Consider the following 57671-nt stretch of genomic DNA (forward strand, 5'->3'; position numbering starts at 1 on the left):
CACGGTAGTTCCGGTCCGATTCATCAGCGAAGCTTTTGAAGCGGTCGTGCAATGGGAACCTAGCTCCCAATCGGTCGTTATTTATAACGAGAGCACGGATACGACGGCAAGCAATGAAACAACAACCACGACCACTACCACCACCACGACAACAACTACGACAGAACAGCAACCCTAAATCGAAATAAGAAAAGGCGACCTTCCCGGAGAGCCCTGCAAAAGCCTCGTTTCTAGGTTATTGGGGGCTCGGAACTGGAAAATAAATTCGATAAAACGGAAAAAGCAGCTTCATCCTCACCCGAGGATGGGCTGCTTTTGCTCTTTTAACTTCACCATCCGTTTTACGTTTACAACAAACGCGGTGAGGTAGGCTTGTATTCGCATGCGGAAGAGACCCCGGTACCTGGCTGTATCCATACCGTGGAATCTCTTCATTTCCGCGTTCTTGTGTTCAATGATCGGTCTGCGCTTGATTCGTTCCTTGAACGTATCACTGAACTCGAACTCGATCTGTTCCTTATAATGTTCGGCGATGATCCGAATCGAGTAAGTCTTACTCTTGGCGCCCGGCTTGTAGCATCCTTCGCGCAGCGGACAGGTTTTGCATTTCTCGACGTCAAAGTAAAAGACGAGTGATCGGCTCTCTCCGCTGGTCTTGCTGCCTTGAATCGCCTTCCGTTTGTTTCGCTCACCGGCCGGACAAACGACGAAATCGGCATCCTTGTTATACTCGAATCCTTCTTGACGCTCGCCCCCTTCGTGGACAATTGGGTTTAAGGGCACGACAGGCGATATGGTTTCCTTTTTCATTCTCGCCAGATTATCCTTGCCCGAATAGGCGGTATCCGCAATGATTTCGTTTACGGTTACACCGTTTGCTGTGGTTTGTTCGAGCAATGCCGGTAATTGCTTGCCGTCGTCAGTGCTTCCCGGTGTTACCTCCAGCGCGGTAATGATCTCTTCCTCCGTCATGGCGATATGTTCTTTGTAGCCAAAGAACGATTTGCTACTACTCTTCCAGCCGAAACGTGCATCCGGGTCGATGGCGGAGAGAATCCCCTTTTGTGAGAGGAGTCGCTCATCCTCGATGATTTGTTTGGCGATGCCCAGTTTCTCACTCACCGCTCCTTCATGGTCCGGAAGCAGTTCCTCCACGGTCTCTCCCAGTTGCGCCAAGTAGGTCAGCATGGTTTTCTCCGCTTCCGTATCTTCGCTTTTAACGGAGGGCAGCTTAGGTAGTTTCTTCTCCAACTTGGGGTGGCGTTTGACTACGACGCGAAACAGACGCTTGGCCGCGTCACGCAGCACGTCGAACGGCTTTTGTTTTGGGCTGCCGGCCCGTGTATGCGTGGCATCCAGGATAATGGTTTTGCTTTTGACTAAGCCTTGCTCAATGCATTGACTGACTACATGCTTCAGTACGTCTTCGACCTGACTTGCTCCTAGCCGGTGATTACGAAACCGCGACAGCTGGGAGGCGTCTGGCAGCGGATCCTCCGGATTGATCCCGAGAAACCACTTGTAAGCCAGATTCACCTCAGCTTCCTGAATCATTCGCTCATCCGAGAGGTTGTACAGGATCTGTAAGAACAGCAGGCGAAACAACAGTTCCGGCTCGTTTGCCGGTCTGCCGTAATACTTGCAGTAGGAATCCTCCACTAGTTCGTATACAAATCCGAAATCCACCGCAGCATCGATCTTGCGAAGCAGATGGTCTTCCGGCACAAGCTGATATAGCTCCGCATGGAATGATGCGGTTAGTTGTCTGGCTGGCTGCAGCAAAACGGCTCAACTCGCTTCTCTTTTTCTTCCAGTATACAGCAAACCCAGCACCGAAGGGGTACTGGGTTGCTTTTTACAGAAACTGTATTCGTTTTGCAGGGCTCTCTTCCCGGGTCGCTTTTTTTTATGAAAATCAAAGTGGGTGAGAACGCCGAAAATATGCACAACAAAGTAGGGCTACCGATTCGGCAGTCCTAGAGGGGTGGTAGATACGGATGTTATGCAGTACGAGTCACAATGTAACCTTCAGCTTCAAGCTGCTTAATCATTAAAGATTGTTTGCGCTTATGACTCTCGGATTTATAGCGGTCCAAGTAATCAGGGCCAATCTCCAAATAAGGACGTTTGTGGAGCAACATGTGGTAGATAATGCGTAACAACGTATGACCAAGTGCAACTAGGGCTTTCTTCTTGCCGAGGCGTTTCACCCACGACCAGTACCTTGCAGACAATCGTGTGTTTCGTGTCATGGAAGCAGCCCACGCACATTCGCATAGCACAGCTTTTAACATGCTGTTTCCGGATCGGGCTCGTTGCCGTTTTTTTTACCCGCACTTTCATGGTTTCCCGGACTTACACCGGCCCATGCGGAGAGACTGTGTTCATTCTTAAATTGGCTCATGTCAGTGCCAATCTCAGCAAGAATGATGGAGGCCGCTTGTTCGTTAACGCCGGGGATGGTCACAAGAAGATCCACTGCTTCCTGTTTTGTAGCAAGGCGTTCTCGAATTTCTTGCTCTACATCTTTAATGGACTGTTCGATGAACAAGAGATGGTTCCAAGACATGCGAATGAGATCCCGATGATGCTTGCGAAGTCTGCTGTTTAGGGATTGAAGAAGCTTCGGGGATTTATGCTTGAGTGTTCCTTTCATGTGCTGCTCTAGGAACGACAGAGTGATGACCTCACCGTCAACGACCTTCTGCAGTAGAATGCGTCCGGATGTACCGAAGATATCTGACATATGCGTCGTCAGTTTGACGTTGGCATCTTGGAGAAGCTTATGGATTCGATTCTTCTCTGCGGTGGCATCGTGAACAAGCTTCTTGCGATAACGAGTCAGATCGCGCAATTCCCGGATTGCGATCGGCGGTACGAAACTTCCTTCAATCAATCCGCAACGCAAAAGCTTAGCGATCCATTCGGCGTCCTTCATGTCAGTCTTCCGACCGGGTAGATTCTTAATGTGATGGGCATTCGCAAGTAACAGTTCGAGTTCAAAGGCTTCGAGGACGTTCCACACGGGTTTCCAGAAAACGCCCGTACTTTCCATGGCGACATGCGTGCACTGCATGTCCGTTAGCCACTCGCCAAGAGAAAGCAATTCGTCAGTCATCGTTCCGAACGTACGAATCTCCATCTTGGGAGACTGATCTAGTGTCCCGAATAACACGCAGGCGACAACCGTTTCTTGATGGACATCCAGACCGGCACACCGTTCGAGAATGGCTTCCATCATGAGACTCAACTCCTTTACGGGATTTATGAACCAGCGGGACAACCTGAATCATGAAATTTTTTTATCCGGACTCTCGGTCCAATAGCCTGTGCTTCGAAGGTTGTCCATTCAGTTTTGTTTTCGGGGTAAGATCCACCGCAAAAAGCCTGGAACTTGTGCTGGTAATTTAAGTATGCAAGAAGGAAAGAAAAAAGGCTACGACGAAATTTTCATCATAGCCTGTGACCGGGACGGTCATGAAAGTTTTGTTTGAACCGTCGTTGATCTAGTTCGAAGGTCAAATAAGGTCAAAAATTTGGACAGGCCGCCGACAGCGTAAGAAAACGCCCCAAAATCGCCCGCCAAGGGATTAAACGGCCGTAGATCGGTTTTGTCACTCCATAAACGGGAGCATATAATAAGGATGTAAGGTCAAACAAGGTCAAAGAAAGGGGAATGAATGATGTTTGATTTGATTCCTTTTGGTAGACACAGAGAGGATGCGTTCCGTCAGCTGGCGAAAACGTTCAACGATGTGTTCCAAGATGACTTTTTTGCACCGCTGAAAAGTTCGCCTTTATCTTTTAGAACCGATATTCGAGAGACGGATCAAGCCTATCTGGTCGAAGCGGAATTGCCGGGTTTTCATAAAGAGGACATCGAGATCAGTTACGCCGCTCCGTACTTGACGATCAAAGCGGTTCGCGATGAAGATCACAGTATGGAGGATACGAAGCAGCAAATCGTTCGCAAGGAACGCCGGTACGGCGAATACGTACGAAGATTCTTTGTGCAGGACATTGAGGAAGAAGCCATCCGCGCCTCCTTGAAGGATGGCGTCTTGAAGCTGGAAGTGCCGAAACGGCAGCCGACCCGCTCCAAACGCATCCAGATTCAAGATGGCGATTAATATACAAGGGGCTATTCCACCAGTGGCACGTTACTGGAGGGATAGCCCCCTTCTATTGTGTATTTCGCAGGCTAGCAGGAAACAACCCGACTAATCGCTGAGAGCATTGGCCTTCGCCGTATGGACTAGGGCGGGGGCGGCCTGCTCGGTCCTAGCCCGTTCCGCCCGGACGGCGCAGATTTTGAATTCGGGCATCCGGCTGACGGGGTGGAGGGCGTCGTTCGTCAGCCGGTTGACCGCTAGTTCGCCGCCCCAATGGAACGGGACAAAAATCGTGCGCGGATGAATGTCCGCCGACACCTTGGCGGCGAATTCCAGCGACCCGCGCCGCGTGGTCAAGCGGACGCGGTCGCCCCCGCGCAGGCGAAGCCGCTCGGCCAGGGCCGGGTGGAGCTCCGCCACCGGCTCCGGCGCCTTCTTCGCCAGCGCGTCCGTGCGGCGGGTCTGGGCGCCGCTCAGGTAGTGCCCGCCCAGCCGGCCGGTCGTCAGCAGATACGGGTAATCCGTATCTGCCGCTTCCGCCGGCGGCTGCGGCGTGATCGCGTGCAGGCGGGCCCGGCCGCCCGCGCGGGGGAAGACGCCGCCCGCGAACAGGCGCGGCGTCCCGGGGTGCGTCTGGCCGGGCCCGGGGCACGGCCAGAACAGCCCTTGCGCTTCCTGCAGGCGCGAGTAGCTTAAGCCGCTGTAATCGGCTTTGCCCCCGGCGGAAGCGCGGCATAACTCGTCGAACACTTCGCACATCGACGAGTAAGAGAAATAGCGCCCGCGGCCCAGCCGTTCGGCGAGGGCGCAGAGCAGCCAGGCGTCCGGCATGGACTCGCCGGCCGGCTCAAACACCCGGGGCCGGTAGAATACCCGGCCCTCCAGGTTTGTCATCGTCCCTTCCGCTTCGAGGAAGGACGTGCCGGGCAGCAGCCAATCCGCGTAGGCCGCCGTCTCCGTCTCGAACAGGTCGACGACGATGAGCAGGTCCAGCTTCGCCAGCGCCTCGGCGACCCGGGCGTTGTTGGGGCTGGACACGACCGGATTGGAGCCGAGGATGATCATCGCTTTGATGTCGCCGTCCAGAACCTTCCCGAACAGCTCATACGCGGAGACCCCTTTGCCGGGCAGTTCGCGCGGATCGAGCCCCCAGACGCCGGCGACATGCGCCCGGGCGTCCGGATCCTCGATCGACCGGTAGCCCGGCAGCTGGTCGGCCTTGAGCCCCTGCTCGCGGCCGCCCTGCCCGTTGGCCTGCCCCGTGACGGAGCCGAAGCCGCTGCCCGGTTTGCCGATGTGCCCGCACAGCAGGCAGAGGTTGATGTACTGCAGCGTATGTTCGACGCCGTTCACCTGTTGTTCCAGTCCCCGCGCGGTCAAGACGATCCCGCGCTCCGCCCCGGCGAATCCCCGGGCCACGGACCGGATCGTCCCCTCGGGGATTCCGGTAAGGGCGGCGACCCGATCGGGCGAGAACGTCCGCACCGCTTCCCGTACCGCCTCGAACCCTTCCGTATGCGCGGACACGAACCCCGCATCGTGCAGCCCTTCTTCCAGGATTGTATGCAGCAGTCCGCCGACCAGCAGCGAATCGTGCCCGGGCTCGATCGAGAAGTGGTGGTTCGCGAGCTTCGACGTCAGCGTCCGGCGCGGATCGATCGTGACGATCACGGCGCCCTTTTTCTTGGCGGCGAGCAGGTAAGGCATCAGCGTCGGCTGGCATTCGGCGATGTTGGTTCCGGCAAGAAGGATGTATTCAGCTTTGGGAATGTCCTCCAGCGGAAAGCTGAGGCCTCGGTCGATCCCGAACGCCAACTGCTGTGCCGCCGCCGCGGAGGACATGCAGTATCGCCCATTGTAGTCCACATAGCGGGAACGCAAAGCGACGCGGGCAAACTTGCCGAGCAGATAACATACTTCATTCGTCAGCGAACCGCCGCCAAACACGGCTACGCTGTCCGGACCGTACTGTTCTTGGAGCCGCCGAATCCGGGCGGCGATGTCGTCCAGCGCATCGGGCCAGGACGCGGGAGACCAGGCGGACAGCACCTCACCGACCGGCAAGCGTTGTCCCTGCTGGCCGGCATCCGCCGATTCGTCGGTAAGCCGCCCCCGGTTCCGCAATCGGCGCAGCGGCTGCATCACCCGCTCCGGATGGACCGTGTGATCGAACGCGTGGAAGCCCTTTTGGCATAATCGTCCGGTGGCCACCGGGAAGTCCGGACTGGGTTTGACTTCGTACCCTAACGCAGAGCCGGGGGCAGGGGACAAATCAAGGCTGCACTGCATGCTGCAGAAGCAGCAATGGGATCGCAAACGCTGGTCAGGATGGGCGGCTGTAGGGGTAAGGGTCATAAGCAGCCTCCTTCCGGTTCAGGAACGTCCGTTTCCACTTGCCTTGAATTAGGGTGACCGTGAGGATGCAAGCCAATGCGATTCCGCTCAAAATGAGGAAGCCGGGCGTATACGAGCCGGTCCATTGCTTTAAGAGGCCGAGAATGTTCGGCAGGAAATAACCGCCCAGCCCGCCGGCCGCACCTACGATGCCGGTAATGACCCCGATCTCCTGCTGGAAGCGTTGCGGGACGAGCTGGAATACGGAGCCATTGCCCATGCCCAGGCACATCATGCCGACAAACAGCAGCGCGGTTACAACCGACAACGGCGGCAGCGATGAGACCGACGCCATCATGAGGGCGACGCCTCCGTATAAAGCAAACAGCATGCGTACACCGCCGACCTTGTCGGCCAACCAACCACCCACAGGGCGGAAGAAGCTGCCGGCGATCACGCACAAGGTCGTGAAATCGGCGGCCCGCACGGCGCTAAGCCCGTATTCCGTGTTGAAAAAAATCGTCAAGTAATTCGACAACCCCACGAAACCGCCAAACGTCACCATATACAACAGGCAGAACAGCCAGGTATCCCGCTCGCGGAGCACGGCGGCGTAGTCCCGCAGTTTTTTCGGCTCCGGCTGGTTGGGACTGTCTTTCGCCAGCAGCGTAAAAAGGAGGAAGACCAGACCAACCGGAATGAGGGCGAGCCCAAACACGACCTCCCAGCTCCCATAATGCTGGGCGATTCGATTGGCGAATAAGGTGGAGAAGACGGTGCCGCTATTTCCGGCTCCGGCAATGCCCATGGCCAATCCCTGGTATTGTGGCGGGTACCAGCGGCTGGCTAAAGGCAGAGCCGCCGAGAAGGAAGCGCCGGCAACACCCAGAAGCAGGGCGACTACGTATAGTTCGGCGAGTGAATCCACGAATTGCCAACCCCAGACGAGCGGCACCATGGTGACGGCCATGCCGAGCTGGCCGGTCCGTTTGGGACCGATGCGGTCGGCCAATACGCCGAGCACAAGGCGAAGCGCGGAACCGCCAAGGATCGGCAGGGCGACAAGGTTGGCTTTTTGCGCGGCGTTCATCGGGTAATCCTGCATCATGATGACGGCCAGCGGTCCGATCAGGACCCATACCATAAAACTGACATCGAAATACAGAAAGGCGCTCAGCAGCGAGGGCTTATGCCCACTTTTCAAAAAACCGGTACGTTCCATCCTTCCATCCATCTCCTCTCCAGGATCCATCCTCATCAACCGGGATGCTTCTGTTTTCTTGGGCACGCCAACCAAAGCGCGAAAACAAAAAGGAGCCGCCGGCGCAATCTTGCGATTGCCCGTATGGCTCCTTTGCCGACCGGCGGCACAACGTTGTGCGAAACCGGGATATTTGCGCCACGACTTTGTGAACGTAGTTAAATTATATGAGCAGAGAAAAAGAGATGTCAATATAAATTACAAAAAATGTTCATAAAATTGACTGAAAGCATCTTGATATTTGAACAAACAACGTTTTCACTCGAAAAGTTGAGATAAACAATACATCTCTTAGGGGATTATGTAATAAAACGTGACATAAAATATCTATCCCTTCAAGGCTCGCGGAAGATGCGAGGATTAGGTGCGGGAGGAGGGGGGAGATGGAGGTTTCTTATTCGAAATCATGTTGCGCAGCAGGTGAATGCCCCCAGGACAAGCGGAAGGAGCAGCCCGACCGTGAGGATGTAGGGCGTCCAAGTCTCCGTATCCCAAGTCTGTTTGAAGGCTAGGTTAGGGTAGACGGTAAAGGATATTGCGACCAGCAGCATGCCAAGCGGCAGCACCAGGGGCCGGTAATCCTTGAAATTGAAAACTTGCGCGATCGAAGATACAACGGCAAGCATGTACAACGTGATTCGGAAATAGAGCGAAATGAACCAAATGGCGGCCATAAAGACCTCGATGCGTTGGAGGAAATGGGCAATGTCGATTTTTTTGGCCAACGAGTAACTGGGATACAAGCTTTTTTCCGTAATCTCCGGCCCCAGCACGAGAATGGACAAGACGATGACGATCACGAGCATCATGCTGCCGATGAAGCTGCCGAGAATAAAATGGCCGGTCAACCGCTCGGGCCGGTTTACGGTGGGCGGGAGAAACAGCAGCAGGGCGAGATGGGGAAGAAAGACAATGCCCATAAAAGAAACCGCTGCTGCCCAAAGGGGAGAAAACCCCCTTTCCAGGACGGGAGTGATGTGTTGCGGTTCGATCCGGGATGAGATGAGCACGACCAGGGACACATACAGGATCGTAAACCAAGGGAACAGAAGCTCCGCGGAGCGGGCCAACACCTCGATGCCGGCAAGCCCATCAGCACGATGATCGAAAATAAGATGATCAATGCCTGAATCGGGGTTTCCGGCATCATTTGGGTCGTCATGAACTCGCCGATATCATGCAGCACTGTCGCCGGCCCGGCCAGAATTAGGCTGGCTGCCAGCAGCAAGGCCACGGTTTTGCCGATCCATTTGCCAAGCAGCGCTTCCAGGACGCCAACGAGAGTCATCTGCGGATAAGCGCGGATCAGCGCCGCCATCAGCCAGACGACGAGCAATCCGCCCCCAAGTCCGATCAAGGCGGCGATCCAGGCATCTTGCTTCGCTATGGCCGCCATGTCGGACGGAACGATCAGAATGGCGCTGCCGACGGTAAACAGCAGGGTTAAAATCGCCAATTGGCGCATGGAAATTTTCATATCGTTCCGCATCGCGTACACTTTCACTCCTTAATTTATTTCTGTCTTTGGCTTTGCCGATTATCAGGTGAACGGAAATCAGCGAAAGCCTCGGCATCCGGGGCGCGTCCTCCCTTTGTCATGGGATCAGACCGATTGCGGACAGCAGCTTACTGAACGGCTTGAAGACGAAGGTGATCGCGAGAAGCGGGCTTGGAACGTGGGGCGTAAACACGGGTGGGATGCTTGCCAAGACGGCAAACAGCAGTATAGTGGCAAACACCCACAATTCTTTATACTGTTTTCGCTTTATCATGGATGGAAGCTCGATCCAGGCGATGCTCCCCGCAATCGCCAAAATTCCCGCGATTCTCAACATGGCATTTTACTCCTTAATTTGGTCTAGGAACGAATCCGAAACGGTTCCGATTCGGCGAATGATGAAGTCCACGCGAATGTCCGTCGGTAAATAGGGGAAATATTCCTCATCCCAGTTTTCTTTCATCGTTTTCCAAGCTCGGGGATTCGCTCGGCGAATGCATTCGCCAAACCCGAAAATATCGACTCTATAGTCTTTTTGCACTCTTTCTATAGTCGATTCCATGATTGTCTGCAGTTTTGTTTCGATCCTCTTTTCCAACTCCGCGATTGTAGCCGTATCGGCGAGATCCAGGTTTTTGCAGCCGACGGCGGCGATATTGGAGTCAACCTGAACCTTAATCTCGATCCGGGGGTCCCCTCGAATGATCTTTCCCTTGACGTCCGTTTTGCCGCGAATGGATTCGACGACGACCTTGCCGCCTTCGGGACAGTTGATAAACATCACGGAGCTTTTCACGCCGCCGTGGATATGATGGTATCCCCTGCTTTCCTGCTCGTTCAGCCAGCCGATTAACTTCGTCTTTTTGAAAACGGCCAGACCCGAATACTGCAGTTGGGTAGGGGTATAGATATTGGCGATATTTCTTTTCGTTTGCCCGACCTCCGGGTCCCCCGCAATTCGCAGGCCGGTCAGGACGGGATGTTTTCCTTCGCTGGTCAAATCATTGATCAGTTCGTCAAGGGTGACCGCCAGCGTGGGCGACCAGGTGCTCTCCGAGCTTTCCAGGGAAGCAAACAGCTTATTGGCCGGAAGCGGTTCCAGCGGGGTCATGATTTTCAATGTATCCAGCGCGCTAGCTCCTTTGGTGACTACAAGATAGAAATCGGTCCGGACTTCATGGTCACGGGACAACAGGTCAAGCACCTGTTCAAATCCATCCTTGGCCAGCGATTCGCCGATCAAGTAGAGGCGGAGATGCGCCAGGTACATTTTCCTCGGACTGATTTGCGTAATTCTGCGTGCCGCTTCAAGAATGGTGTCGCCTTCGCTTGTATACAACGTAGCCGGAGCGCCTCCGCTGGCCCCCTTTTGTGCCGTGACTTGGCCGGGATCGACCACCTGCACAGTCAGCCGGTAACGGTCGCCTTCCTTGTCAACGCCGGCGGCGACGGCAATGCCAAGCTCGTTGAGCTCCCGGCGGTTCCAGCACCCGGCGAGCAGCGCGGCAACGATACACAGACACATGATGACAGCCGTTTTTCTGATCACGTTCCCATCTCCTTATTCGCCTTAGTCGTCATCCTGCCGTCTATTCGCGCGATTTCTTCGGCGGCGTGCTGATTCGGCGCGTGTCATTGTTTTGGCTGATGAGACGGGCGCGGCTATGCAGCATCCAATGGGGGAGCCGGATGATCGAATCCTTGTTGTCCACCGGAATCAGCGGAGCAAACGGCGCCATGTAAGGAATCCCAAACGATCTCAGGCCGCATAGGTGCAGAACCAGGGCGATGATCCCCACGAAAATGCCGAACAAGCCGAAAGAAGCGGCCAATGCCATGTAGGGGAAGCGCAGCAGGCGAAAAGCGATCGACATGTTGAAAGCCGGCAGGATGAAGCTGGAGATCGCCGTGATCGACACGACGATCACCATGGCAGCCGACACGATGCCCGCCTGGACGGCGGCTTGCCCGATAACCAAAGTGCCGACGATCGAGATGGCCGAGCCGATATTCTTGGGCATGCGGATGCTGGCTTCCCTTAATATTTCGAAGGTCAGTTCCATGAGAACGGCTTCGATGAAGGCGGGGAACGGGACTTGCTCCCGCTGCGCCGCCAGGCTGATCAATAGCTGTGTAGGCAGCATTTCTTGATGAAACGTCGTGATTGCGACATATAAAGAAGGTCCGAAGAGGGAAATGATAATCCCGAGATAACGCAACAACCGAATAAAACTGGCGATATCGGCGCGCTGGTAATAATCCTCCGAGGTGTGGAGGAAAGACACGAACGGCGCCGGGACTACCAGCACATTTGGGGTGCCGTCCACCAAGATGGCCACCTTGCCCTCCATCAGTTCGCCGGCGACGACATCCGGCCGCTCGGTATTAAAGATCGTCGGGAAGGGGCTGAACGTTTCGTCCTGGATCGATTCCTCGATATAGCCGCTCTCCAGAATACTCCCGGTGTCGATCCGCTTCAGCCGATCCCGCACTTCCTGAACCACTTTGTCGTTGGCGATACCTTTGATGTACATGATGGCCACGTCGGTCCGTGAGATTCTTCCGATCTGCATCGTTTCCAGCCAAAGATGCGGGTCCTTGATTTTACGCCGGATCAGCGACGTGTTGGTTCGCAGCGACTCGACGAAGCTCTCCCGGGGACCGCGAACGACGTTTTCCGCGGACGGCTCGCTCACCCCGCGGTCTTTCCAACCCCGTGTGCTACACACTACGCCATGGTCCTGGCCGTCGACGAGGATCACCGTATCTCCGGACAATACCGCTTGATAGAGGGCGTCGAAATCGGACAAATCCCGAACGTCGCCGATCGTCAAGGCATAATTTTTCAATGCCAACACGACGTCGGAAGGGGGGGCGACGGTTCGGTCGGTCTGCCCGAAAATATCAATGTCCAGCATGACCGATTTCATGATGAAGTCGGTGATGATATTTTGGTCGGCCAATCCGTCGGTATATAACAGGGCGATCGATTGATCGTCATTGTGGCCGATCGGCAGAGTCCGGATAATGATGTCGGTGCTGTCCCCGACCGTTTCGCGGACCGCGCGTAGATTGGCTTCCAGATCCGCATGCAAAGGCTGCGGTTCGCCAAGCGTCGAAACATGGTTCCCCGTCAACGGGGGATGAATCGGGATTCGGGTGGATTTGCGTTTAGTTCTTCGCCGGTAAGGCATGGATGTTCTCCCTCTCGCGGGTGTTTTTAGCCCCATTATTTCCGAAGACGGCTCCATCCAAACCAAATCCGGGTTACAATAGAAACAATAGACTAACATCCTGCGAAGAATTGAGAAAAAGAAGGGATCCGCTTTGTGTGAAACCAATCATTCGATCCAAGCTCCAATCGAGGTGTCGCCCATCGGACGAACCGTCGCGGAGGCCGTTCGGGCCCAGCGGCAATTGGTCCGGTCCGGGGCCACGCGGACGGTGGAATTCAGGCTGCGTCAACTGGAACGTCTGAAGACGGCCGTTACCCGTTACGAAACGCGTATATTGGAAGCGCTGCAGCGGGATTTGCGCAAGCCCGAGCTCGAGGGCTACAGCACGGAAGTCGGCTATGCCTACGATAGTATCGGGTACGTGATGAAGCGGCTGAAGCGCTGGGCCAAGCCGGAGCGGGTTCGAACGCCGCTAACCCTTGTCGGCTCCAGCAGTTACATTTACCGGGAGCCTTACGGGTCCGCATTGATCGTCGGCCCGTTCAACTATCCGTTTATGCTGGTGATCGACCCTTTGATCGGGGCGATCTCCGCGGGGAATGCCGCGATCGTCAAGCCGTCGGAGTATACGCCTTGCGTCTCCGGAGTCATTGCCGAGATGCTCGGCGAATATTTTGATCCCGCGTACATCCGGGTCATGGAAGGAGGGCAGGAGGTGGCGTCGGCGTTGATTCATGCGCCGTTCGATTTTATTTTTTTCACCGGGAGCCTTCAGGTCGGGAAGATCGTGATGGCGGCCGCGGCCGAACATCTGGTGCCGGTCGTCCTGGAGCTTGGCGGGAAGAGTCCTTGTATCGTCGATCGGGAGGCGGACCTCGATCTGGCTGCCCGGCGTATCGTTTGGGGGAAATTTCTCAATACGGGCCAGACTTGCGTGGCTCCGGACTATGTGCTCGTTCACGAGTCGGTGAAAGCGGAGCTGATCGCCAAAATGAAAGCGCAGATCACGGCCTTCTATGCGGAAGATCCCAGGCAAAGTCCGGACTACGGGCGGATCGTGAACGAGCGGCACTGGAACCGGCTGATGGGGTTGTTGGATCCGTCCAAGGTGGCGGTCGGGGGGACGGGTGAGCGCGAGGAGTTGTATCTGGCGCCGACGATTATGGAGAACGTAAGCTGGGAAGACCAAGCGATGCAGGAGGAGATTTTCGGACCGATTTTGCCGGTGATGGACTATCGAGATCTTGATGCGGCGCTTCGGGACATTGGCGAACGGCCGAAGCCGCTGGCGTTGTACCTGTTTACGAGCAACTCGGCGACGGAGCGGAAGGTCATGGAGTCGGTTTCGTTCGGCGGCGGGTGCATTAATGATACGGTCATGCATCTGGTTAGTCCGCATCTGCCCTTCGGCGGCGTCGGTTCTTCCGGCATGGGTGCGTATCACGGCCGTTACAGCTTCGAGACCTTTTCACACCGGAAAAGCGTGCTGAAAAAGTCGACTCGGGTCAACCTGAGCTTTATTTACCCGCCGTATACCGCCGGCAAGCTGAAGCTGATTCGACGATTTATGAAGTAAGGGGAAGGGTGTCCTGCTGGTTTGCAGGTGTTTTAAGTATATGAAATTTTCATGGGAGGGGATTATCATGGAACTTAGTCCAAGCCGGAAGTTCGCCTGGACCTGGCGCGTGAAGGAAGATCAGTTGGAGGCTTACGTCGAGATGCATTTGAATCCCTGGCCGGAGGTGCTCGAGGAGCATACCCGCGCGGGCATTCGAAATTATTCGATTTTTCAGCAGGGGAACCAGTTCTTCTACTGCTTCGAATGCGATGATCCGGACGCGGCTTTCAAATATATCGCGGAGAGCGAGGCATGCCAGCGGTGGAATGCGATTACGTCGGGTATGGTCGAGGGCTCGTTCGATTTCAATGAGCCGCAGCCGATCGTGCCGATGCGCGAGGTGTTTTACCTGAAATAAATTAGATCAAACGGGAGGATTCGGAGCATGAAATATCGCACATTAGGTAAAACCGGGCTGAACGTTTCGGTGGTCGGCATCGGAACCTGGCAGTTTGGCGGGGAGTGGGGCCAGAACTATACGCAAGCGGAAGTGGACGCGATTTTGGACCGGGGACGGGAGCTTGGCATTAACCTGATCGATACGGCGGAGTGCTACGGCGACCATTTGTCCGAATCGTTTATCGGGGATTATCTGAGCCGGCGAAACCGGGAGGATTGGCTGGTGGCCACAAAATTCGGGCATCAGTTCCATGAGCGGTTCACGCGGACGGATCGGTTTGATGCCGAGGCGGTGGTACGGCAGTTGGACGCCTCGCTGAAGGCACTGAAGACCGACTACATCGATTTGTACCAATTCCATTCCGGGCCGGATGCGGCATTTGACAATGATGAACTGTGGACGCTGTTGGATAAACAAAAGCAAGCGGGGAAAATCCTCCATCTGGGCACGTCGATCGGCAGCAACGACAACCTTCATCAGACCGAAGCTTCGTCCAAGGTAGGCTCGGAGGCGATTCAGGTGGTATACAACCGGCTGGACCGTGTGCCGGAGCACCGGGTGTTCCCGTCCTGCGAGCGCCAGGACTTGGGCGTTCTGGCCCGGGTGCCGCTGGCGAGCGGATACCTGAGCGGCAAATATAAGCCGGGCGCGGTGTTCGGCGAGACCGACGTGCGTCATCGTCATGATCCGGAGAGCACCCGCCGCAAGCTCGAGGAAGTGGAGGAGATCCGCCGGAATGAAGTGCCGGAGGGTGTGGACATGGCCCAGTGGGCATTGGCCTGGTGCCTGAAGAATCCGATCGTCAGCACGGTGATCCCTGGCTGCAAAAACCCGGCGCAGGTGGAAGCAAACGCGGCTGCGGCGGAGCTGGAAATGTAACGGATCAACCGTTTCTTCGACGCGTAAAGTGTGTTCTTTTTGATAATCTATTTTTGTTCTTAATCCAAGCGGCTTCCCGGAATTAACCGGTGTAAGGCCGCTTTTTGACTTCACATAGAACGAAGCGGTGTGCACTAGCGCAATGAAAAAGCAAGGAATTAGCTAAACCTATTTTTTTATTGACAACTGTATAATATTGGATTAATCTAAATTTTATAGTACTAAACTACTATTTTATGGGATTAGAAGTTTAATATGGTACAAAAAATGCTTGGGTCTGAGGATATGGATTCAGGCACCTAGCATTTTTTTGTATAAAACTATTTGAGGCGGGAACTAGATTGCATAAACGAAAGCGACTTGTTCAAGTAGCCTCGGTGGTGATGCTGTTAGCTTGTTTTTCCAGTTCGGCTCTCGCAGCGCCAGGTTTGGTTGACTCGAGTGTTAGAGGGGGATGGACTGAAGGGGAAGGTTATTACACGGTAGATGAACAAGGTTTTGTCACTCATCATGAGTCGTCGATAATTCCTTATGCGAAAGCTGTTGTTATCCATTCAGGGTGGACCGAGACAGATAAAATAGGGCTGGAACAAGCTGTAGGTGAAACCTATTGGGAGGATACCTACCACTACACTCGGGCGCGGATGGAAGGCCCCTTAGATTTAGTCGTTAAAGACAGTGGACGACAATGGGGATACGATTACACGTATGCTGAATCGGGGTTCGCTGATCCGATCTTTGTTGCCAGAACGTATTACGGAAGCGAAATGTAGCCGTAACAGTACTTTGAAACGCGGACTTAATCTATAAGAATAGAGCTTAACTACAAATGGCAGATGGTGGGATTGTCCCTTTTGGCATGAGGGACGATCCCTCTCTTTGCGAAGAGGGTAAAGCCTGTGAAAATTAAGTTGCCAAGAAACGCGACGATGTTGGTCGTCATCCTTTACACTTTGCTAAGTCTGATAGCGGTTTCATTCGGATACTATCAAACCGAGCAGCAAGAAATTCATAGGGTTTCAAGAAGCTTATATAATACCGATAGTCTATACTTTACCGTGAAAAGCGGCGTAGAGATCGATTGGAGCCAATTGGATGTCTCCCAGCCATTCACTGTTTTCAGAGAGTTGGGAATGGTCAAGGACCGTGAGGAATGGTTGGATGTACGAGGGGTTTATTATCATCATAATACCTATCGCCCCCCTATGATATCGGGCAGGTTTTTTGAGGAGTCCGATTTTTACAAGAATAAGAGAATAGCAATCATCGGCAAAAATGTGGCGCGTCAAACCGATAATTACTCGGAGCGAGACGGAAAGGCTTACTACTGGTTTCAAGGGATGGACTTTGAAATTACTGGAACGATGGGAGCCTCTTATTCCTCAAAATTGGATAACGCAATCTTTTTTAATATGGACGCTATTGGCCGGTCGGGATCGGAGGTGTACGTAATGAATATTGCCGAAAATCCGATTTCGCCGGACGGTTCGCTTAAGTTCAAAAATAATACGGTCGTGTCGGTGTATGCATTTGACCGCGGTGATAGCGGGGCCGCCCGTTATATAAATTCAGCCGATCATTCGTTGAGACTTTTCGTCGCAGTCGCTTTGTTGATGGCTAGCTCGGGTTTTTTATTCGCCAATTACTGGATTAAAGAAAAAGACATCGAGATCAAAGTTCTATGGCAAAGCGGCATCCCCATTCGAAGCATACGCCTCAAATTTGCCGGTACCTATATCTTAGCGGCCTGTCTTAGTTATTTGTCCGTAGGGGTGACCGGTTGCCTTTTCCTGACGGCCCTCGGCATATTTCGAGGTAGCGCATGGCTTACCTTTGCGTCTTATCTTATTTTTGGGTTCGGATTGCTTCTGTTATCTTCCGCGCCGGCAATATGGGTCTCAATCCATTCGCTCGTCAAACCGATGGTTTGGAAAGGAATACAGAAGACATGAAGATGATAATTGGCGAAGTTACGGAAAGCCTAGGGCAAAGAAAAACGTTCACTCTCCTCATCGTGCTTCAACTCACTTTATTTTATTTTGCGGCTACGGCATTGTTGTTGCATTATGTTCAGATCGGTGAAAAGTCGGAGCCGGTGGAGTCATTAAAAACGATGACCGATTATCAGCTTTCGGACTCCTTATTGGAAGACGGCGATTTGAAAAGATTCATGCGTTCTCCGGTCTTTTTGGAAAGTATGAAGAGATTTTATCGTCTTTTGGACGAAGACGAGGTAGTAGATTATGTTTATTTATTTAATCAGTCCATGGCCATCATTCCAACCGGAAAATGGGACGAGAAATTTTTGTATGGGTATGAGAACGGCAGAACCGGAAAATCCTTTTCGATCAATGATAAGGGTCCTTTTTATGCTGTAAAAGCGGTGCAAATGAACCGGCAGGCCTTCGACAGTTATGCCATTCAAACGGTGGAGGGGGAGGCTTTCGTGCCGAACGATTATATAAATCGGGAAGGAGAAGCTATCCCCGTGTTACTGGGTGCGGAGTATGAGGATATATACAGGCCTGGGGATCGGATTACTGCTAATTACTTGATGAAAGATTTTGAGCTTGTCGTAAAAGGTTTTCTGCAGCCGGATACTATGGTGTATAATACCCAGTTCCCCGAGTTGTATCTGGACCGATATATCGTTATGCCGGCGCAGTCCTTTGCTGCTCCCGGCAATGACGAGGAGCTTTCTTTTCAGCAGAAACATTATCTGCAGCTTGTTAACGGTCATATTTTCAGCACGCAAAATGAGTTTGCGATCAGAAGCAAGGTCGAGGAACTAAAAAACATTTCCGGCTTCCGTGAAACGGGCCTCATAGGAGCGGGGAAACTTCCGCTTCATTTCATGGCTTCGGCGCTGCAGATCAATAAACAATGGCTGGCTGTCGTGGCCGTGGTTATATTTGTAGTTACCATCATCACTATAAGTTTATTGATGATTATCAAACTGCAAGATCGTTTAAGAAGCTTGTCAGTTCACCTGTTTTGCGGAGCTTCCTTGAGTCAATTGTTCTCATATTTTTTGGCGGAGTTACTTGTCATCGTCGGGACTCCGGGACTACTCGCCGCCCTGGTGTATAAATGGACGATAGACGCGGCTTTTGGTCCCTATGCCTTGATGGTTGCTTCCTGTACAATTGCACTGACGGTTTTATCGGGGGCTCCGGTTTATTTTGCCTTAAAACGGATGGGGATTAGCACATGGCTGAGACGAACGGAGTGATGGGTCTGATACAGGTTAAAGAACTGAAAAAACACTACTGGGACGGTAGCCGAAAATTAGATGTGCTTCAAGGCGTTGATCTCGAAGTCTCCGCAGGAGAGATGATAGCCGTTATGGGGCGGAGCGGATCCGGAAAATCCACCTTGTTGAATATTTTGGCGGGATTGGATCGAGCGGACGGAGGAAAGTATATTTTTGAAGGAAAATGTATTACAGGGCTGAATCCCCATCAATTAGCGGATTTTAGAAGGAGAAACATCGGATATATCGTTCAGAATTACGCGTTGATCGATAGCAAAAATGTATTTGACAACATTGCGCTGCCGTTAAGGTATGGCGGGTTATCCCGACGGGAAATCGCAATTAAGGTGAACGTGATGCTGGATATGCTGGAAATCAAGCAACTCCAGAACAAATCTCCCGACCACTTGTCCGGTGGAGAAAGACAGCGGGTCGCGATCGCCAGAGCCCTGGTTCAGGACCCTAAGTGTATCCTTGCCGATGAACCGACGGGGGCTTTGGACGAGCAAACTGAAGAGGAAATATTGTCGATCTTTAGGCGGCTAAATCAGCAAGGAAAAGCAATTATTATCGTTACCCATGACCGGCAAGTGGCCGATATCTGCGCAAAGGTTTACCATATCAAAAGCGGGAAATGCGATTATGTCGAAACTTTGTAGAATCGACGGCGTCTTCTATATAAGACCGGTAAGCAGACAAAATTATTGCTTATCGGTCTTTTTTCTTATTGACGATTGTCAAATTTAGGATTATTATGTAAACATAAATTGGAATTTTAGAGTTCATATGGTGTTGCTTGATGTCATTGGATGTCGTTTGGTTTCTCTACCTGTCGAGTAGATTTCGGCGCGTAGAAGGAAGCGGAATTGGGGGGTGATAATTTTTTGATATCCACAACCACGATTCGCGCAGAACTGGAAGATTTCATCAAGAGCGAAGGCACAACCCTGCAACGTTTTTCTGAATCCGCCGGGGTTAACGTTGGAACGTTAAGCGGAATTATTAACGGTAACCGGCCGATAGCAATCGGACAACTGGATCGGATTACGGTAGCGATGGGGTTGCCCGAGGGACACTTTTATGATTTATACGCAGATGAATGTTTTACTTCAACCGCTCCGCATTGGAGAAGGCTGCGGTCGTTTTTGCTAAGATGCGCCGAATTGCAGCGCCATGACTGCATCAAACAGGTATTAAACCGGCTGTTAGAAGATTTGAAGCAGGTTGCGGGGATTTTCGAAACTGCGGAACAAATGTTTGAGCAGGGCTTCAAAGAAGCAGCTGTCATTCTGTATGAAGCCGTAATCGAAAGCGAGAGATCCAGTCATTCAGAACGGTTGGCCATGAGTTACTACAGGTTGTTTAAGATTCACAGCATGGATAGTGATAAGGGCTTTAAGGCTGCAATGCAATTTTTACCCTACAGACATCGATTGCCGGAAGTGTATGCGCTCGATGGAATACTAATGTTGGTCGAAGTTTATTCGCTTAAATTTAATTGGTCTGAAGCCGAAGTTTACGCAGACGAACTTTGCCAATTAGCTAAAGCGTTGTATGAAAAAAAAGTATGGAAATACAGTGATTTCAAGCCACTCCGTCCGCTTGTATATTATTATGGTAGGGGCTATCTTTTCAAGGCTGGCTCGTATGAATATAGAGGAATGTTTGAGGAATCAAAGAAATGGATTGTAGAATATGCGGATTTAAGTTGGTTTGATGCCGATGATGAAACCCAAACTGCAGTTATAGAACAATTTAAAATATTTGCACAAGCCAATTATCTTTGCTTGGATATTAAAACTGGGGATCGATCTAAAATTCCTAAGTATGTTCAATTCTTGGAAGAAGAACCCGATGAACTTGTAGAAGGCTTGATAACATTAGTAGAATCGGCCAATCGCCATCAGTTTTTCATTGATGATATTCTTGACCGATTTTCCGAAGAAATTGAAAAATACAGGTTGATTGGAAAAGATAAGTGGTTTTCAGAATCGGTAGTAAGTATGAATCGTTGTTCCGTTTTTTTTCAGAATTACGCAATTTATAATCTGAGGAAAGGGAATTATGAAGAAGGTATAAGGAGTTTACTATATAGTTTGAAGATGGCAGTTTCTTTGAATAATAAATCTTTGATCGTGAATTGCATGACTTTGTTTGAATTAAATCGCAAGTTTGTAACTGAGGAACAATATAAAAATTTTGAAGAACTATGTAGAAAGGTGTGGGAAAATGAAAAAGAAAATGTTCTTTACGGTTTCGGCTATGACAATAGTTAGTTTGGTAGGCTTAGCTAGTGGTGCTGGTTTAATTACAACATTGGCACACGGTTATTGGGGATAATATATTTTGTCTTGAACCATTCAAAAAAGTAGGGAGCAGCCCTTTTGGGTTGACCCTATTTTTATTTTGTATCGTATATAGAGACAGAGTGAGCAACATGCCGGGCCATTCCATTTCAAAAAATGGAATTTTTTTGTTTCTTGCAGTAGGTTTCATTATGCAATATTTGGCAAGCTCTTCTAATATGTTCCTAGGGTGATCGCTATGAATAACGCTATGAATAATTCGGAAAAAATCAGATTTCGGATTGAAATAGAAAGACAAGAATTGAATCGACTAGCGCAGAGATACGGTATGCGACATGCACGAGTTCTCCATCAGTCGGTTGTTCTTGACCGGTTGTTAAATAAATATAGTAAAGTCATTTACTCCGATTATCGAAGAAGAAAGCCCATCGCGTAGATGTGGCTTCTTTCACTTTGTCTTCGGGTTAATTCCCTAGTTGATTATTTTGTTGATTTCTTCGATCGGCAATTGGGTTGTATCGGCGACTTCCTTCGGAGGGAAGCCTTTGGATAACAACCTCCGCGCGATCTGCTGGCGTTCAATCAAGGAGCCTTTCTCGATTCCTTCCTCCAGTCCCTTCTCATAACCTTGACGCATCCAAGCGGGCATTAATTCCATGATGGCCTCACTCTCCTTCGCATATTGTTTCGCCAGTTCCCGAAGCATTTCTTCATCCTGCCCGGGATCCGGTTCGAAATACAAGTCGGCGATGGACATCACCAGTGCCAGACGGGCGTTATCCAGCCTTTGGCTGAGCTGCAGCAGCATGCGCAGATAAGCAAAACGCAGTTCCCGTTCCTCCCCCTTATTGTAGCCCATTTTGGCCAGCAATGCAGCAGCCACGGGGTTGCCGGAATCGATAAACTTACGCCAGGGCTGGTTGATAAGCTCGACCTTCAAAAACCGAAACCGGAGTATGTCTTCTCCTGGAATCGACATGTTCAAGGAATTTGGCTCATTCTTGCTCTCGGCGGATGTAAAGATGGCGATGGGGATGATGAGCTGATGTTCTTTCCGGTGCCGCTCAAAGAGCCGGCTGAAGTAAATAAACATTCGCTCGTGGAAGTCTGCCTGTCGGTACGACTGCGGCTCCAGATGGACAAGGATAAAAGCATCCGTTCCGATATATTTGGTCTCCAGCAGAAGATCCAGCGTTCGCGCTTCTTCTCCCACCACATCGACGAGTTGCTCCTGCATGAGAAAGCGGGTTTGACCGAAAGTCCAGTTGCTGCTCTAATTCAGGAAAAAACAAAGCGATAAATTCAGCGAAAAACGTATGCAGCAGTTTTTTAAACGCTTCGTCGTGGGGGATGCCCCTTTTCCCGTAGTTGCCGCTATGCGGCTCCTCTTCGACTTGTTGAACCTGGGATAATCCGGTTGCCATGGACGGCAAACACTTCCTTTCCGAACGCAAAAAAAGCACACCACGCATGCCACATGGTGGCGGATGCGCGAGTGTGCTTCACTTCGCTTGTTTTGAGATTCGATTAAGCCTCGTTTATCCGAAATGGGTCATTTTGGCAATTCATGTATCCGCTTTGTCCGGGGCTTACCGGAAGGAGGTGACCAAGCCCTGCAGCAGCGAACGCACGTCGTAGTGATACTGGTTGATGGGTGCAATCGGCTTGTTGAGGCCAAGCAAGTCGTAAACGGCGATGCGGGCCGCTCTCACGGAGTACTCCTCGGTGAACACCACGTCGTCCGGGATTTCGCAAAATTGGCTGATGAATGCCAGGTTCGTCGAGCCGTCCGGAATAACCTTCGGCCGGTCGTCGATCGCTCGGGGCATGAACTGCGCCGTAATGAAAGGCATCATACAGGGAATGCAGTTGGCGGTGGAGATGATCGCCTCCATGTCCTGGTCGAAGTGGAGATGATGCAGCAGCTCGGTTAGAATTTCCTCGCCGGTGCATTCGGACATTTTCTTAGGCACATAATCCCCGACACGATCCGGGAACAACCCGTAGCCCCAGAACACTTTTACATGTTCCGGCTGGTTGCGGAAATGCGGCTGATGCGCCAGCACGATGGACATGAGCCAGCTTGAATCCTTAAAGGTGACCAGCGCGCCGGTGCCTGCCTTATTCCGCGAGAAAGCCTCCATCAGATCAAAGAAACGCGAGTCCTGGCAAGTGACCGTAAAAGACTCCCACTTGGAGCCGTCGATATGATCGTCGAAGGAGGAAGGGTTGCCTAGCCCCGTCTTTTTGGCGGCAATGCGATCCCACAGCTGCCAGGAGCTGCCTTTGCCGTTCAACTTCGGTGCCGTGGACATGGAGCCTAGGCTGTAGCCTTCCGTCATCGAACCATTGGTGACGATCACCAGGTCGCCTTCTGCCAAATCCAGCGTTTCAGCTACGCCGTCCTTGATATAGTGCATGCGCGTGACGGTAATCTCGTCGCCTTCCTTGAAATCCAGATCGGTGACGGTGCATTTCAGCGTGAAATCGACGCCTCGCTCCTCCAAATACTTATGAAGCGGCAGAATAATGGAGTCGTATTGGTTGTAAGGCGTGCGGGTCACGCCCTCCAAGGTATGGATCCGCGGAAACTCATGCATGAAGCGGATCATGTATCTTTTCAATTCGACGGCGCTGTGCCAAGGCTGAAATGCGAAGGTCGTCGCCCACATGTACCAGAAATTCGTTTCGAAAAAATGCTTCCCGAACCAATCGTTGATCCGCACTTTGCCCATTTTCTCTTCCGGCGTCACGATCAGCTTGGCCAGGGCTAGCCGGTCCGCCATATCGAAGCCCATGGAAGTGACGTCCTCCACCTGGCCTTCGCGGTTCACCAATCGGGCGTTGGAATGCGTCGGGTGGGCGGTATCGAAAGCGACGATCTCGTCTCGAACCGATAATCCGGGATGATCCAACGAGGGAATGGAGCGCAGCAAATCCCATGTATTTTCGTAGGTTTCGTCATTCAGCATTCGGCCGCCGCGGATCACATATCCGTGCTTGCCGTCTCCGGCCCCGTCGTTACTGCCGCCCAGCACCTTCATTTCCTCCAGCACATGAATGTTCCGACCGGGGAATTCGCAATCGCGGACCAGGAAAGCGGCTCCCGCCAGCGAAGCGATTCCTCCACCGACAAAATAAACCTGTCTTGTGTTATGTTCTACAGACATTGATCTTTCGCCTCCAAAGAATGTGATGAATGGAACAATTTCAATGTAATCCCTCTTTGGAGCAAACAAAATCCCCAATGAAGCGCGGCTGTATAAAAAAACGACACTCCCTAAGGAGTGTCTAGAATTCCGACGGAAAAAGCCATGTTTCGAGTCGCTGGCCGTCTTCCCATCACCGTGAGGCGGAGGACCCGTTGGCTTTGTGCTCATACCGTTGAAGTGTTTGCTCGAAATGGCCATCGGCCAATTCGCTGAGTTTGTCGATGATCCTCTCCGGGGATTCCTTCATCCCGTCCCGCATCCATCTGATGATCAGTCCGGTAAACGCCAGCGTATAAAAATTGGCCAGGAACCGTTGATCCGCCTCTTCCACATGCATTCCCGCGGACACTTCTTCAACCACGCCCATGACCAGACTGTTCGTCACGTTGTACAGGTACGTATCCAGGTGGCTGCGAGCCAGGGAGTTCAGCGTGTTCAGGCAAAACGCCCGGTTGTCTTCGATATATTTGAATATTTTCAGGAACCCGTGGGTCCAGGTGCGATAGCTGCGCTCCCCGGCGATGGCGTCCACCGCTTCGGTCTGGTAAATCCAGCCGAGCAGCTCGAAAATATCCTGGAAATGATAATAGAACGTTTGCCGGTTTAATCCGCAATCGTCCACGAGATCCTTGACGGTGATTTTGTTCAGAGGGGTATGGTTCATCCTGCTTTTCAGCGAGGCGGCAAGCGCCTTTTTAGTGAGATGGGAACTCGACAAAGGGAATCACCTGCTTTAACATGATCCGGATCGCATTGATAACTCCATTATACGCGGGTCCTAAGGCTTTCACAAAAGCGGGAGAGAGGGGCGTGTCGTGCATGTAAAAATCCGCTTGGCTAAGCGTGGCGGCCGTGTCGTGCTGGTCGGCCTGTCGGCCGTGGACGCCGTGCCGGTCCCCATCGGCGCGTTGATCGACGCGGAGTTGGATATACATCAAGAACGCGGTGGAGTTGGCGAGAACGCAAAAGAAAACTAGCGTGAAAGTCATGATTTATAGTATTTATCCCGGATAGAGCGCAATTAACTGCAAATGTGCATCTGAATTTCCGCAAAAACCCCTTTTAGCGTGAGTGAAGTGCAATAATGCAGTTGTTTTGATTGATTCTGGGAAAATATGGGTGAATAGTTGAGAATGAACTGTACATTTACATCTGAAGAACCGTAACCAAGCGAATTCATGCGTATCGCCTGCACTTTTGCAGTTGGAAGCCTCGCTTTTCGGCGGGGGATAGCCTAACGCACGAGTTTGGCAAGGCATAACGCACGAGCAGGCCTCCGTCCGGATTTCCGGCGGAGGCCTGCTCGTTCCGCAGCCTGGAACGCGTCAGTTCGTCTTCGACTTATTGTAAATATCGAAGGCGACGGCGAGCAGCAGAACAAGCCCTTTGATGCCCTGCTGCCAATCGACCCCGAGACCGATCAGCGACATGCCGTTGTTCATCACGCCCATGACAAGTCCGCCGATAATGGCGCCGATGACGGTGCCGATCCCGCCGGAGGCGGAAGCGCCGCCGATAAAGCAGGCCGCGATCGCATCAAGCTCGAAGTTGATGCCGGCTTTCGGCGTCGCCGAATTGAGGCGGGCGGCGAAGATCAAGCCGGAAAGCGCGGCCAAGGCGCCCATATTGACGAATACCCAGAACGTCACCTTTTTCGTCTTGACCCCGGACAGGTTCGCGGCTTTCTCGTTGCCGCCTAGCGCGTAAATGTGGCGTCCGGCCACCATTCGATTCATGACGAACGAGTAGATGACGATCAGGAAGAACAGGATGATCAAGATGTTCGGCAGCCCATTATAGGTTGCCAGCACAAAGGTGAAGACGTTGATGACGGCAACGAGGAGCGCGAGTTTCGTCACGAACATCCAAATCGGCGCCACCTCGAACCGGTATTTGAGCTGAGTCCGGCGTTCTTTCCATTCCTGCCAAATCAAGAGGAGCGAGAGAAGCAGACCGAGGACGACCGTCAGAATGTGCAGGCTGCCGCCGCCGAACCAATCGGGGATGAAGCCGGAACTGATTCGCTGGAACGATTTGGGGAACGGCGCGATCGACTGGCCGCCGAGCACAATCATCGTCAGGCCCCGGAACAGCAGCATCCCGGCCAGCGTCACGATAAAGGCCGGTATTTTCACGTAAGCGACCCAAAATCCCTGCCAAGCGCCGATCAGTCCGCCGATGACCAGGGACAAAATGACCGCCAGAAACGTCGGGATTTGGAGATCCACCATCATGATGGCGGCTAAGGCGCCGATGAAGGCGGCGATGGAGCCGACCGACAGATCGATATGTCCGGTGATGATGACCAGCACCATCCCGATGGCCAGCACCAAAATGTAGCTGTTTTGCAAGATCAGATTCGTTATATTGAGCGGTTTCAGCAAGATGCCGCCCGTCAAAATTTGAAATAGCACGGTGATGAAGATCAAGGCGATGATCATGCCGTACTGGCGTATGTTTTTTCTGAAAAGTTCGCTAACCGCTTGCATCGGTCTACCCCCTGCCTCGAGTCATGGATTTCATCAACACTTCCTGGGTTGCGTCCTCGCGTAGGACTTCCCCGGTGATCCGGCCTTCGCTCATGACGTAGATGCGATCGCACATCCCGAGGATTTCCGGCAATTCCGAGGAGATGAACAAAATGCCTTTGCCTTCGTCCGCCAACTGATTGACGATCGAATAAATTTCGTATTTGGCTCCGACATCGATGCCGCGCGTCGGCTCATCGAGAATCAAAATCTCCGGCTGCGCGTAGATCCACTTGCTGAGGACGACCTTTTGCTGATTGCCGCCGCTGAGGTTGACCGTTTTTTGCAAAATACTTGGCGTTTTAATGTTGAGCTTGCTCCGGTACTCCTCGGCAACCAACACTTCCTCGCGTTCGTTGAAGACGCCGCGTCGGGACAACTTCCTTAAGGAAGCGAGCGAGATGTTGCGTTTGATGTCGTCGATCAAAATCAAGCCGTATTGCTTGCGATCTTCGGTTACGTAAGCGACGCCGTGTTCGATCGCCTGGCTGATGTTGTCGAACCGCACTTCTTGGCCGTGCAGGAACAATTGGCCTTTGATATGGCGCCCGTAGGAGCGGCCGAAAATACTCATCGCCAGCTCCGTCCGACCCGCGCCCATCAAGCCGGCGATGCCGACGATTTCCCCGCGGCGGATGTTCAGGTTGATGTCGTCCAGCACTTTGCGCTCCTCTTGCTGCGGATGAACCGCCTCCCAGCCGCGCACTTCGAAGATGACCTCGCCGATCCGGGGAACCCGCTCCGGATAACGATGGGTGAGGTCGCGGCCGACCATGCCTTTAATGATGATATCCTCGGTCACCTGATCGGCCTTCATATCCAGGGTCTGGATCGTCCGTCCGTCGCGCAAAATCGTAACCGAATCGGCGACTTTGCTGATTTCGTTCAATTTGTGCGAAATGATGATGGAGGTGATGCCTTGCTTCTTCAGTTCCAGGATCAGCTCCAGCAGGTTTTCGCTGTCGGTTTCGTTCAGCGCGGCCGTCGGTTCGTCCAGGATCAGTAGCTTCACCTGCTTGGACAACGCTTTGGCGATTTCCACCAACTGCTGCTTGCCAACGCCCAGTTCCAGTACACGTGTGGCCGGCGATTCGTTTAAACCTACCCGTTTCAGCAGCGTTTTCGTTTTGACCGTCGTTTCGTTCCAATCGATCAACCCACGTTTGCTTTGTTCATTGCCGAGAAAAATATTCTCCGCGATAGAGAGGTAGGGGATCAGCGCAAGCTCCTGATGAATGATGACGATGCCCAACTGTTCGCTTTCCTTGATGTCCTTGAATTCGCACACCTTGCCTGCAAACAGGATCTCGCCCTCGTAGGAGCCATGCGGATAAACGCCACTGAGCACCTTCATCAACGTCGATTTGCCGGCCCCGTTCTCTCCGCATAAGGCATGAATCTCCCCAGAGGCCACCTTTAGGTTGACCTGGCTTAGCGCTTTGACGCCCGGGAAGGTCTTCGTAATGCCCCTCATTTCCAAAATCGTATTGCTCACTTGCGCCACCTGGCCTTTCGCTTCGGGTAAGCGCATAGCGGCGGCCGCCCGAATCCGCGTCCGCCGCTATGCCGGTCACCGTAAGTAAATGTTAGAGTCCCAGATCTTCCTTGGAGTAATAGCCGGTGTCGACGAGCGCCGGTTCAACGTTGTCCTTGTCGACCGAAACCGGTTCGAGCAGGTAGGAAGGAACGACTTTGACGCCGTTATCGTAGGTCTTCGTGTCGTTGACTTCCGCCTCCGTGCCTTCCAGAATGCTTTGAACCATGGAGACCGCCTTTTTCGCCAGTTCGCGCGTATCCTTGAAGACGGTTTGCGTCTGTTCGCCGGCCAAGATCGATTTGATCGATGCGAGCTCGGCGTCTTGGCCGGTCACGATGGGCATCGGTTTGCTTCCGGAGCCGTAGCCGACCCCTTTGAGCGAGGAAAGGATGCCGATGCTGATTCCGTCATAAGGGGAAAGAACCGCATCGACATTTTCCGTGGAATAGTGGGCGCTCAGCAAATTGTCCATGCGGGCCTGGGCGGTGGCGCCGTCCCAGCGCAGCGTGGCGATTTGCTCCATTTGGGTTTGTCCGCTGCGCACGACGAGCTTGCCGGAGTCAAGGTAAGGCTGCAGCACGGACATGGCGCCGTCATAGAAAAAGTAAGCGTTATTGTCGTCCGGCGAGCCGCCGAACAACTCAATGTTGAACGGGCCTTTGCCGTCTTTCAGACCCAGCTTCTCTTCAATGTAGGAAGCCTGCTGCACGCCGACCTTGAAATTGTCGAAGGTTGCGTAGTAGTCGACGTATTCGCTGTTCATGATCAGGCGGTCGTAGGCGACGACCTTGATGCCTTGGTCGTGAGCTTTTTGCAGCACGTCCGTCAAGGCGCCACCGTCGATGGCGGCAATGACGAGGATGTTCACGCCCTTGGTGATCATATTTTCGATTTGCGAAACCTGGTTTTCGATCACGTCTTCCCCGTATTGCAGATCGGAGCCGTAGCCGAGAGCCTTAAATTCTTTGACCATGTTGTTCCCGTCGTTCACCCAGCGCTCGGACGATTTCGTCGGCATGGCGATGCCGATCGTCCCTTTCTCGCCGTCGCCCGATCCGCTGCCGCCGCCGTTTCCGCCATTGGCGCAAGCCGCCAGGACCAATATCATCGCCAGTGCAAGTAAAGCCGCTGTTGCCTTCTTCAAAGCCGATTCCCCCTATACCTGAAATGAATGCGTTTTCAATATGGAGTATAGCAAGCGCAGGGGAGGGCGTATTTACAGCGAATTGACTCTTTTTATAAAAATCATACTTTTTGTGCGGTTGTCTCTGCAGGGCCGCTTTGCATGATTATCCCTTTCGTTAAGGGGGCGGGGGGAGAGGGACTTGCCTGTTTCTCCACGCCGCATTTCCTTCTCCCGAGGGGGGCGTTTCTCTGTGACCTGACCAAACGGGATAATCGTGCAAAGCGTGAGGGAAACGCGTATTTACCTCATGTTCAAACCGGAGATTCACTCCCCCTCGGGATTCTCGCCGACAAAAGCGCCCTTGCGGTACTGCAACGGGGATAATCCGGTTGCGCGTTTGAACGCCGTGCTGAAGTAATGCTGGGTTTCGTAGCCGACCCGCTCGGCGATCTCGCCGATCGACAGCTCCGTGGCGGTCAACAGCCGGGTCGCCCGGTGGATGCGAAGTTGCGTCAAATAACTGTTAAACGTGGTGCCCAGCTCCTGCTTGATCATGCGGCTCAAATAAGCGGAAGAAGACTGCAATTCCTGTGCCATCGCTTCCAGCGTTAATTCGCTGTCGCCGAAATGCTCCAGCATGTACTGCTTGGCCCGGCGCACCAACGGCGATACGGCGGTTTCTTTCATTACGGCCGACTTGGCGGCCCGATAAACGGCCGGAAGCGCGGACATGTCACGAGCGCCTTCGGCCAAGTGGACCTCGGCGGCGATTTTTAAGTGAGTCCGCACCAAGGTTTCGATGCGGTGGAAATCGGCCTCGGCTTCCAAACTCCAAAGCAAGACGACGATCAGGCCGAAGGGATCGCGGAAGATCGCTTTGGGGTAAGGGGCGAGCACCTCGGCGGCGATATTTTCGACCGCAAATCCGTAAAGCTGTCGTTCGTCTTCCTTGGGGGCAACCGCAGGGCCGGCCGGCTCGGGCAAACGGATGATGCCCAGCCAATCGGGACAGGCATCCGGCAGCTTCAAGAAGCGCAGTTGCTCGGAGATTTCTGCGGCCGTCATACCCCCGTCCAGCCACTGCTGGCAAAACCGCTCCCGCAGCAGCGGATAGCTGCGGGTGATTTGCCGCGACGCTGCTTGCCACTGCTGCTGCTTGGACGTCTCTTCCTCCAGTTCTCCCCGCACCTGGCGCAGCACCTTTTCCAGTTGCGCCGGATTGGCCGGCTTCAGAATATAGTCCTTCACCTGCAGCCGGATCGCCTTTTGCGCATACGCGAACTCGTCATGGCCCGTGATGATGACGATTTTGCACGCGGGCAGTCGCTCGCGAACCCGCTTCATCAACTCGATGCCGTCCATGATCGGCATGTTGAGGTCTACGAGCATGATGTGGACGCCATGGAGGACGGCCATCTCCAGAGCTTCCTCGCCGTCCTCCGCCTCGGCGACTACCGTAAGGCGCAAGCTTTCCCAGTCCACGCTATCGCGTATACCCTCGCGAATAATGCGCTCATCGTCGGCGATGAGTACCTTCCAACGGGTTTCCTTGAAGGTTCCGTTCATGATTCCATCCTCTCCCATCGAGTTGGTTCATCCCGAATGATCGGGTGCGTGACGGTAACGACCGTTCCTCGGCCTTCTTCGCTTTGGATCGTCAGCCCGTACCGGGCGCCGAAGGTCAACGCGATCCGGGCCTGCACGTTCAGCATCCCGTAACCCTGCCCGCCGCCTTCGCCCGCGCCGGAGAACCCGATCGGTTCCGAGCCCTGTTCCCGGCCGGCGGCGGTGGCTGCGGCTTGCAGCTCTTTTTGCAATTGGGCCAGCCGATCCGGCGGGATGCCTTTCCCATCGTCCCGGATGGTGATCACCAGACTGCCGCCGTCTTCGGCGGCTTCGATGACAACGCGGCCCGGGCCGCGGCGTTCCTTGATCCCATGGTAGATGGCATTCTCCACAATCGGCTGAAGGATCAGCTTCAGGACATACACGCCTTGAACCTCCGGGGCGATATGCAGCGAATAATCGAGCTTGTTTTGATAGCGGACATATTGGATTTGCAAATAACTGCGGACATGCTCGATCTCATCGTTCAGCGGGATGATGTCGTTCCCCTTGCTGAGGCCGATCCGGAACAGCTTCGATAAGGACTCCGCCATTTCCGCGATATCCTCCGCGCCTTTGCGGCGGGCCATCCAGTGAATCGTATCGAGCGTATTGTACAAAAAATGCGGTTTGATATGCGCCTGCAGGCTGCGCAGCTCCGCTTCCCGTTTCTGCCGCTCCTGCAGTTCGGTCAGAGAGAGCAAGCGATGGATTTGCTGCAGCATGGCGTTGAAACGGCGGCCGAGCAGACCGATTTCGTCGGTTCGGTCGCTCCAGTGGCGAATCGTCAGATCGCCGGACTGGGCTTTTTGCATAAAGGATGCCAACTGCCCGATCGGCCTGGAAATCGTATGGGCCAAATAGAAGGAGGCGGTCATCCCCAGCAAGCACACGACAAAAACAAAGCTGACCACGTAAAAGCGAATTTCGCGCATTTCCGAAGCGGACTCCACCATGGAAAAGACGCCGACGGTCGTCCAGTTCGTAAACGGCGAATGCCGGTAAATGAATTGCAAATCGCGGCCGTCCAGCCGCTCCGCATAGGTCCCCGAGCCGTCCTGACCGAGCCGCTCCAACGGGATACGGTCAATGTAGGGTTCCGGCGGGGCATAGATCAGTTCGCCGTTTCCGTCGACCACCGTTAAGTAACCCGTTTTGCCCAAACGGACGTCCTGAGCGGTCTCGGCGATCACCCGGAGCTTGAGGTCGATCAATACGACGCCTTTGACTTGCTGGGTATCGGGGTCGAGAATCGCCTTTACGGCCGAAACGAGCTCGCTGTCCTTATAGTTAACATGTGTCGTCACATTGCGGCCCTGCGGATGACCGATGATCTTGAAGATCCCTTTATTGCGAACCGCTTCTCGATACCAGGCTTCGCGGGTCAGATTTCCATCGGTTCTGGCATACATTTCGTTGCTGATATAGTCGCCCCGACTGTTGACGACCAAAATCCCCGCAACCTCCGAGTACAAGGTGGTAAAGCCCTGCAGGAATTTGCGGATCTCGTAATGGCCGGCCTCCGCTTCCGCCTCGGTCGTTGTCGGCGTGGGGGATGCCGTGTACGCTGCGGGTTGAACCTCCTGTTGTGGGCGGGCCTCCATCCCTTCCTTGCGGCCGGATCCCGCGGCTGACGCTGCCGTCGAGCCGTTCGCGTCTGTGTCGGCGCGACTCTCGAGAAATTGCAGGACCTCGGGGTTGAAGGAAATGAAGAACGTTATGTTTTGCAAATTCTCCACATACGTCTCCAGCGACCGGTTCACCTTGCCGATGAGTTGCAGCGTATTGTCCGTGATCTGGCGCTCGATGATGCGGTTGACCGTCCAATTCGTAAGCACGCCCAGCCCGATGGAGGGAAGGATGCTGATCAGCATAAAATGGACGATTAATTTGTAACGGATCGGCAGGTTATTCAGCGAAAAACGACGGATCTCCCAGTTCCGTCTCCGATAACTATTTCGCATAGTAATCATTCACATTCTGCCGCGTGACGACGGTGATGCCCGTATCCAGCCGCTGGGGAACGCGGGGGCCGGGATGCTGCGAACCGTCCTGATCATGCTTCAGCGAAAATAGCAGTTGCAGCGACCAGTATCCCATGTTCCAGGTTCCCTGGGCCAACGTGGCGGCGATATCCCCGCTTTTGACCAGGTCCAGGGTGCCCTTATCGGTGTCGAAGCTGATGATCTTCGGGCCGGAGGATGCCGCTCCAAACTCCCGCACGGCCTCCGCCACGCCGATGCCGCCGTTGGCCTCGGTGGTAAAGATGCCGGCGATCTCCGGGAAATCCCGCAGGATCTCTTCCGCCGATTGCCGGGAATGGAGCTCGTCGCCTTTTCCATTTTTGATGGCGGCAATGCGCATGTTGGGAAATTCTCCGGCGATCGTGTCGGCAAACCCCTTCGTGCGCTCCTGGTGGTTTTGCTGATCCGGCACGGTTACGATGGCCACCTCGCCGCGTCCGCCGGTGAGCTCGGCCATTTTCCGCGCAGCCTCGACGCCGGCCGAATAGTTATCCGTGCCGAGAAAGGAGAAGGCGCGGCTGCCCGGGGCGTCGGAATCGAACAAGACGACCGGGATGCCGGCGTCGACCGCTTTGTTGATCGTGGCGGTGAGCTCGGTCGGATGGATGGCGGAGATCGCGATCCCGGCCGGCTTTTTGGCGATGGCTTGCTCCAACACCGTGATTTGCTCATGAATGTCGCGCTGGGTAGAGCCGCGGTATTCCACGGAGACGTTAAGCGCCTGGGCGGCGTCCTCAAAGCCTTTTAGCCCGCTTTTCCAATAATCGATGCCCATTTGAAACGTCACCATTACGTATTTCTCGTCGATGGAACCTTGGAGGCCCCCGGAATTCCATTGATCGTTCAAGCGGTTCTGGGAACGATAATCCAGCACGTATAACGCGAAGCAGGCGAACAGCAGCAAATACACAATCCAGATTTTCTTCATTTGAAACCCCTTTCATAAAAGCGGTTCAAAAAACATAAACTTCGACATCATCATACTATGATTCGGCATAAAAGATAATGATGGATTGCGACGATCCCGCGTCTCATGGTGGGGATGATATTTAGGCCGGTCGGTTTCGAAGTCTGCCCTACTGCGAAATTCGTTTATACTCGTTTGGCGTCACCCCGACCATGCGCTTGAACAGCTTGTTGAAGTAGGCGGGGTCGGGATATCCGACCACGCTGCCGATCTCGTGGATTTTCAGGTCATTCGCCTGGCGCAGCAGTTGCTTCGCTTTTTTGATGCGCACCTCGATCAAATAATCGGTAATCGTCATGCCGGTTTCGGACTTGAACCGTTTGCTGAGATAACTCGGGGTGAGATACACCAAGCCGGCCAGATGGCTCAGCTCGGCGGGCTGATCGTAATGCTCGGCGATCCAGCGTTTGACGGTTTCCACCGATTTCCCGGCCTGCGCCAGCCGGGTATCGCGGATTTGCTTCAGCACGCCGGTGAACTCGGCGATGAACGTCGTCTGCATGTCGTGAAAGCGAAGACAGGACGCTAGCGAGGTTTCCAGCGTTTTGACGGACGCCGGGCCTTGCAGTTTGCTCCATTCGTGCAGTTCGGCCGCGGCCGTTTCCAACGTCAGCCGGCAAACGAGCAGCACGGATTCGACCGACGCCCGGTCTTGCCGGAGCTGTTCAAACAGTTGCTCCAAGCAAGCGGCCGTTCGGGCGAGATCCAAAATCTGCAGTTGCCGGCTCAGCTCATCGCGGTACCCGGCAAACCATTCGCTGATTTCCGCCTCGGGCTCGCGCTCGGGAAGTTCCGCGGCATGGTGGTAATTCCAGGCGGATTCGCCGTAGATCCCGAACTCGCAGGCGCGTTTCGCCTCAGCGTACGCTTGGCTTAAGCAGGCCGGGTCGCGGTATCCCGGGCTTGAACCGGCCAACGTCCGCGTGGCGGGAAGCCCCTCCCTCAGCCTGCCGGCCAATCGGCGAATGTCGTCTTCCTCCGGCTCCGCCGGGGCGTAGCAGACGAGGGTAAACGATTGATCCCCCGGATCAACGAGATCCCAGGCAGGCGAGTCGCCGGTCCGCAGCCGATCCAGACCGGTGCGCAGTGTTTCGGAATCGACGCCTTTGAGCACGAGGACGAAATAAGAAGCGGCTGGCAAGGACAGTTCCGGCAGTTTGGTGCATAGGCCGGGAGAGCTTTGGAGGTAGGAAAGCAGCAAGCCCAGCCGGAGATGCTGCTCCTTGCTGCGGCTGGCCGCTTGTTCCCGATCCAGGTTGTGCAAGAGCGCAAACAATTGTTTTTTATTGATCGGCTTCAGCAAATAATCGACCGCGGAACAGCGCAGGGCCTGTCTGGCGTATTCGAAATCGGTAAACCCGCTCATCAGGATGCAGCGGATGTCCGGTCGCAGGGCCTTGACCTGTTTGATCAGCTCCAATCCATCCACGACGGGCATGCGAATATCGGTAATGATCACGTCGATTTCGATTTCGCGGAGGAGCAGGCGGTCCAGCAGGTCCTGCCCATGGGGGAACAAGCCTTCAATCGAAAACTCTCCGCTTTCTTTGACAATCATTTTCCCCAAGCCTTCCCGAATCGAAGCCTCATCGTCCACAATCGCGATGCGCAGCATAGAATCCCCTCCTTGAATTACGGATCCGCATTCATCCCGAATCATTCGCGCCGCCGCTCAATAAGCCGGCGATTCTCAGCGTGACGGCAGTGCCTTCGCCCGGCCTGCTACTGACCGTAAGCCGGGAGCCGGGGCCGTAGTGCAGCCGAATCCGTTCATGGACGTTGCGCAGGCCGATCCCGAACTTATCGGTTTTGCCGTCCGTCAGGCAGTGGTTCAGCGTAGCCAACCGCTCTTCGGTCATCCCGACGCCGTCGTCCTGTACGGTGAAGACCGCATCCCCGCCGTCGCTCCATGCCCGGATGGTAATCGTCCCCGAGCCTTGGCGTTTCTCCAACCCGTGGAACACGGCGTTTTCGACGATGGGTTGGAAGACCAGCTTGATGATCGGCAGCGCGTAAAAAGACTCCGGAATGTCGAATCGAAAATTGAACTTATCCGGAAAGCGGATTTGCAACAGCAGCAAATAGTTCCGGACATGGTCGATCTCCTGACGAATGGTGACGTTTTCATCGGCGCTTCGCGTGATGCTGTAGCGAAGCAGCAGGCCAAGCAGGTAAGTGAGCTCCGCGACCCGATCGTCGTCGTTCAGCTCCGCCAGCATGCGGATCGATTCCAGCGTATTGTATATAAAATGCGGATTGATCTGGTTTTGCAGCGCCAGCATATCCGCCTTTTGTTTGCTTTTCTCCGTCTCGGCCACCTCGTCGAGCAACTCCCTGATGCGGGAAATCATCCGGTTGAAGTGGCTGCCCAGCAGGCCGATCTCATCGTTATATTTAACGCGGACCCGTACGTCGAGCTTCCCGCGCTGCACCTGTTTCATCAACTGCACCGTCTGCTTCAGCGGTTTCGTCAGCGCATAGGAGATCAACATGGCCGCCGCCAGGGCAAAGCCGAGGATGGACAAGGTCATGACCAACATGGAATTACGGCTTTGTTTGATGGGGGCGAGCAATTCCTTCAGCGGAATCGTCACCAGCGTTTTCCACCCCGTCTGCCCGGATCCGGAATATGCGGCGATGTAGGGCTCCCCCCCGATATTCAGGCGGAAGCTGCCGCGGGAACCGGTCGCTCCGGCCAGCAGGGCGCTTCCGGTCAAGTCCTGGCCCAGCCGGGCAGGATCGCTGTCGTAGACGATCCTGCCGGTCTCATCAACGATGACGGCATGGCCGTGGGTCACATTGTTCAAGGGTTGGATGATCCCTTCGAATAGCCGGGCATCGACATCGATCACGATCATTCCGATGTATTCCAGCGTACTGATGGACTGGATGGAGCGCATGACGCTGAACACCTGCAGCTCTCCGGAGCCGTTGACCCGAATCGGATGCGTGCCGACCAGAACCGGGGCGACCCCGGATGCGGCGGTTTGTTTCTTCCAGTCCGCCAACCGCTCATAAGGATACGGCTCATTTTGACCCGATTTATTATTGTAAAAAATCATGCCATACCGGTCGGTCATATAAACCGCGGAGATTTCATCCTTCATATGCGTCAAGTACGAAAGGAACATATGGACCGTGGAATTTTTATCCCAGTCGGTTCCTTCCTGGTCGAGAAGTCTTTGAACATCTTTGTTGTACAGCGGCAAAATCGTATACCGCTTGAGGTCTGCGATATAACGGTCGACTTTATCCATGGCGTTGTCCGCCAACTGGCCGGCCGATTCCGTCGTGCTGACGAGCTTCGCATTCGAGTTGGTCCGGTAGGACGAATAGCTGACGTAGATGATCGGCAGCGTGATCAGAAACACGAAGACGACGACCAGCTTTTTTTGCATCGAAAAATTGGCGAAACAAGTCCAAAGCCTTTTCAACGTGCATCCCCTGACTCTCTCACTTCAACTTCCTCCTATTTTACAGCACCGCTCGTCACGCCTTCAAAGATATATTTTTGCAGGAAAAAGTACAGGAGGACGGTCGGCAGTAAAATGAGCAGGATCGCCGCGCTAATCAGATTCCAGTTGGCCACGTTCAGGCTTTGGAACCGCATCAGCACCGTAGTAACGACGCCAAGGCTCTGCTTCGGCATATACAGGTAGGGAGTGTACATGTCGTTATATATGCTGATCGACTTCAAAATAACCAAGGTCGATGTCGCCGGCGTAAGCAGCGGGAAGAGGATCGACCGGTAAATCCGGAACAAGGAAGCCCCTTCGACCATGGCGTTCTCGTCGAGATCGACCGGGATGTTGCGAATGAATTGCAAATACAGGATGATCTGAATCACATCCGCACCGATGTATAAAACGATAGGCGCCCCCATCGTATTGTACAGGCCCAGCGACTTGATAATTCCGAACGTGGCAACTTGGGTGGTGATCCCCGGAATGACGGTAGCGAACAGGTAGAGGGCGAACACCGCTTTTTTCATGCGGAACTCGAATCGGCCAAGCACATAGGCGACCATCGTGCCGAATAGGATATTGAAGGCCAGCGTAACGCAAATGATGATCAGCGTATTGGCAAAGCCGCTCATCAGCCCGCCCCGCTCAAAAACGGCTTTAAAGTTGTCGAAGTTGAAGAAGCTCTCCGGCAAAGCCATCGTGCTGCCCGTGTTGAATTCCTCATCGGCTTTAAAGGAGTTGACGATGACCACATAAGGCGGGAACAGGACGACGAAAACCCCGATCAACAGCGTGATATATTTTAACGTATTGGCAATCGTTTTGATTCGGATCATTTGCCGCTCCCTCCTCTGCTTAGCACAAACTGCTGCAATCCGACGACAACGATGACAAAGAACAATAAAATGATGCTCATCGCGGAGGCGAGCCCGTAATTGTTGTAGGCAAACGCGGTTTCGACGACGCGCTGCACGTACGTCTGGCTTGCTCCGGCCGGGCCGCCCTTGGTCAGGACGAACGGCAGGTCGAACACTTCAAGCGCGCCGGTGACCGTCAGGAACAGGTTCAACTGGATAACCGGCTTCATATTCGGCAAGGTAATGCGCCAGAAAGTCTGCCAGGCGTTGGCCCCGTCGATTTTGGCGGCCTCGTAAAGATCCGACGGGATCGCTTGCAGGGAGGCGATGTAAATCACCATGTTGTATCCCATGAATCGCCACAGCCCGGTGGAGGCCAGAGCGTAGTTGACGAGCCCCTGGGTGCCGAGCCAACTGGTTTCGCTCAGACGGGTCAACCCGATGCTGTTCAGGAACAGGTTTAACGAGCCTTGCGTCGTATCGAAGACATAGCCGAACATAAAGGCCACCGCTACGCCGTTCATAATATACGGGAGAAAAAGGAGCAGCCGGAATACGTTTTTGCCGCGGAGCCGGGTATTCAGAATGACGGCAAAGTAAATGGCGATCACGTTCTGAACAAGCCCCATGACAAAATAAGCAAAGTTATGCGCAAATACCCCGAAAATATCGGGATTTAAGAACACTTCCCGGTAATTGTCCAGTCCGACCCAAGGCTTCTCCGGGCTGTAGCCGTCCCACGCGGTAAAACTGAAGTAAACGAGCTTGGCCGCAGGATAGTAGGTGAATAATAAGAGCAAGCTCACCGGAATGAGCAGGAAGGTGAAAATGATGATCCTTTTTTGCTTTAAGTATGACATGGAGCCGAACATGGCTGGAATCCCTTCTTTCCGCTGAATTGAATGGAGAACCTGCTTGCCGCGAAAGCAAAATGGATTATCGAAAGGCCGATAACCCATTTTGCATCCGGTGCGGATTAGTAACCGAGATCCTTCTTCGCTTTGGCCCAGGCCTTGTTCCACTTGTCAAACACCGTTTGCGGATCCTTGGCGAGAACGAATTCCTGCGCGATCGCCGGCAAATCGATTTGCGCTTTGTTCGAGATTTGAATGACCTGCGGATCATCCGCTACGCCTTCCTGGAGCTCCAAGGCCTGTGCCTGGAACTCGGCAAGCTGCGGCAGCTTCGACTCGCGGCCCTCCAGCGGGGACATAAAACCTGCGAAGTCCTCGTAGCCGGAGTCCTCGATTAGCCAGGCCAGAAACGCTTTGGTTGCCTCGAGGTTTTTGCTGTCCTTGTTGACGGCATAGAAGAAGTCAGGGCTTAAACCGGCTCTGGTTTGGCCCGAATTGTCGTAAGGGAGCGGGAAAAATCCGATATTGTCGGCCTCGGCCCCTACGCCGATGACTTGATTGATCACCCAATTGCCGAGGTAGTACATGGCCATTTTGCCGTTGGCAACATCCTTTTTCGATTGTTCCCAGTTGGTGGAGTTGATGTCCTTTTCCAGATAATCTTTATCGGCCAACTCCTTCAACAGGCTCAACGATTTGCCGTAACCGTTGTCCATGGTGAATGGAGTATCGGTATTCAACTTTTCGTTAGGGAAGTTGGGATTGTTTTCGATCAGCCGCGGCAAATCGTACACCCAACTGCCCAGCGGCCATTTGTCCTTGAAGTTGGAGGACAGCGGAATGACGCCGTTTTGCTTCAGCTTCTCGCAGGCGGCCAGAAATTCGTCCCAAGTTTTCGGGGTTTCCGTGATGCCGGCATCGGCGAAGGCCTTCTTGTTATATACGATCCCCGAGCTGGCGTTCCCGGTCGTAATGCCGTACAGCTTGCCGTCGTAAGATTTGAAATCCTTGAACGTCAGTTCGCTGCTGAACGTCATATCATCCAGCGGGGCGAAATATTTCGGCAAGTCCGAGTTCGGAATGTCGGGAACGAACATCAGATCGGGCAGTTCTCCGCTCGCCATCCGGACTTTCAATTGCTGGTTGTAGTCGGTCTGGCCGCCTTCGAATTCGACTTTGATGTCGGGATACTTCTCGTTGAACCGCTTGAGATATTCGTCGTACTCCTTGCCGATCATGTCCGTGCGGTTGGTCAGGAAGGTCACTTTGCCGCTGAGCGTTGTCTCGCCGGATCCTTCGTTTCCGGAATTTGCGGTCGTCGTGTTCGCGCCTTCGGAGTTCCCGGCATCGCCGGTTGTTCCGTTTCCGTTATTTCCGCCGCCGCAGCCCGCCAATACGGCGGATAGTGCGAAGATCATCATGAATGCCATCAGGATGCTTCTCTTCTTCATGCTTTCATCGCCCCTCATTATTATATTTGTTAGCGCTTACACCTTAATTTTATATCACCTGTTAGTGCATTGAAATGTTCCTGGTTATTATTTATTGTCTTTAATTGTGCTGTTTTCCGGGGATTCCCCGAGCTGCATCACATCAAGTTTTCCGAAATGCCGAGTTTTGTTCTTCTGTATATCTAACAAAATGCTAACAAAACGATTGCTATTTGCGAATAAACAGCGATAATGAAAGTATGACTACGTTTACTTGGAGGATGTATGAGCCGTCAACAACAACTTTTGCTGAACGATTGGAGCTTTAAAGCGAGTGACGAGACGCGGTGGAACCCGGCCAAGGTGCCCGGAACCGTGCATAGCGATTTGTTTCGGAACGGAATGATCGAAGATCCGTTCTATGGCACCCATGAACATGATCAACAATGGATTGACAAGAAGGATTGGGAATATCAAACGATCCTGACGTTGTCCGATGCTTGGCGGGATTGCCCCCGGGTTGAGCTGGTATTCGACGGATTGGATACTTATGCGGATGTATTCGTCAACGGGGAAAAGGTATTGTCCGCGGATAACATGTTTGTGGCGTGGAGCGCGGATGTGAAGCGGTTGCTCGGGCCAGGGGAAAATACGGTGCTTGTCCGTTTCCGCTCCCCGATCCGTGAGGATCTTCCGAAACTGGAGAAGCTGGGCTACAGTCTTCCCGCAGCCAACGACCAGTCGGAACTGGGCGGTTTGGGCGACCGCCGGGTCAGCGTGTTTGCCCGCAAAGCCCCGTACCATTACGGATGGGATTGGGGCCCGCGGTTCGTGACCAGCGGGATTTGGCGGGAAGTTCGGCTGGAAGGCTGGAGCGGGCCGAGGATCCGCGACCTGCATATCCGCCAGGATCGAGTGAACGCCACGGCCGCGGAGCTTGTTGCGGTGGTGGAACTCGAAACCGATGTGCGTTGGGAAGGCCTCCTTCGAGTTGACACGGGTGAGCTTGCCTGGCAGCGCTCTGCGGTATTGGAGCCGGGCCTGCACGTGGTAGAGGTGCCTGCGCGGATCCCTCGGCCGAAGTTGTGGTGGTGCCGGGGGCTGGGCGAACCGGCGATGTACGATTTCCGCGCCGAGCTTGTCGCGGACGGGCAGGGAACGGTCGCCGAGGCGTCGGTCCGCACCGGGCTGCGGGAGATCAAGCTCGTCCGGGAGAAAGACGCGGTCGGCGCTTCCTTCCGGTTCGAGTTGAACGGGGTGCCGGTCTTCGCCAAAGGCGCCAACCATATCCCGAACGACAGCTTTCTGACCGAAGTGACGGACGAACGTTACCGCCATGAGATCGCCTCGGCGGCCGAAAGCGGTATGAATATGCTTCGCGTCTGGGGCGGCGGCATTTACGAGCAGGACGTCTTTTACGAGCTGTGCGACGAATACGGGATTCTGGTCTGGCAAGACTTCATGTTCGCCTGCAGCATGTACCCGGGCGACCCGGCCTTCCTGGATAACGTCGCCCGCGAAGCGGAGTACAACGTCAAACGGCTGCGGAACCACCCCAGTATCGCGCTATGGTGCGGCAATAACGAGATTGACTCGGCTTGGGCGCATTATGAGGAAGACGGCGGCTGGGGGTGGAAAAAGGATTTCACCTCCGAGCAGCGCGAGAAGCTATGGGCCGATTACGAAGCGATCTTCCACCGGATCCTGCCGGAAGTCGTGGAACGGCTTGGCGGCGGCGTGGCCTATTGGCCGTCTTCGCCGATCCGTGAACGGACGGGAGACGCGAACCAGCATGCGCTCCAAGTGGCCGGCGATGGCGATGTCCATTATTGGGGCGTGTGGCATGCGGTCGAACCGTTCGCCAACTATAATGCCAAGATCGGGCGGTTTATGAGCGAATACGGCTTCCAGTCCTTCCCGGAGCTGAAATCGGTGTTGACTTATGCGCCGGAGAGCGAGCTGGCGCTGGAGTCCGCCATTGTGCTGGCTCACCAGAAGAACGGACGGGGCAACCAGTTGATCGAGGAATATATGGAGCTGTACTTGCCGACGCCGAAGGATTTCAAATCGTTCCTGTATATGAGCCAGGTGCTGCAGGCCGAGGCGATCCGCACGGCGATCGAAGCGCATCGCCGCAACAAGCCTTACTGCATGGGGACGTTGTACTGGCAGATGAACGACTGCTGGCCGGTGGCCTCCTGGGCGGGGATGGACTATTACGGACGCTGGAAGGCGCTGCAGTATACGGTTCGCAGAAGCTTCCGCGAGTTGATGCTGGCGATCTATGGGCCGGAGGAGGGTCCGATTTCGGTCTATCTTGTGTCCGATTTGCGGAAGCCGGCGGAAGGCCGGCTGAGGCTGTCGCTCTACGACATTCGCGGCGCCTTGCTGAAAGAGCGGGTGTCCGCGGTCCATGCCGCGGCGGATTCGGTCGCCGAAGCTATCGCCTTCACCCGGGAGGAATGGCTGGAAGGCCGCGATCCGCGTCAAGTCGTGCTGTATGCCGTACTGGAGATGGACGGGAACGTAGTGGACAGCAAACCGTATTATTTTGTCTCGGCCAAAGAGCTTGCTTTGCCGCCGGCGAGCATTACCCTTCGGGAAGAGGACGGCAGCGGCGGCAGCCGCTATACCCTGATCAGCGATGTCTTGGCGCGACAGGTGTGGATTTCGGCGGAAGAAGAGGGGATATTCTCGGATAACTACTTCGACCTGATTCCCGGCGTTCCGGTGACGGTGGAGTTCCGGCGGCGGGGCGGGGCGGATAGCGGGGAGGCGTTCGTGGCGGGGAATCCGGGCCGTCTGATCGTCCGTTCGATGGCCGACTTCGTGTGAATTCGACTCTGGATTTTACCGTGTTATAATAAACAAATAGAAAATCGCGTGTTTTTAAAGGTTGTTCAAAAAGTCGTCTTCCCATGACGAAGTAGTTCATGGAGTCGAACCGACATCGAATCTTGAATTCAGCCGGGCCAAGCCTATGCTTCCGATGCATGTTTCCTTCGGAAACATTTGAGTTGCTCACGTAGATCTGTCTACGCTCCGCTACTCAGTCCCTAGCTTCATTCAACCTTCTCGGTCCTGAAAATCCGACTTTTTCAACTCGTAATTCATGTAAACACGGCAACAATCCGGAGAAAAGAGATGGGGATCATACGTAACTCAAACCGAATTCATTTTATCGTCACGTTCGTGCTGATGGGCGCGAAGTTGTTATTGCTGCGTTATTTTTTCTATGGAGGCATTGGGGCTCAGGGGCTTCCCGCCGAATGGCTGTCGGTGCTGGCGCTTCTATGTTTGGTAGAGTTGCTGACGCCGGCCAAGGGGAAATGGGGCGTTTATCTTGGATTTAATTTCGTCGTATCTTTCGTTCTGTTTGCCGCCACGGTCTATCATGCTTATTTCGGGACGGTCCCGACCTATGCGGTGCTTAGCGGGCTCAACCAGGTGCCCGAGGTCAAGGCGAGCGTAGCCTCGCTGTTGCGGCCCGAACAATTTCTATATTTCATCGACCTGCCGGTGCTGATTGCGGTGCGAATCTTCCGCGCCGTGCGCCGCAACCGGGCTTCGCAGGGGTTTCGCATGGCGGGGAACCTCAGCTTCCGTACGGACCGGTCGCGTGGCTCGCTGGCATGGAAGGTGGGTGTGGCGTTCGTCCTGATCGTCAGCCTGATGTTATCCGGCCTTTACATCCGCACGGGGAAGGGCATCGATAACGAACTGGTGCGGGCCGAAAGCGTCGGCTTCTTTAATTTCCAGGTCGATGCGGCGATCCGCAACCAGGAGGAGGAGCGGATGATCGCGGAAGGCAATCTGCAAGAGACGGCGGCCAAAGTTCGTCAGTTGGAAAGCGGCTATCCTTACCAAGCGGCAGCGGCAACAGGGGAACCGGCCTACTTCGGCGCCGCCCGGGGGATGAACCTGATCATCGTGCAGATGGAATCGTTCCAGAACTTCCCGATCCATCTCAAGCTGAACGGTCAAGAGATCACGCCTGTGCTGAACGGTTTGGCGAAGGAAGGCTTCTACTTCCCGCACGTGTTCCAGCAAATTGGGCCCGGCAATACGTCGGACGCCGAGTTCATGTCCAATACGTCGATCTATCCGACGGCCGCGGAGGCGATGTCGACCGGCTACGGCGACCGGCTGCTTCCAAGCCTGCCGCGCTTGCTGCAAAACCGCGGGTATGCGGCCAACACGTTCCATATCAACAAAGTGACGTTCTGGGACCGCCACAAAATGTACCCGGCGTTGAATTTCGATAAATATTATGACAAGCCGTATTACACGAACGATCACTTTAACGATTTCGGCGCGTCCGACGAGGAGATGTATCGGGTCGGCGTGGAAAAGCTGGCGGAACTGAAGGCGCAAGGCAAGCCGTTTTACGCCCAGTTCGTCACCACCTCCAGCCATAATCCGTTCGTGGTGCCGAAGGACCGCCGCCATTTTGACCTGCCGGCGGACCTGGAAGGCACGATGCTGGGCAATTACATCGAGGCGGCCAACTACACCGATTACGCGATCGGGAAGCTGATCGACCAATTGAAGCAGACGGGGATGTGGGACAATACGATGCTGGTGTTTTACGGGGACCACTTCGGCCTTCAGGAGAAGGAGGTTCCCGCCCGGGAGATCGAAGAGAGGCTGGGGATCGCTTACGACGAGCGGATCAGCCGGTTCAATATCCCGCTGGTCATTCACATCCCCGGCCAGCAGCATGGCCAGGTGGTGGATCGCACCGGCGGGCAAGTCGATATCCTGCCAACGGTGGCCAATCTCCTTGGCCTCTCGCTCGAGGAGGAAGGCTTTACCGCCTTCGGGCATGACCTGTTGAACATTGACCGCAATGTGGTCGGGATGCGGTATTATCTGCCCACGGGCTCGTTTTTTAATGACGAGGTCATGTTCGTGCCGGGCGCCGGTTTTGACGACGGCACCGCCATCTCGCTGGATACGCTGCAGCCGGTTGCGGATATCGCGCCGTACCGCAGCGACTACGATTACATTACGGAGCTGATGAAACTCTCCGACGAATACGTCAAGCTGCTCCCCAAACGGGGGAAATAAATGCCAAAAAGTCGTTCAGGTTTTATTCCTGAACGACTTCAGCCTGTTGAAAAACCTTCAACAGGCTTATATTATATTGCAAATATTTAGTCAATCACCGCGTTAATGTGGTATAATATAACTATACTATTTAGGTGGTGGTAGACATGCTCCGGTCCAATCCCAACGTACAAAATCAATATGAATTTGTTTGTATTGAGGATCTCGTTTTGCCTAATCATCCTCTCCGTAAAATCCAGAAATATATTGACTTCTCCTTCATTCTTGACCTCGTCCGTCCTTACTATTGCGAAGATAACGGCAGACCTTCCGCCGATCCGGTCATGCTGTTCAAAATGCTTTTCATCGGCTACCTGTTTGGGATCCGTTCCGAGCGGCAACTGGAACTGGAGGTGCACTCGAACAACGCGTATCGTTGGTTTTTAGGTCTTGGTCTTACCGACCGTGTTCCAGATCACAGTACGCTTAGTTATTTCCGCGAGCGTCTTCGTGAAGGGGATGTGCTGCAAAAAGTATTCGACGAAGTGGTACTACTGGCCATCAAGCATCGCCTGGTGGCAGGCCGGGTACTCATTACGGACTCTACGCATCTAAAAGCAAATGCCAACAAAAAAAAGTTCATCAAAGAACAAGTAGCCCAAAGTACCAAAGCCTACGTGGATGAATTGGATGAAGCCGTCCGAGCCGATCGCGAGGCCAACGGAAAAAAGCCTTAAAACCCCGAAAGGAGGTGCAAGAGCAAAAAGAGATCAAAGTGAGCACGACCGATCCGGACAGCGGTTATATGGTGCGCGACGGCAAACCAGAAGGTTTCTTCTATCTGGATCATCAGACCGTTGACCATAAGTATAACATCATCACCGATGTATACATTACTCCTGGCAATGTCCATGATTCTGTCCCTTACATCAACCGCTTGGAGCATGTCGTTCAGAAGTTTGGATTCGAGAAAACGCTGGAAGCCGTCGCGCTTGACGCAGGATACTTCACCTCGTACATTTGCAAGAAACTTCACGATAAACACATTTACGCGGTTATCGGCAGAAGAGCGTTCACGCCAGTCAAAGGAATGATCGCGAAGTGGCGTTTCAAATATGATGCGGAGAAGAACGTGTACCTCTGTCCTCAAAAGCACGAGTTGAAATACAGTACCACAGACCGCGAAGGATATCGTCAATACAAATCCGATCCCAAACATTGCGCCGGATGCCCCATGCTTAAGGAATGCACCAAGTCTAAAAATAAAACGAAAGTGATCACGAGACATGTTTGGCAATTAAGCAAGGAATGGGTCAGTGCCAACGGCAGGAGCAGGTCCGGTAAATACTTGTACCGATTACGCTATCAAACCATAGAGCGAAGCTTCGCGGACGCCAAAGAGCTCCACGGGCTTCGCTATTGCCATTTCCGCGGTCGCCAAAAAGTACAGCAACAAGCGCTGCTGACCGCAACTTGCCAGAACATAAAGAAGATCGCCAATATCCTGGCCAAGAGGGCGGGATGAAGGGCGATCTTCCTTTTTTACTCCTTACAGCTTTCAATACTCGTTTTATTCAGGATCCATAAGCAGAAGCCCCGAAAATATCTGGACTTTGCCAACAGTCTGAAGTCGTTCAGGTTTTATTCCTGAACGACTTTTTATTTTGCGCTGCCCCGACGGGAAGGGGGATTTTGTACGGATTTTCGTTCAAGTCCCCTTTGTACGAGTTTTCATTCAAAATTCAGGTTGCGGGGACTTCGCCGTTGAGGCGCTCCTTCTTTGATACCATCCGGTCAACCGAGAATCGTATACCTGGTTCGAGCGCTGTCGGTCACGAGATCCGGTAGCTCTTGCAGTTGAAGGTCGTAAGCTTCGCGAGTTAAACTTCCTTCATTCAACCGCTTCTGCAATTGCTCCTGCAACTGGGCGATTTGCAACCGGACGACCCGGTCTACGTCTTGACCGTTGGCTTCGGCGATGTCCGCAAGCGATTTGCCTTCCAGCAAGGCGTTGTATACCTCCTGATCGGAGGAAGCGCCAAGCACATCGTTAAGCTCGTCCTCCGGACGATCCGCGTTATTGCTGAGGCTGGATTGCTTGGACGGATGAGCCGCGTAGGCCAGACTGGTCAAATAACCGGACATGCTGGGGTTTATCGTAATGACGAGGGCCATCGTACCGAGGATGACCACCTTTTTAAGTTTAAATTTCATCGAATTGGATTCCTCTCTGAATAAGGGATGGACATGCAGGATTCATGGGTTCTATTAATAATACGGATCAGGCGCCCGGGAAGTTTCAATCGGCCGGGTTTCCTTTGGAATGCGGGGTGGTGTTGGGAGACACCCTCTCGTATAATGGAATTCAATTCACGGTGAATTCGAAGCAGAGGAGCGTGCAATAACGAGATGGCGGAGCAAATGGCAGTCCGGTCGCTGAATGTAGGCAAGCCGATCGAAGTCGAGCATCAAGGCAAAACGGTGCGCACGGGGATATTCAAAATGCCGGTGAAGGATGCGCGGTATCTGTCGAAGGTAAATTTTGCGGGTGACGAGCAGGCGGATCTCAAATTTCACGGAGGGCCGGACAAGGCGGTCTGCGTCTATCCGTTCGAGCGGTACGCCTATTGGGAGGAGAAGTTCGGGATCTCCTTGGGGTTTGGGGCATTCGGGGAAAATCTGACGACCGAAGGGATGCTCGAGGAGGAAATTTGCCTCGGCGACCGGTTTCGCTTGGGCGAAGCCCTTGTTCAAGTCAGCCAGCCCCGACAGCCCTGCTTCAAGCTGGGCGTTAAGCACGGCTTGCCGGAGTTGCCGCTGGCCATCCAGCAAACGGGCTATACCGGGTATTATTTTCGGGTGCTCCGTGAGGGAGAGGTGCGGCCCGGGGATCGATTGGAGCTGGTTGAAAGGCACTCCGCAGGCGTAACGCTGGCGTTCGCCAACCGCGTGATGCATGTGGACAAGGAGGATGCCGAAGGGATTCGGCGCGTTTTGGCCGTGGAGGAATTGTCGGACAGCTGGCGCGAGACGTTGACGGCCCGGTTGAGCCGGCTGGCGGGCGAATAGGCCGCCCCGCGCATCCGTTTCCCCTGATCGGGAAGCGGATTATTTATATGCCTTCCGGCCTAAAGCAAAGTGGCGCCGGTACCGGCACCGGGACTTCCGGGCTTTTGGGTTCAAGGCTGGGCATCCGGGGGTAATTTTTTTTTGTGACGAAAAAGATAGCAACTTTTCCCTGGGATGATACGTCAAATTGGGAAGAGTAATTTTCTTTAGCTCTGGTCATGAGCATGGGGAGGATGAGATTTTTGAAAAGAATATGGGCTTCGTTCTTAGCCGCATTACTAATCATACCAATGTTCCTGCAAACGACGGCGCAAGCGGCTACGCCGATCAGCATCTACATCGACGGCAGCCGGTTGAAGACCGATCAGGCGCCGGTTGTCATTAGCGGGCGGGTGCTGCTGCCGCTTCGGGCGATCTTCGAAGCGCTGGATGCAACGGTTAACTATAACCAGACGCTGCAGACCGTTACCGCCTACAAAGACGGCACGACCATCGTGCTGAAGCTGAAATCGCGTTCGGCTACCATCAACAACGAGGCGGTTATGCTCGACGTGCCGGCGCAAAGCATCAAGGGCAGAACGATGGTGCCTGTCCGCTTCGTCAGCGAGGCGCTTGGCCAGCAAGTCGGGTGGAATAACTCCACCAAAATCGTCACGATCAACTCGGGCTCGGGCTGGGGCGGCCCGGGGAACGGAGGCATAGATCCTAACCCGGTGGCTTACGTATTTGCCCGCGACGTTGGGAATAACGGGGACGGACGGGATTTGGAGGTCAGCTTCTCGAAATCCTCCAACGAATCGCGCGTTGCACAATATCGCGTGATGATCGTGAAGGCCTCGAACGCCGCCGCCTTTAACCTTGCGGCAGCGCAAAGGGTCTCATCATCTAACTACACGTCGTTGTCGCCGTCGGGAAGCGATCCGGTCGTGAACCTGTCGGCCGGTGCTCGGGACGTGGACGGATCCGCCATTCGCGAAAACCAATCTTACGTCGCTTATGTACTGGCCATCGGCAAAGGCAATAGCGCCAATGCGTTGTCGAACCCGTCCCCGGCCTTTACGCTGACGAACGGAACTGCAGTAGCCGCGCCGACCAATGTGAAGGTCAGCGACGTGAGCGATTACGGCGACGGACGCGACTTGAGCGTCACGTTCACGCGGGCTCAGAACGAGAGCAACATCGCCAACTACCGGGTGTTCGTCGTCAAGACGAAGGACGCCGGAAGCTTTACGCTGAGTACGGCCAACAACGTGCCGAATTCGTACTCTACGGTCGTATCCAAATCGGGCAGCGGCTCGACGTTAACCGGCCAGTTGACTTCTTCCGCCCGGGATACGTCCGGCGATTTGATCAAGAACGGCGTGTCCTACAAGGTTTTTGTACTGTCGGTCAGCAATAATTCGGGATGGTCGAACCAATTGTCCTCCGGCTCCTCCACGATCACGCTTGCGACGGGTTCGGTGAATTCGCCGGTCATTACGAAGGTGGAAGACTGGAACGACTACGGAGACGGCCGCGACCTGCGGGTCAGCTTCAATCGGGTCTCGGACGAAACGCGGATCGGCTCTTACCGGATTTTCGTAGTTAAGGCCAGCGACTATGCCAACTTCAGCCTGGCGAAAGCGAATGCGGTATCCAGCGCGAACTATACCCAGGTCAACAAGACCGGGTCGAACATCACGTCGTATGCCTTGTCCTCCAGTGCGCGGGATGTGGACGGAGCGACGATTCGCAACGGCGTCAGCTATCGGGTGTTCGTCATGGCCGTGGGCACTGGATCTTATGCAGGGACGAATACGTTATCCGCCGCTTCGAGCGCCATTACGCTGACAAACGGCAACACGGTGGATACGGTATCGAACGTGACCGTCGAAGACGTGAGCGATTATAATGACGGCCGCGACCTGCGGGTGAGCTTCACCCGGGCTTCGAACGAAACGTATATCAGCCACTATCGGATCATGGTGGTCAAAACCTCGGATGCGGGCAACTTTACGTTATCCAAAGCCAACAATGTCGGCAGTGCGAACTACACCTATGTAAGCAAAAACGGCTACACGCTCTCCACGGTTCTGAACGCGGGGGCAAGGGACGTCGACGGAGCGACTATCCGGAACGGAGTAAGTTACCGCGTATTTGTCCTCTCGGTAGCCAGCAACGGGCATAATCTGAGCAACGCGTTGTCCTATTACTCTTCGCCGATTACGTTGTCTAACAATGCGGTTGGCTCCGTTTCGAATTTGAACGTCGCCGACGTCAGCGACTACGGCGATGGCCGCGACCTGCGGGTGTCGTTTAACCGTGCCGCCGACGAGTCGAATATCAGCCATTACCGGGTCATGGTGGTGAAATCGGCAAATGCCGGCAGCTTTAATCTGTCGAAGGCGAATGCAGTACCTAGCGACAGATACACGTATATCAGCAAGGGCAACTATACGTTAACCGGCGTTCTGAGCGCGGGGGCCAAGGACGTTGACGGCGCAGCGATCCGTAACGGCGTCAGTTACCAGGTCTTCGTCCTGTCGGTTGGCAACAATGGTTATTCGAGCAGCAACAAGCTTTCTTACGGTTCGAACGTCATTACGTTAACGGGCAGCGCCGTTGGGACAGCTTCGAATGTAGCGGCGAACGACGTGAACGATTACGGCGACGGCCGGGATCTGCGGGTGACGTTTACCCGGGCTGCGAACGAAGCGTATATCAGCCAATATCGGGTATTCGTGGTGAAGGCGTCGAAGTTTGGAAGCTTTGATTTGAATGCAGCGAACTCTTCTAATTACTATACTCCCGTCAATAAAAGCGGGGTAACCTTGACCGTTGACCTCGGTGCAGGGGCACGGGATACCGACGGAGAGGTTCTCCGCAACGGCGTGGCTTACCGAGTTTACGTCCTGTCGGTGGCCGTAAGCGGCGGATCCAACGCGCTGTCGGGGGGTTCAAACGAGGTTACGTTGAATAATAACGAGGCGTTCGAGCGATTGAACGTAACGGCCCAGACCACGGGAAGCGGCTCTTCGTTCAGCGACATCGTGGTAAGCTTCAACAAACAGCCGAATGAAAGCAACGTCCAGGAGTACCGCATCATGCTTGTTCCGGCTGCTAATGTCGGCAGCTTTAGCCTTGAATATGCCAACACGGTCACCTTGGACAGCAATTACACAACCGTATTGCCAAGCGGACGGAATATCCAGGTTTCGTTGAATCGGGCCAACAACGTCTACGGCACGCCGTTGGACGCAAACACCACCTATCATGTATTTGTGTTAACGGTGGCGAAATCCGCTTCGGGCTTGCCGAACGTCTTGTCCGGTCCATCGGGTCAGGTGAAGCTGAATGTTGACCCGAATACTGTTCCCGTACCCGCGGCAAGCATTGTTAGTACCAAAGCAAATGGTTCCAATATTGATGTAAGCATCAACAAACCTGCAGAGGACCAAAACATCGACAAATATCTCGTTATTGCCGTACCTGAAGCGGATGTTCAAACGGTCAAAGCTTCGGGAGGCTACCAAGGGGCAAGTGTAGAAAAACAAGGCTCTAATTCAGGTATTATAAATAGTGATTATGAAGGAAAAGAAATTGATTTTCAGAAAAGTAACTATAGTATTTTCGTTATCACGGTTCCGGATACGAAAAAATCCACGAATTATGCCATATCCGCACCGACTCAGGTCACACCGTAAGGCATATGTGAAATAGCCAATACCCAGGAAGAGCGGTTCGCCCAAAGGCGCCGCTCTTTTTTTTGCCCGTAGCCGATTGCGCCTGGACGGCGGATTGACATTCTTTTTACATTTTGGGTACCATTAAGTTCAAACATGGGGCGGCCCTGTGGAGGCTGTTGTTGATCGAAGGCGATTTGCGGCGGGGGAGCGGCGTTTGGACGAAAGACGGGCTGTTGCGGCAGCGCGAAGAAACGGCGTACGGCTTGGCCGGATGCCTGGAACTGTGGATACGCAACGGTAACGGCAAGGGACGCGTGCAAACCAAGGGATGATCTAGAGAAGAACGTTAGCGGCGTTAGACTACTCCATGCGAAAAAGGCGGGATCAAATGAACAAAGTCGGATTGGTCATGCGAAAAATTCAGTTTGCCGAGGCCCAAGGCCCGCGCGTGTTTGCGGAGCGGCTGCGCGCCATCGGCCGGGAGCTTGGCGTGGACGTCGTATTTATCTCCCCGGAGCGCCATGTCAGCGAACACGATTGGCTTCCGGGCTATGAGCACGAGAAAGGCGACCTGGTCAACTACGATATCGTGCTGGACCAAATTTATGCGCAAAACATCGAGCATGTCATCTATACAGTATCCGGGTTTACTTTTTTGAACATGTTTCTCCCCAACAGCGTACTGTTCCCGCATAGCTTCCCCGACCCGGCGCTGACCGGGTATGAGATGATGAAGCCGTTTTACGGGATCGTGGACAAGGCGATCGTGCAGACGGAGTTTTTGCGGCGGCAAATGAACGAGGTGTTCGGAGTGACGGACGTGAGCGTGATCCCGATCGGGTTCAACGAATCGCTGGCGGAACGGCATTTTGACCCGGCGGCCATCGTTGATAACCGGGTGTTGTGGATCGGGCGGGACGAGGAGAACCGGCGGCCGGACCTGGTGCTGGAGTATGCGCGGCAAAACCCGGACAAGGACGTCGTGATGGTGTTCGGCGGGCAGCGGTACAGGGAAAGCATGAAGAAATACGACATTCCCCGCAATGTCACGTTGCGGTTCGCGTTAAGCCAGGACGAGGTGTTTGCGCTGATGAACTCGGCCAAGGTGTACTGGAGCTGTTCCAAATTCGATACCTTCGCGATGCCGCTGACCGAAGCGTTGGCCATGGGCAAACTCGTCGTCAAACCGGAGCATCCCTGCTACGGGCATATCGGCTCCCGGCATGCTTTTGCCGGCAACGAGAACAACTGGTTCGAGCTCGTCAACATGGCGGCGGCCTCGCCGCTTAAGTTTTCCGCCGACAACCGGGAATACGCCTTCGCGAAGTTTTCGGCGACGGTGATGAAGCAAGGATATGAACGCTTCTTCGGGGAGTGGTTGAAATGAACGGATTGTCGGCGGGATCGAAGCTGGCCGGCACGATTGAACAGCTGGCGGCAAGCGGCTGGCCTCCGCGCGAGCTCGAAGCGCTTGCGCCCCGGGCGTTTGCCGCCATTTATGAGGCGGGAGAGCCGATGGGAGTAGCCACCGCGACGATCGAGGCGGGCTGGGCGGGAATCAGCAACGTTGTCGTCGACCCGCGCCACCGTCGTAAGGGCGTTGCCGGCCGTCTGTTGCACGCGCTGGCGTCATGGGCGGTCGAGAACGGAGCGGAAGGCATGTATTTGCAAGTGCTGGCGGGCAATGCGCCGGCGCTGGAGCTTTACGGCAAGCTTGGCTTTCGGGCCGTATCGGCCTACCACTACAGGGTTCGCAAGTAGGAATAATGCAGGGCGGTCCAATGGGGCCGCTTTGTTGCGTGGGAAGGAAATCCCGGGGATGAGCGCGAAATTTACAATCCAAGGAACTAGAGGTTCGGTTTCTTACATAAACATGGAGTAGATCCATCGGGGATTTGCGATACGGTTGTCGTGAGTGGCGACTCGGAGCTGTATCCGTAAACCGAACGGGCCTTTCGGTTGAACTCACAAATCGTGTAAGCGTTTTAAATCGAGGGCTCTTGGGAGCCATGAACGGAAACGGAGGAGAACATGGATGACACTGGCAGAACGATTGGGGTATGGGCGGGACGCCAAGTTGCTGATCGTGAATGCGGATGATTTCGGGATGTGCCATGCGGAGAACGCGGCGATCATCCAACTGCTGCAGGAAGGAGCGGTATCCTCGGCTACGGTTATGGTCCCTTGCGCCTGGGCCAAGGAGGCCGCGGCTTGGAGCGTTGCCAACCCCGAATACGATGTGGGGGTGCATTTGACGTTCACCAGCGAATGGAGCGGTTATAAATGGGGGCCGGTCACCCGGGACGGGGACGTGCGGACGCTGGTTACGGAGGAAGGCTATTTTCCGGGAGATGTGACCCGCTTCGAATTGCAGGCCAGTCGTCCGCAGGTGCGGCTGGAGATGATCAACCAGGTGGAGACGGCGCTGGCGTTGGGTCTGGCTCCTACACATCTCGACAACCACATGGGCAGCTTGTACGGCTTGGCGACCGGCCAACATTTCCTCGACGTGACGTTTGAAATCTGCGCCGATTACGGCTTGCCGTTCCGCTTGCCGCGTTCGCTGCCGCGGGTAGGCAAGCTGCCGCCGGAGGCCGCCGTGCTGGCCCGGCAAGTCACCGAGCTGGCCGACCGGATGGGCGTCATCATCCTCGACGATCTGATCGGGCTGCCTTTCGGCAAGCAACCGGGCGAAACGTACGACCGCTACAAGCGAGATATGATCGCAACGCTCAAGGGACTGCGCCCCGGAGTATCCGAGATCATCATCCATCCCGCGCTGGCGACCGAAGAATTGAAGGCCATCCATGCCGAATGGGAAAAAAGACAGTGGGATGATCAGCTCTTCCGCGATCCGGAGGTCAAAGCGACCTTGGTGGAAGAAGGCATCGAAATGATTCGATGGAAGGACTTGCAGGACCTGCAGCAGCGGCGGCAACGGCCGTAATCGGCCGGCTTTCGAAGAAAGGGAGGCGGAACGGAGGATGCGAGCCGTGAAACGGGAAAACTTGCCGGAGCTGCAAAAGGTGGCCTACAGTTCGGGCAATCTGGCGGTCAATTTGATGTCGCAGGCCTTTGCCACCTATCTCGTTTATTATTACGTTGACGTGCTGGGCGTTCGCCCGGCTTGGATCAGCCTGGCGATGGTCTTCCACGGCGTGCTTAACGCCGTGCTCAATCCGCTGTTTGGCCATCTGTCCGATCGGACCCGCACGCGGTTCGGCAGGCGGATCCCTTATATCGGGTTCGGCCTGATTCCGCTGGCCGCGGCGTTTGCCCTGTTGTGGACGCCGCCGGCGGCCGGGAATGGGGCTTTTCTCTATTTCCTGGGGACCGTCATGCTGTACGACGCGCTGTTCGTCCTGGTCGTGTTGAATTATTCGGCGCTGTTCCCGGAGATGTTCCAAAGTGTCAAGGATCGCGCTTACGTATCTTCCTGGCGGCAGATGCTGGGGATCGTCGGCATGATCGTCGGCGTGGCGATTCCGCCGCTGCTTTATTCGCAGATCGGTTGGGGCGCGATGGGGGCGGTATTTGCGGGGGTGTCGGCGGGATTCCTGGCCTTGTCCCTCTGGGGCAGCCGGGAGAATCCCAATGCGCCCCGCACGACGTACCGCTTGACCGCGGCAGTGGGACATACGCTGGGGAACCGTGCGTTCGTCCTTTACGTCACCGGCAGCTTTCTGGTGCAGTTTACGTTTGCACTGCTGCCGGCGGGCATCCCGTTTTACACGAAATACGTGTTGGGCCAAGAGGAGAGTTTTAACACCTTGCTGCTAGGGGCGATTTTTCTAACCGCCATTCCCTGTGTGTTCCTGTGGGGGCGGATGACGACACGCTACGGGGCCCGCCGCGGGATTCTAACGGCCACCCTCTGCTATGCCGCCGCGCTGCTGCCGTTCGGCTGGATCACGCAGGCGGGCGGCGCGATTGCGACCGCCGCCTGCGTGGGCCTTGGGTTGGCCGGGCTGCTGGTGCTGCTCGACGTTATGTTATCCGAGGTGATCGACGAGGACGAGAGGCGTACCGGTGCACGCCGGGAAGGTATGTACTTCGGCATGAACGGATTTATCGTGAGATGGGGCGTATCACTGCAGGCCGCCTGCATGGGGCTTATTCTGGAGGCCAGCGGGTATGACGCCGCTCTAAACGAACAGCCGGCATCGGCCGCGATCGGCATCCGATGGATGCTTAGCGGGATACCGGCTGCGGCGCTGCTGCTGGCGTTGCTGTTCTTTTATTTCTACCGATTGGGCAAGAAGCCCCCGCGATCCTGATTCCATTGGCCCGGCGCGCATGAACCGGATTTCAGCAATCCCTCCATCGCTTCCGCGTTCAGTGGGCGGCTGTAATAGTAACCTTGAATCTGATCGCAGCCGTTTTGCTGCAGGAATTCGAATTGGGCCTTCGTTTCGACCCCCTCGGCCAACACCGTCATGCCCAGCGACTTGCCCAATTGAATGATGGACCGCAGCAGCGAGTTGTCGCGTTCCGAACAAGGCGTTTCCTGTACGAAGGTGCGGTCGATCTTTAGCACCTGAACCGGGAGCGATTTCAAGTAATGGATCGAAGAATAACCTGTTCCGAAATCGTCTACGGACAGGGAGATGCCGCGTTGCTGCAAGGCGGTTAAGGTATCCTTGATCAGCACGTGGTCGTTCAGCAGCGATTCCGTCACCTCAAGCTCGAGGTATTGCGGGGCGAGCCCCGTTTCGGCCAAGACCTGCTCAACGGTACGCAAGAAGTGAGGATGCCTGAACTGCACCGCCGAAACGTTGACGGACATCGGTAGCTTCGGAAACCCGGCTTCCTGCCATCGCTTGTTCATCCGGCAGGCCTCCAGGAGGACCCACTTCCCCAATTCGACGATAAACCCGTTCTCTTCGGCGATCGGGATAAAAGAGACCGGAGGAATGTACCCCTGCAAGGGATCGTTCCAGCGGATCAGCGCCTCGAAGCCGGTCAGCTTCTCTGTGGCCGCATCGATCTTCGGTTGAAAATGCAGCTCGAATTGCCCTGACGCCATCGCTTGAAGCATTTTCTTCTCCAGCGTCAAGCGGGCCATCAGCCGGTCCATTAAGTAATAATCAAAGTAGTGAGGGCCCTCCAGCGCTTCCTTTTTCGCTTCCTTCATTGCCATTTCGGCATGCTGCAGCAACTGATTCACATCGGATCCGTCATCCGGGTAGAGGCTGATCCCCATCCCGAAACCGACGTGAATCGTTTCGCCGGAAAGGGTGTAAGGCTTCGTTAACGCGTCATTCAAATCAAGCGCAAGCGTATGTATAAACAAAGGATCGGTCACATTCGACACCAGCACGAAAAATTCATCCGCGAAGTTGCGGCACATCGGCGTTCCGTCAGGGAAGGAGCTATGCAGCCTTTCCGCGACCTGTCGGAGCAGCTCGTTGCCGGCACTCTCGCCGTAACTTTCGTTGATATGCCGA

47 protein-coding genes and 1 pseudogene (2 of these 48 only partly in view) are annotated in these 57671 nt (G+C 54.2%); 22 read left to right on the forward strand and 26 right to left on the reverse strand.

The features are described from left to right. A protein-coding gene (locus tag ACZF99_RS02220) for a copper amine oxidase N-terminal domain-containing protein (RefSeq protein ID WP_483608702.1) crosses the window boundary here: on the forward strand, positions 1-178 show its 3' end. Its footprint begins 812 nt before the window's first position; the window shows 178 of its 990 coding nt (coding positions 813-990); its start codon lies off the left edge, out of view; its stop codon occupies positions 176-178. A 116-nt stretch (positions 179-294) separates the two neighbouring features. Here the strand turns inward: ACZF99_RS02220 and ACZF99_RS02225 are convergent, their stop codons facing one another. The 3 genes from ACZF99_RS02225 to ACZF99_RS02235 all read right to left on the reverse strand — a co-directional run bounded on the left by ACZF99_RS02225 (position 295) and on the right by ACZF99_RS02235 (position 3241). Further along, positions 295-1782 (reverse strand): IS1182 family transposase, encoded by a 1488-nt coding sequence (locus ACZF99_RS02225; protein ID WP_483606049.1) that lies wholly within the window; start codon positions 1780-1782, stop codon positions 295-297. Positions 1783-2000: 218 nt separating this feature from the next. Next, a complete protein-coding gene (locus tag ACZF99_RS02230) occupies positions 2001-2294 on the reverse strand; it encodes a hypothetical protein (RefSeq protein ID WP_483606408.1) in 294 nt (97 codons plus the stop codon). After that, a complete protein-coding gene (locus ACZF99_RS02235) occupies positions 2288-3241 on the reverse strand; it encodes an IS110 family RNA-guided transposase (protein ID WP_483606406.1) in 954 nt (317 codons plus the stop codon). Before ACZF99_RS02235 ends, ACZF99_RS02230 begins: the two co-directional genes overlap by 7 nt. A 442-nt stretch (positions 3242-3683) precedes the next feature. Between ACZF99_RS02235 and ACZF99_RS02240 the strand changes: the two genes are divergently transcribed. Further along, a complete protein-coding gene (locus ACZF99_RS02240) occupies positions 3684-4130 on the forward strand; it encodes an Hsp20/alpha crystallin family protein (protein WP_483608704.1) in 447 nt (148 codons plus the stop codon). 90 nt (positions 4131-4220) lie between these two features. Here ACZF99_RS02240 and ACZF99_RS02245 read toward each other — a convergent pair whose 3' ends face one another. The 7 genes and pseudogenes from ACZF99_RS02245 to ACZF99_RS02275 form a co-directional block, all read right to left on the reverse strand. Then, entirely contained in the window at positions 4221-6467 is a 2247-nt protein-coding gene (locus ACZF99_RS02245) for a molybdopterin oxidoreductase family protein (RefSeq protein WP_483608706.1), read from the reverse strand. Next, complete coding sequence (locus ACZF99_RS02250; protein WP_483608708.1) at positions 6436-7668, reverse strand: nitrate/nitrite transporter; 1233 nt, start codon at positions 7666-7668, stop codon at positions 6436-6438. Before ACZF99_RS02250 ends, ACZF99_RS02245 begins: the two co-directional genes overlap by 32 nt. Before the next feature lie 443 nt (positions 7669-8111). After that, a complete protein-coding gene (locus ACZF99_RS02255; protein WP_483608710.1) occupies positions 8112-8780 on the reverse strand; it encodes a GerAB/ArcD/ProY family transporter in 669 nt (222 codons plus the stop codon). Positions 8781-8860: 80 nt separating this feature from the next. Then, positions 8861-9196 (reverse strand): annotated as a pseudogene (locus ACZF99_RS02260) (GerAB/ArcD/ProY family transporter); the annotation flags it as partial. Positions 9197-9302: 106 nt separating this feature from the next. Further along, positions 9303-9542: a hypothetical protein gene (locus ACZF99_RS02265; protein WP_483608712.1), complete on the reverse strand. Its 240-nt coding sequence runs from the start codon at positions 9540-9542 to the stop codon at positions 9303-9305. Positions 9543-9548: 6 nt separating this feature from the next. Beyond that, a complete protein-coding gene (locus tag ACZF99_RS02270) occupies positions 9549-10754 on the reverse strand; it encodes a Ger(x)C family spore germination protein (RefSeq protein ID WP_483608714.1) in 1206 nt (401 codons plus the stop codon). Between the two features lie 40 nt (positions 10755-10794). Then, positions 10795-12399 (reverse strand): spore germination protein, encoded by a 1605-nt coding sequence (locus ACZF99_RS02275; protein ID WP_483608716.1) that lies wholly within the window; start codon positions 12397-12399, stop codon positions 10795-10797. Between the two features lie 133 nt (positions 12400-12532). Between ACZF99_RS02275 and ACZF99_RS02280 the strand changes: the two genes are divergently transcribed. From ACZF99_RS02280 to ACZF99_RS02320, 9 genes are all read left to right on the forward strand, one after another. Next, a complete protein-coding gene (locus ACZF99_RS02280) occupies positions 12533-13957 on the forward strand; it encodes an aldehyde dehydrogenase (protein ID WP_483608718.1) in 1425 nt (474 codons plus the stop codon). Between the two features lie 67 nt (positions 13958-14024). Further along, the gene (locus ACZF99_RS02285) at positions 14025-14357 is read left to right on the forward strand and encodes an L-rhamnose mutarotase (RefSeq protein ID WP_483608720.1); all 333 of its coding nucleotides are present in this window, start codon (positions 14025-14027) and stop codon (positions 14355-14357) included. Between the two features lie 27 nt (positions 14358-14384). Further along, positions 14385-15278: an aldo/keto reductase gene (locus ACZF99_RS02290; RefSeq protein ID WP_483608722.1), complete on the forward strand. Its 894-nt coding sequence runs from the start codon at positions 14385-14387 to the stop codon at positions 15276-15278. 341 nt (positions 15279-15619) lie between these two features. Beyond that, positions 15620-16051 (forward strand): hypothetical protein, encoded by a 432-nt coding sequence (locus ACZF99_RS02295; protein ID WP_483608724.1) that lies wholly within the window; start codon positions 15620-15622, stop codon positions 16049-16051. Between the two features lie 126 nt (positions 16052-16177). Next, positions 16178-17230: an ABC transporter permease gene (locus ACZF99_RS02300; protein WP_483608726.1), complete on the forward strand. Its 1053-nt coding sequence runs from the start codon at positions 16178-16180 to the stop codon at positions 17228-17230. Beyond that, the gene (locus ACZF99_RS02305; protein WP_483608728.1) at positions 17227-18510 is read left to right on the forward strand and encodes an ABC transporter permease; all 1284 of its coding nucleotides are present in this window, start codon (positions 17227-17229) and stop codon (positions 18508-18510) included. The genes ACZF99_RS02300 and ACZF99_RS02305 overlap by 4 nt, the downstream gene beginning before the upstream one ends. After that, positions 18489-19190, forward strand: coding sequence for an ABC transporter ATP-binding protein (locus ACZF99_RS02310; RefSeq protein WP_483608730.1), 702 nt, complete (start codon positions 18489-18491; stop codon positions 19188-19190). The genes ACZF99_RS02305 and ACZF99_RS02310 overlap by 22 nt, the downstream gene beginning before the upstream one ends. 225 nt (positions 19191-19415) lie before the next feature. Further along, on the forward strand, positions 19416-20807 hold the full coding sequence (locus ACZF99_RS02315; RefSeq protein WP_483608732.1) for a helix-turn-helix domain-containing protein: 1392 nt from the start codon (positions 19416-19418) through the stop codon (positions 20805-20807). Between the two features lie 358 nt (positions 20808-21165). Continuing rightward, on the forward strand, positions 21166-21273 hold the full coding sequence (locus tag ACZF99_RS02320; RefSeq protein WP_483612486.1) for a hypothetical protein: 108 nt from the start codon (positions 21166-21168) through the stop codon (positions 21271-21273). 36 nt (positions 21274-21309) lie between these two features. Here ACZF99_RS02320 and ACZF99_RS02325 read toward each other — a convergent pair whose 3' ends face one another. The 3 genes from ACZF99_RS02325 to ACZF99_RS02335 form a co-directional block, all read right to left on the reverse strand. Continuing rightward, entirely contained in the window at positions 21310-22074 is a 765-nt protein-coding gene (locus ACZF99_RS02325; RefSeq protein WP_483608734.1) for an Rpn family recombination-promoting nuclease/putative transposase, read from the reverse strand. A 352-nt stretch (positions 22075-22426) separates the two neighbouring features. After that, entirely contained in the window at positions 22427-24007 is a 1581-nt protein-coding gene (locus ACZF99_RS02330) for an oleate hydratase (protein ID WP_483608736.1), read from the reverse strand. A 172-nt stretch (positions 24008-24179) separates the two neighbouring features. Next, positions 24180-24713: a TetR-like C-terminal domain-containing protein gene (locus ACZF99_RS02335; protein WP_483608738.1), complete on the reverse strand. Its 534-nt coding sequence runs from the start codon at positions 24711-24713 to the stop codon at positions 24180-24182. 169 nt (positions 24714-24882) lie between these two features. Between ACZF99_RS02335 and ACZF99_RS02340 the strand changes: the two genes are divergently transcribed. After that, positions 24883-25026 (forward strand): hypothetical protein, encoded by a 144-nt coding sequence (locus ACZF99_RS02340; protein ID WP_483608740.1) that lies wholly within the window; start codon positions 24883-24885, stop codon positions 25024-25026. A 348-nt stretch (positions 25027-25374) separates the two neighbouring features. Here the strand turns inward: ACZF99_RS02340 and mmsB are convergent, their stop codons facing one another. From mmsB to ACZF99_RS02395, 11 genes are all read right to left on the reverse strand, one after another. Further along, positions 25375-26538: a multiple monosaccharide ABC transporter permease gene (gene mmsB / locus ACZF99_RS02345; protein ID WP_483608742.1), complete on the reverse strand. Its 1164-nt coding sequence runs from the start codon at positions 26536-26538 to the stop codon at positions 25375-25377. A gap of 4 nt (positions 26539-26542) precedes the next feature. After that, positions 26543-28072, reverse strand: coding sequence for a multiple monosaccharide ABC transporter ATP-binding protein (mmsA, locus tag ACZF99_RS02350; protein WP_483612488.1), 1530 nt, complete (start codon positions 28070-28072; stop codon positions 26543-26545). 91 nt (positions 28073-28163) lie between these two features. Next, positions 28164-29258 carry a multiple monosaccharide ABC transporter substrate-binding protein gene (chvE, locus tag ACZF99_RS02355; RefSeq protein ID WP_483608744.1) on the reverse strand — a complete coding sequence of 365 codons (1095 nt, stop codon included), beginning with the start codon at positions 29256-29258 and terminating at the stop codon, positions 28164-28166. Positions 29259-29564: 306 nt separating this feature from the next. Next, positions 29565-30806 carry a response regulator gene (locus ACZF99_RS02360; RefSeq protein WP_483608746.1) on the reverse strand — a complete coding sequence of 414 codons (1242 nt, stop codon included), beginning with the start codon at positions 30804-30806 and terminating at the stop codon, positions 29565-29567. Continuing rightward, on the reverse strand, positions 30803-32809 hold the full coding sequence (locus ACZF99_RS02365) for a cache domain-containing sensor histidine kinase (protein ID WP_483612490.1): 2007 nt from the start codon (positions 32807-32809) through the stop codon (positions 30803-30805). The genes ACZF99_RS02360 and ACZF99_RS02365 overlap by 4 nt, the downstream gene beginning before the upstream one ends. Next, positions 32799-33797, reverse strand: coding sequence for a substrate-binding domain-containing protein (locus ACZF99_RS02370; protein ID WP_483608748.1), 999 nt, complete (start codon positions 33795-33797; stop codon positions 32799-32801). The genes ACZF99_RS02365 and ACZF99_RS02370 overlap by 11 nt, the downstream gene beginning before the upstream one ends. Before the next feature lie 148 nt (positions 33798-33945). After that, the gene (locus ACZF99_RS02375) at positions 33946-35451 is read right to left on the reverse strand and encodes a response regulator transcription factor (RefSeq protein WP_483608750.1); all 1506 of its coding nucleotides are present in this window, start codon (positions 35449-35451) and stop codon (positions 33946-33948) included. Between the two features lie 31 nt (positions 35452-35482). Then, a complete protein-coding gene (locus ACZF99_RS02380) occupies positions 35483-37234 on the reverse strand; it encodes a sensor histidine kinase (RefSeq protein ID WP_483608752.1) in 1752 nt (583 codons plus the stop codon). A gap of 71 nt (positions 37235-37305) precedes the next feature. After that, positions 37306-38136 (reverse strand): carbohydrate ABC transporter permease, encoded by an 831-nt coding sequence (locus tag ACZF99_RS02385; RefSeq protein WP_483608754.1) that lies wholly within the window; start codon positions 38134-38136, stop codon positions 37306-37308. Then, positions 38133-39029: a carbohydrate ABC transporter permease gene (locus tag ACZF99_RS02390; RefSeq protein ID WP_483612492.1), complete on the reverse strand. Its 897-nt coding sequence runs from the start codon at positions 39027-39029 to the stop codon at positions 38133-38135. Before ACZF99_RS02390 ends, ACZF99_RS02385 begins: the two co-directional genes overlap by 4 nt. Positions 39030-39133: 104 nt before the next feature. Continuing rightward, positions 39134-40462, reverse strand: coding sequence for an ABC transporter substrate-binding protein (locus ACZF99_RS02395; RefSeq protein ID WP_483608756.1), 1329 nt, complete (start codon positions 40460-40462; stop codon positions 39134-39136). A gap of 264 nt (positions 40463-40726) precedes the next feature. Here ACZF99_RS02395 and ACZF99_RS02400 point away from each other — a divergent pair, with 264 nt between their 5' ends. The 3 genes from ACZF99_RS02400 (at position 40727) to ACZF99_RS02410 (ending at position 47015) form a co-directional block, all read left to right on the forward strand. Further along, positions 40727-43276 carry a beta-mannosidase gene (locus ACZF99_RS02400; RefSeq protein WP_483608758.1) on the forward strand — a complete coding sequence of 850 codons (2550 nt, stop codon included), beginning with the start codon at positions 40727-40729 and terminating at the stop codon, positions 43274-43276. A gap of 309 nt (positions 43277-43585) precedes the next feature. After that, a complete protein-coding gene (locus ACZF99_RS02405) occupies positions 43586-45511 on the forward strand; it encodes an LTA synthase family protein (RefSeq protein WP_483608760.1) in 1926 nt (641 codons plus the stop codon). Positions 45512-45657: 146 nt separating this feature from the next. Then, positions 45658-47015 (forward strand): IS1182 family transposase gene (locus tag ACZF99_RS02410; protein ID WP_483607789.1). Its coding sequence is split into 2 segments (ribosomal slippage): positions 45658-46225 and positions 46225-47015, totalling 1359 coding nucleotides; the frame shifts between segments, so codons are not numbered across the junction. 269 nt (positions 47016-47284) lie between these two features. On the opposite strand, the gene ACZF99_RS02415 is transcribed toward ACZF99_RS02410, so the two are convergent. Further along, positions 47285-47704: a hypothetical protein gene (locus ACZF99_RS02415; protein ID WP_483608762.1), complete on the reverse strand. Its 420-nt coding sequence runs from the start codon at positions 47702-47704 to the stop codon at positions 47285-47287. A 195-nt stretch (positions 47705-47899) separates the two neighbouring features. On the opposite strand from ACZF99_RS02415, the gene ACZF99_RS02420 reads away from it, so the two are divergent. The 7 genes from ACZF99_RS02420 (at position 47900) to ACZF99_RS02450 (ending at position 56501) form a co-directional block, all read left to right on the forward strand. Continuing rightward, positions 47900-48559: an MOSC domain-containing protein gene (locus ACZF99_RS02420; RefSeq protein WP_483608764.1), complete on the forward strand. Its 660-nt coding sequence runs from the start codon at positions 47900-47902 to the stop codon at positions 48557-48559. A 233-nt stretch (positions 48560-48792) separates the two neighbouring features. After that, the gene (locus ACZF99_RS02425) at positions 48793-52242 is read left to right on the forward strand and encodes a stalk domain-containing protein (RefSeq protein WP_483608765.1); all 3450 of its coding nucleotides are present in this window, start codon (positions 48793-48795) and stop codon (positions 52240-52242) included. 113 nt (positions 52243-52355) lie between these two features. After that, positions 52356-52556, forward strand: coding sequence for a hypothetical protein (locus ACZF99_RS02430; protein ID WP_483608767.1), 201 nt, complete (start codon positions 52356-52358; stop codon positions 52554-52556). 56 nt (positions 52557-52612) lie between these two features. Next, a complete protein-coding gene (locus ACZF99_RS02435; protein WP_483608769.1) occupies positions 52613-53611 on the forward strand; it encodes a glycosyltransferase in 999 nt (332 codons plus the stop codon). Then, positions 53608-53985, forward strand: a complete 378-nt coding sequence (locus ACZF99_RS02440; protein ID WP_483608771.1) for a GNAT family N-acetyltransferase — start codon at positions 53608-53610, stop codon at positions 53983-53985. The genes ACZF99_RS02435 and ACZF99_RS02440 overlap by 4 nt, the downstream gene beginning before the upstream one ends. Before the next feature lie 274 nt (positions 53986-54259). Beyond that, a complete protein-coding gene (locus ACZF99_RS02445) occupies positions 54260-55171 on the forward strand; it encodes a polysaccharide deacetylase family protein (protein WP_483608773.1) in 912 nt (303 codons plus the stop codon). Between the two features lie 37 nt (positions 55172-55208). Next, positions 55209-56501, forward strand: coding sequence for an MFS transporter (locus ACZF99_RS02450; RefSeq protein WP_483608775.1), 1293 nt, complete (start codon positions 55209-55211; stop codon positions 56499-56501). Here ACZF99_RS02450 and ACZF99_RS02455 read toward each other — a convergent pair. Further along, a protein-coding gene (locus tag ACZF99_RS02455) for a putative bifunctional diguanylate cyclase/phosphodiesterase (protein WP_483608777.1) crosses the window boundary here: on the reverse strand, positions 56468-57671 show its 3' portion. The gene runs 578 nt beyond the window's last position; 1204 of the gene's 1782 nt are visible here — the last part of the coding sequence; the start codon falls outside the window, past its right edge — the gene reads right to left on this strand; the stop codon is at positions 56468-56470. The genes ACZF99_RS02450 and ACZF99_RS02455 overlap by 34 nt on opposite strands.

This window comes from Paenibacillus sp. JL3B1040 (assembly GCF_057063165.1).

What these genes read in the sequence shown, in the direction of transcription:
- ACZF99_RS02230 (WP_483606408.1), bottom strand. Translation starts at nt 2,294, where the DNA reads ATGTTAAAAGCTGTGCTATGCGAATGTGCGTGGGCTGCTTCCATGACA.
- ACZF99_RS02235 (WP_483606406.1), bottom strand. Translation starts at nt 3,241, where the DNA reads ATGATGGAAGCCATTCTCGAACGGTGTGCCGGTCTGGATGTCCATCAA.
- ACZF99_RS02240 (WP_483608704.1), top strand. Translation starts at nt 3,684, where the DNA reads ATGTTTGATTTGATTCCTTTTGGTAGACACAGAGAGGATGCGTTCCGT.
- ACZF99_RS02245 (WP_483608706.1), bottom strand. Translation starts at nt 6,467, where the DNA reads ATGACCCTTACCCCTACAGCCGCCCATCCTGACCAGCGTTTGCGATCC.
- ACZF99_RS02250 (WP_483608708.1), bottom strand. Translation starts at nt 7,668, where the DNA reads ATGGAACGTACCGGTTTTTTGAAAAGTGGGCATAAGCCCTCGCTGCTG.
- ACZF99_RS02265 (WP_483608712.1), bottom strand. Translation starts at nt 9,542, where the DNA reads ATGTTGAGAATCGCGGGAATTTTGGCGATTGCGGGGAGCATCGCCTGG.
- ACZF99_RS02275 (WP_483608716.1), bottom strand. Translation starts at nt 12,399, where the DNA reads ATGCCTTACCGGCGAAGAACTAAACGCAAATCCACCCGAATCCCGATT.
- ACZF99_RS02285 (WP_483608720.1), top strand. Translation starts at nt 14,025, where the DNA reads ATGGAACTTAGTCCAAGCCGGAAGTTCGCCTGGACCTGGCGCGTGAAG.
- ACZF99_RS02290 (WP_483608722.1), top strand. Translation starts at nt 14,385, where the DNA reads ATGAAATATCGCACATTAGGTAAAACCGGGCTGAACGTTTCGGTGGTC.
- ACZF99_RS02305 (WP_483608728.1), top strand. Translation starts at nt 17,227, where the DNA reads ATGAAGATGATAATTGGCGAAGTTACGGAAAGCCTAGGGCAAAGAAAA.
- ACZF99_RS02310 (WP_483608730.1), top strand. Translation starts at nt 18,489, where the DNA reads ATGGCTGAGACGAACGGAGTGATGGGTCTGATACAGGTTAAAGAACTG.
- ACZF99_RS02320 (WP_483612486.1), top strand. Translation starts at nt 21,166, where the DNA reads ATGCGACATGCACGAGTTCTCCATCAGTCGGTTGTTCTTGACCGGTTG.
- ACZF99_RS02325 (WP_483608734.1), bottom strand. Translation starts at nt 22,074, where the DNA reads ATGCAGGAGCAACTCGTCGATGTGGTGGGAGAAGAAGCGCGAACGCTG.
- ACZF99_RS02330 (WP_483608736.1), bottom strand. Translation starts at nt 24,007, where the DNA reads ATGTCTGTAGAACATAACACAAGACAGGTTTATTTTGTCGGTGGAGGA.
- ACZF99_RS02335 (WP_483608738.1), bottom strand. Translation starts at nt 24,713, where the DNA reads ATGAACCATACCCCTCTGAACAAAATCACCGTCAAGGATCTCGTGGAC.
- mmsB (WP_483608742.1), bottom strand. Translation starts at nt 26,538, where the DNA reads ATGCAAGCGGTTAGCGAACTTTTCAGAAAAAACATACGCCAGTACGGC.
- ACZF99_RS02360 (WP_483608746.1), bottom strand. Translation starts at nt 30,806, where the DNA reads ATGAACGGAACCTTCAAGGAAACCCGTTGGAAGGTACTCATCGCCGAC.
- ACZF99_RS02365 (WP_483612490.1), bottom strand. Translation starts at nt 32,809, where the DNA reads ATGCGAAATAGTTATCGGAGACGGAACTGGGAGATCCGTCGTTTTTCG.
- ACZF99_RS02370 (WP_483608748.1), bottom strand. Translation starts at nt 33,797, where the DNA reads ATGAAGAAAATCTGGATTGTGTATTTGCTGCTGTTCGCCTGCTTCGCG.
- ACZF99_RS02375 (WP_483608750.1), bottom strand. Translation starts at nt 35,451, where the DNA reads ATGCTGCGCATCGCGATTGTGGACGATGAGGCTTCGATTCGGGAAGGC.
- ACZF99_RS02380 (WP_483608752.1), bottom strand. Translation starts at nt 37,234, where the DNA reads ATGCAAAAAAAGCTGGTCGTCGTCTTCGTGTTTCTGATCACGCTGCCG.
- ACZF99_RS02385 (WP_483608754.1), bottom strand. Translation starts at nt 38,136, where the DNA reads ATGATCCGAATCAAAACGATTGCCAATACGTTAAAATATATCACGCTG.
- ACZF99_RS02390 (WP_483612492.1), bottom strand. Translation starts at nt 39,029, where the DNA reads ATGTTCGGCTCCATGTCATACTTAAAGCAAAAAAGGATCATCATTTTC.
- ACZF99_RS02395 (WP_483608756.1), bottom strand. Translation starts at nt 40,462, where the DNA reads ATGAAGAAGAGAAGCATCCTGATGGCATTCATGATGATCTTCGCACTA.
- ACZF99_RS02400 (WP_483608758.1), top strand. Translation starts at nt 40,727, where the DNA reads ATGAGCCGTCAACAACAACTTTTGCTGAACGATTGGAGCTTTAAAGCG.
- ACZF99_RS02405 (WP_483608760.1), top strand. Translation starts at nt 43,586, where the DNA reads ATGGGGATCATACGTAACTCAAACCGAATTCATTTTATCGTCACGTTC.
- ACZF99_RS02415 (WP_483608762.1), bottom strand. Translation starts at nt 47,704, where the DNA reads ATGAAATTTAAACTTAAAAAGGTGGTCATCCTCGGTACGATGGCCCTC.
- ACZF99_RS02420 (WP_483608764.1), top strand. Translation starts at nt 47,900, where the DNA reads ATGGCGGAGCAAATGGCAGTCCGGTCGCTGAATGTAGGCAAGCCGATC.
- ACZF99_RS02425 (WP_483608765.1), top strand. Translation starts at nt 48,793, where the DNA reads ATGAGATTTTTGAAAAGAATATGGGCTTCGTTCTTAGCCGCATTACTA.
- ACZF99_RS02435 (WP_483608769.1), top strand. Translation starts at nt 52,613, where the DNA reads ATGAACAAAGTCGGATTGGTCATGCGAAAAATTCAGTTTGCCGAGGCC.
- ACZF99_RS02440 (WP_483608771.1), top strand. Translation starts at nt 53,608, where the DNA reads ATGAACGGATTGTCGGCGGGATCGAAGCTGGCCGGCACGATTGAACAG.
- ACZF99_RS02445 (WP_483608773.1), top strand. Translation starts at nt 54,260, where the DNA reads ATGACACTGGCAGAACGATTGGGGTATGGGCGGGACGCCAAGTTGCTG.
- ACZF99_RS02450 (WP_483608775.1), top strand. Translation starts at nt 55,209, where the DNA reads ATGCGAGCCGTGAAACGGGAAAACTTGCCGGAGCTGCAAAAGGTGGCC.